The sequence below is a fragment of the Streptomyces sp. STR69 genome, from assembly GCF_024519455.1.
GTDB lineage: Bacteria > Actinomycetota > Actinomycetes > Streptomycetales > Streptomycetaceae > Streptomyces.
The window spans coordinates 112838-170072 of sequence record NZ_JALJRY010000009.1; the positions used below are offsets into that span (position 1 = coordinate 112838).

Below are 57235 nucleotides of genomic sequence, written 5' to 3' on the forward strand. Positions count from 1 at the left end.
CGGGTGTACCGAAGAGGTACAGGATCAGGTCCTGGTCCAGGGTGATACGGCCGAAGTCCATGGCGACCGTGGTGGTCGTCTTGTCTCCGGTGTGGGTGAGGTCGTCGATGCCCGCGGACGCGGACGTCATCACAGCCTCGGTACGCAGCGGGTTGATCTCCGAGACGGCCCCGACGAACGTGGTCTTGCCCACGCCGAAGCCACCCGCCACCACGATCTTCGCCGAGGTGGTGGAGCGGGAAGGCCCTCCGCTAGAGCTTGCGAAGTCCACTGAGCACCCTTTCGAGCAGTGTCACATCTGGCTGGCCGCCGGCGTTCTCGTCGCCGCCGGGCTGATGAATGGCGACCAGGCCCGCCTCCGCCAAGTCGGCGACGAGGATCCTGGCCACACCGAGAGGGATCGTCAGGAGGGCCGAGATCTCGGCCACCGACTTGATCTCCCGGCAGAGGTTGCAGATCCGCTGATGCTCGGGCAACTGGCCCTGCATCTGGTGCGGCTGCGCGGTGGTGTGCACCAGCGCCTCGATGGCGAGCTGGTAGCGGGGGCGGGTCCGGCCACCGGTCATGGCGTACGGACGCACCAGGGGATTGCTCGACGAACCCGCGGGCGCGGCCTCGGGGGAACGTCGGTGCGGCTGCACGGGCTGGATGCGCGGCGCCGGCGGCTGGTCGTACGGCGACGGTCCGGGGCCCTGCGGGTACTGAGGGTGACGCGGGGACGGCGAGGAGGGGAAGTTGTACCGGTTCTGGGAACCGTCGCCCTGCCCCTGGCCGGGGCCGTACGACCAGTTGCCCGAAGACGAACCGCCTGGGGGTGTTGCCACTTTCTCCTCCTCCGACTGTGCCGGGCACCCATCAATGTGGAGCCGCGTCCCGAAACCTTATGGCCTCGGGACGCCAAAACGCACCGTCCGTCTGTTAGTTGAGAAGGCTCCCCTGGAGCTCTGCTCGAAGGTCCGGGGTCAGGACCGTGCCCGCGCGGTCCACCAGAAGGGCCATCTCGTACCCAATGAGGCCGATGTCCGCCTCGGGGTGTGCGAGTACCGCGAGCGAGGAACCGTCGGACACGGACATGATGAAGAGGAATCCCCGCTCCATCTCCACAACCGTCTGGTTCACGCTGCCGCCCTCGAAGATGCGCGAGGCACCGGCGGTCAGCGAGGTCAGACCCGACGCGACGGCCGCCAGCTGATCGGCACGGTCACGCGGGAAACCTTCGGACATCGCCAGAAGGAGTCCGTCGGCGGAGACCACCACCGTGTGCGACACACCGGGGGTGTTGTCCACGAAGTTGGTGATCAACCAGTTCAGGTTCTGCGCCGCCTGGCTCATCGGGCTCACACTAACGCTCCTGGTTGTAGGTGCTGTCAGAGCCGAAGCCCTGACCGTTCGTTTCGCTTCCTGCGCTGCGACCCCGCTGGACGCCGCGGCGCAGGTTGCTGAGCCTGCCCCGGATGTCCTCGGGAGCGCGGGAGACCTGGGGGCCGCCCTGAGGGGTGCTCTCGGCGGTGCCCTCGACCAGGTTGGCCTTGGGCACCCGCCTCGGCAGGCCGGAGGAGGTGACCCCGCCGGCCTTCGGCTTCTTCAGCGCCGAGGCCTGCTGCCACCGCTCGTCGTTCGCCGAGCGCCAGTCCACGGTCCCGGTGCTGCCGTTGGCGCTGCCGTTTCCGTTCGCGGTGCCGTTCGCCGTACCGAAGATGTTGGTGTTGCTCTCCGGGGCGGTGGCCGTCGACTCCTGGCGCGCGGGCTGCGAACCGTTGGTGCCTTTCGCGGCCGAACCGCGGCGCGGCAGCCCGGCGTCGGTCAGCGCGTGGACAGCCGAGGGGGCCGGTCCCGGACGGTCGAAGCCTACGTGATCCCGCTCACTCACGTCAGCGGCCTGCGAAGGTTCCGGTTCCGGAGCGTACTGGTCCGGGTAACCGTTGCGGTAACCGTCCTGCTGCGGCCAGTCGTCCTGATAGGACGGCTCTTCGAAGCCCGGATACGTCTCCGGGGCCACGGAGTGCGCCGACGCGTGCTCCTCCTGCACCGGCTCCGCATACCCGGGCTCCGGGTAACCGCCGTTGGCCGAGAAGGAGTCGGCGAAGGTGTCGTTCTGCGTCCCGTTGCCGTTCGGCGCGAAGTACTGCTCGTCGTACGCGGGCTGAAGCGGCTCGTCGTACGACGTCTGCTGCTGCTCCTCGTACGTCGGCTGCCCGTTGTACGCGGTCGGCTGCTCCTGGTACCCCTGCTGGCCGTTCTCGGCGTACGGCTGCTGCTGCGGTTCCTCGAACTCGGCGAACTCCGGGTAGGCGCCCGGCTCAAGGGCCTCCTGGCCCGGCTTCTGGGACTCCAGGGCCGCCCGGCGCTCCTCGCGCATCAGCGAGCGGCCGACCGGGTCGAGCTCGCGGATGTCGTCCGGCACCTCGGGGTAGCGGGTGTCGTCGAAGCCCAGCTCGGCGGCCGTACGGATCGGGGCGTGGTTGAAGTCCTCGCCCTGGTACTGCGGCTGCTCCGGCATGATCTGCGAGACGGTGAACTCGTCGCGCTGGAGCTGCTGTTCGCCACCGCCACCGTGGGTGATCGCGTCGGGCAGCATGACCAGCGAGGTGGTGCCGGCCTGCTCGCCCGAGGGGCGGAGCTGGACGCGGATGCCGTGCCGGTCGGAGAGGCGGCCGACCACGAACAGGCCCATGCGCTGGGAGATCGCGACGTCCACGGTCGGCGGGTTGGCCAACTTGTGGTTGATGTCCGCGAAGTCCTCGGCGGTGAGGCCGATGCCCTTGTCGTGGATCTCGATCATGACGCGGCCGTCGGGGAGACGGGTCGCGGTGACGCGGACCTTGGTCTGCGGGGAGGAGAACGTCGTCGCGTTCTCCAGCAGCTCGGCCAGCAGGTGCACGAGGTCGGTCACGGCGCGGCCGTGGATCTCGGCCTCCGGGACACCCGACAGCTCGATGCGCTCGTACTGCTCCACCTCGGAGGAGGCGGCGCGGAGCACGTCGACCAGCGGGACCGGCTGGTCCCAGCGGCGGCCGGGCTCCTCGCCGGCGAGAACGAGGAGGTTCTCGCCGTTGCGGCGCATACGGGTCGCGAGGTGGTCCAGGCGGAAGAGGTTCTCCAGCTGGTCCGGGTCGGCCTCGTTGTTCTCCAGGTCGGTGATGAGGGTCAGTTGGCCCTCGATCAGCGACTGGTTGCGGCGCGAGAGGTTGGTGAAGATCGCGTTGATGTTGCCCCGCAGGAGGGCCTGCTCGGCGGCCAGTCGTACGGCCTCGCGGTGGACCTGGTCGAAGGCTCTCGCGACTTCGCCGATCTCGTCCGTGGTGGTGATGGGGATCGGCTGGACCCGGGTGTCGACGCGGCCGGGGTCGGTGCGCGAGAGCTGGTCGACCAGCATCGGCAGCCGCTGCTCGGCGATGCCGAAGGCGGCGTTGCGCAACTGGCGCATCGCGCGGCTCATCTGGCGGGCCACCGCACCGGCCAGGATGAAGGCGAGGAGCAGGGCGACGACGACGGCGGCACCGGTGATGATGGCGTCGCGCTTCGCGTTGTTCGCGATGTCGGAGGCCTCGCTCACCGCGATGTCGGCCTTGTCCTCCTCGATCTTGCGGTACGCCTCGTACTTGAGGGTCGTGCCCGCCCACCAGTTCTGCGCGGTGATGCCCTGCGCGGCGAGGGCGGTGCGCGCCGAGACGTCCGTGGTCTGCAGCTGCGACATGGCCGTGACCGTCTTGACCGGGTCGGTCGGCGGCGGCACATACGTCTTGCCGGCGGCCTTCGCCTGCGCGGCGGCCTGCTTGACCATGGCCGCGCCGTCGGTCTGCACCTTGGCCAGGGCGGTGTTCAGCTTCGCGATGTCCGCGTCGGTACCACCGGCCTGGTACTCCTGGATGGCGATGCCCTCCAGGTAGGCGTACGAGGTGAGGGCGGTGCGCTGGGTGGCCAGGCTGTTCGCGTCGGGGCCGGGATTCACCAGCAGGTGCGTGCCGATGGAGCGCTCCAGGGAGAGCGCGCCCTTGGCCAGTGCGATGGCGTAGACCGAGCGGCCGTAGCTGGTGATGTTGCCGGTGCCGAGGCCGAGTTCGTTGGAGAACTCCAGGAGCGGGTGCTCCAGGTTGACGTAGCTCTCCTCGGTCTGCACGCCCTTCATCTTGGAGGTGTAGGCGACGTTCCGGATCGACTGCAGCTGCGGCTCCACCTTGCGGAAGCGGCTGAGCCGACGCTGCAGGCCCGACTGGTCCGGCATGTTCTGCGCGGCCTTGTCGAAGACGTCGGCGGCGTCGTCGGTGGCCTTGCGGGCCGCCACGACCGTCGCGTTCTTCTGGCCCTTGCCCTCCAGCAGCGGAGCGGCGGTCACGTCACGCTCGTTGGTGATCGCGTTGCTGTAGGTCAGCGCGGCCTGCACCACGCGGGCGGTCTTCTCCGCGTCCTCGGCGTTCTGCCAGGTGTCGATCGAGTTCTTGACCTGGAAGCCGCCCATGATGAGGCCGACGCCCACGGGTATGAGCAGGATCGCGTTCAGCCTGGTCGGCACCCGCCAGTTGCGGGGCGAGAAACGGCCCCCGCTGGGAGGGGGCGGTGCCGAGGGCTCCGAGCCTGGCACAGGGGCGGGCGCCGCTCCGCGCGGCGGCGGGGTGAAGTTGCCCCGGGCCGACGGCTCGGGACCGTTCTTGCTTCGCCTCACTCGACCAACAACCTTCCGGCGGTCGGCACCTATCCTCGTGCCGCAGTGTCTCAGGCCCGTCAACGAGCTCTGACGATGAGTACGTCGTTGACTATTGGGCAGTTCAGGCATTCCAGCACGTCAGCCTGCGCGATTCCAAACAGTCGGAACGGCAGATTCCGAGTGATGTAAGCCCCAGATAAAACGGTCATAAAGAGCGAGCCCCGCCAAAAGACGGGGCTTTGTTAGCGCAGTGGTACCGGATGACCGCGACGCGTTGCGGTACCACCGGATTCCTCTGCCGAAACGTTATGAACACCGGGGCCGACCGTGTCAAAGGCCACAGCCGGCTCCGGGGTGTCTACGACAACTGCCGTATGGCGCTGCCGACTTGAGAACTGCATGTCGAGGCCCGCCAACAGCTACCGGAGTCGGGCCATCAGCGCGTGCTCGACCAGCGTGATCAGCGCACTCTTGGCGTCCGAACGGTGCCGGGCGTCCGTCGTGATGATCGGCGCGTCCGGCCCGATCTGCAGGGCCTCGCGCACCTCCTCCGGGTTGTACGGCTGGTGGCCGTCGAACCCGTTGAGGGCTATGACGAAGGGCAGCCCGCTGTTCTCGAAGTAGTCGACCGCGGGGAAGCAGTCGGCGAGACGGCGGGTGTCCACCAGGACGACGGCGCCGATCGCGCCGCGCACCAGGTCGTCCCACATGAACCAGAAACGGTCCTGACCCGGTGTACCGAAGAGGTACAGGATCAGGTCCTGGTCCAGGGTGATACGGCCGAAGTCCATGGCCACCGTGGTGGTGGTCTTGTCCCCGGTGTGGGTGAGGTCGTCGATGCCCGCCGAGGCGGACGTCATGACGGCCTCCGTGCGCAGCGGGTTGATCTCGGAGACGGCACCCACGAACGTGGTCTTGCCGACGCCGAAGCCACCCGCCACCACGATCTTCGCGGAGGTGGTCGCCCGCCCTCCGTCAGAGCTTGCGAAGTCCACTGAGCACCCTTTCGAGCAGCGTCACGTCCGGAGCGCCGCCGTTGTTCTCGTCGCCGCCCGGCTGGTGGATGGCCACCAGTCCGGCCTCGGCGAGGTCCGCGACGAGGATCCGCGCCACACCGAGGGGCATGGCGAGGAGTGCCGACACCTCCGCGACCGACTTGACCTCACGGCACAGGTGGCAGATGCGCTGGTGCTCAGGGAGCAGTCCCATCAGCGCTGCCGGGTCGGCCGTGGTGCTGATCAGTGCCTCGATGGCGAGCTGATAGCGCGGCCGGGTCCGGCCGCCGGTCATCGCGTAAGGACGTACCAGCGGCTGGTCGCCCTCGTCCCCGTACGGCTCGGCGTACGGATCATGAGAGGCGGTGGGCGGGGTCATGAATCCTCCGGGCGGGACAGCAAGTCGGTCGGGCTAGCCGTCTGACAGGGCCGGTGGGGGGATTGTGGCGGCCGGACGGTGATTTGGTGAGACGGGTGGTGCCGGGGCCGGTCAGTGAAGCAGACTGCCCTGGAGTTCGGCGCGCAGGTCCGGCGTGAGGACCGCCCCTGCACGGTCGACGAGCAGTGCCATCTCGTAGCCGACGAGGCCGATGTCGCATTCGGGATGCGCGAGCACCGCCAGCGACGAGCCGTCCGAGACGGACATGAGGAAGAGGAACCCTCGCTCCATCTCCACGACCGTCTGCGCCACATCGCCGCCCTCGAAGATCCGGGAGGCCCCGGCCGTCAGTGAGGTCAGCCCGGACGCCACGGCCGCGAGTTGGTCGGCGCGGTCGCGCGGGAAGCCTTCCGACATGGCCAGAAGGAGTCCGTCGGCGGATACGACGACGGTGTGGGACACACCGGGGGTGTTGTCCACGAAGTTGGTTATCAACCAGTTGAGGTTCTGTGCCGCCTGGCTCATCTGGCTCAACTAACGCTCCTGCTGGTGAGTGGGGCTGGGGAAGCTGCCGGTCTGGCCGGTACCCGTACCGGCCTGGCGGCCCTGTGCGATGCCCCGACGGAGATTGGTCAGCCGGCCGCGTACGTCATCAGGCGCACGCGAGACCTGCGGACCGGTTTGGTGCTGTTGCTGCTGAGCCGTGCCCGGGACGAGGTTCGCCCTGGGCACCCGGCGCGGCAGGCCGGAGGTGGTGACGCCGCCCGCGGCCGGTTGCCGTACGCGCTCTGCCTGCCGAACGAGATCGTCGTTCGGCGAGCTGCGCCAGGTACCGCCCGTGGGACGCTGAGGGGGTGTCGCCGGAGCCATCGGTGCCTGCGGCTGCGGGGCGGGTGCGGAGCCGTTGCTCTGGCTCTGCGCTTCCGCCTGCTGGCCGTGGAACCAGTTGGTCTCCAGCGTGTCGTACAGCGGCGTCCTGCCGTCACCGGGACCCGTGGCAGGCGGCAACGCCTCGGGCTCCTGGCGGGTGGGACGCTGCGGGGCGGGCGGACGCGCGGTGCCGAAGTCGGCGCCGTTGCGATTCCCGTTGACCTGCGGACGGTCGAACTGCCCGGTGTTCCCGGGGTTCTGACGGCCCGGCAGATTGTGCTGACCGGTGGACCCGTTGTCAAAACCGGGCGTCGCGAACTGGCCGGTGGAGCTGCCGTCGTAGGCCTGCGGGACGGCGAACTGTCCCGTGTTGGCCGGGTTGGACGGGTTGTTGGCCGGGCTGTTCGGAGCGCCGAAAACGTCCGAGCGGACGAACTGGCCGCCGTTCTGCTGCGAGTTGGAGCCGGGACGCGGGGTGTCGAAGTCCTGCCGCGGGAACTGGCCGTTGGACTGCGACCCGTTGGCGCCCGGACGCGGGAACTGGCCCGTGTTCTGGGACCCGTTGGCGTTCGGCCGGGGGAAGGAACCCGTGTCCTGCGGTCCGCCCGCAGCGGGGCGCGGGAACGAGCCGGTGTCCTGCGGTCCGCTCGTACCCGGACGCGGGAACTGCCTGCTGTCCTGCGCGTCGAGGCGGGGGATCGCCGGCATCTCGGCGGTGCCGGGGCCCTGACGGTCGTCGATGCGCGGCATCCGGGAGGTCTGCTCGGCGTCCCGCTCGTCGTGACCGCGCGGGGCGTCGAGGTTGCCGCGGCCCAGCGGGGGCTGCGCGTTCTCGTCGCTCCAGCTGGGGCGCTGGTTGTTGCCGCCCGGCAGCTCGGCCCGCGCACCACCGCGCGGCGGGAGCTGCGGCTGACGCCCACGGCGCCGGCCACCACCGCGGGGCGGCTCGGGCTCGTTGTTCGCACGCTGCGGAGGAACCGCGCCGTTCTGCTGCTGCGGAGGTGTGCCTCCGAAGGCGTCCTGGCGTCCGTCACCGAAGCCCTGCGGAGTACCCGTGCCAGCGGCCTGCAGCCCCTGCGGGGCGCTCGGCGCCTGGCCGAAGAGACCGGCGCCGGAGCCGGCGGCCGGACGGCCCTGCGGCGCCGAGGGACCCTGCGGTCCACGCGCACCGCCGGGAGCGCCCGGAGCACCGGGACCACCCGGACGTCCACCGCCCGCACCGGGCAGCGCGGCCCGCGGGCCCTGACCGGAACCGACCTGGCCGCGCGGGGCGGCACCGGCACCGAGCAGTCCGCCGTTCCCCGGCGCACCCGCGCCGAGGGTGGAGCCGCCCTGACCGTTGCCCCGGCGGGCCGCACCGGCACCGGCGGCGGCAGCCGCCGCACCGACAGCGGCCTGGCCGGGCTTGCCCGGAGCGGGCTTCTTGCCGCCCTGGGCGACGTCGACCGGGAGCATGACCAGCGCGGTCGTACCACCGGAGTCGGAGGGGCGCAGCTGGATACGGATGCCGTGCCGCTGGGACAGTCGGCCGACCACGAACAGACCCATGCGGCGCGAGACCGAGACGTCCACGGTGGGCGGCGAGGCGAGTCGCTCGTTGATCGCCGCGAGGTCCTCGGGGGAGAGGCCGATACCGGTGTCGTGGATCTCGATCAGGACGCGGCCGTCGGGCAGCGCGTGACCGGTGACCTTGACCTTGGTCTGCGGCGAGGAGAACGAGGTCGCGTTCTCCAGCAGCTCTGCGAGCAGGTGCACGAGGTCGTTGACCACCCGGCCGGCTACTTCGGTGGTCGGCACGGAGGAGAGCTCGATGCGCTCGTACTGCTCCACCTCGGAGGCGGCGGCGCGGAGCACGTCGACCAGCGGGACCGGGCGGGTCCAGCGGCGGCCGGGCTCTTCACCGGCGAGAACGAGAAGGTTCTCACCGTTACGGCGCATGCGGGTCGCGAGGTGGTCGAGCTTGAAGAGCGAGGACAGCTGGTCCGGGTCGGCCTCGCGGGACTCCAGCTCGGAGATGAGCGAGAGCTGACGCTGGATGAGGCCCTGGGAGCGGCGCGAGAGGTTGGTGAACATCGCGTTGACGTTGCCTCGCAGGAGGGCCTGCTCGGCGGCGAGGCGGACTGCCTCGCGGTGCACGTCGTCGAAGGCCGCGGCCACCTGGCCGATCTCGTCCCGGGAGTGCACACCGACCGACTCCACGGACGTGTCGACGTCCTGCGGGTCGGACTCGGAGAGCTGCTTGACCAGCTCGGGCAGCCGGTCCTGGGCGACCCGGTTGGCGGTCTCCTGGAGCCGGCGCAGCGAGCGGATCATGGACCGGGCGATGACGAAGGCGCCGACGAGGGAGACACCGAGCACGAGCAGGATCAGCGCACCGGAGATGATCGCCTCGCGCTCGGAGGCGGAGCGCAGCTCGCGGGCCTTCTGCTCCATGTCCTCAAGGAGCGTGTGCTCGATCTTCTTCATCTGCTCGATCTTGGTGGAGCTGTCGTCCACCCAGTCCCTGTAGGACCGCTTGTCGAGCGACTTCAGACCGTTCGTGTTGGCGAGGGCGCGCTCCGCGTACTTGTCCGCGGCGTCGATCGTGGCGTTGCCGTCCTCGATCGGCTGGATGAGCTCCTCGGCACCCTGGTCGCCGTAGATGTTGCGGAAGATGCTCAGGTCCGACTTCTCGCTCTCCAGCGCGGAGTCGGCGTACAGCCGGTCGTTGTCGGAGAGGTTGCCCGTCGTCGTGTTGTTGTCGGGCAGGGCCGCCGCGATGACGGCGCGCTGCACGGACGCGAACTCCTTGGCCGAGGAGAAGGCGGCCAGGGCGCGCGTGCGCTGGATCATCTCCGGGTTGCTGGTCGCCTCCGCCATGTCCTGCGAGAGGTCGAGCAGCTGGGTGATCAGACGGTGGTAGGCGTCGACGGTCTGCGTCGAGTTGCCCTTCGACTGGTACGCCGTCTTGCGGATCCGGTCGAGGTTGTCCAGCTCGGTGGCGAGACCGACCACGGTCTCGCGGACGCCCTGCAGGTTTCCGTTCTTGCTGGCGCTGTCGATCTCTTCAGAGGAGTTGATGAAGTTGTCGCGGGCCCGGTCGGTCTTCTCCTCGTAGCCCTTGACCTCGTAGTCGGTGGCCTTGCCACCGTGCGACAGGGGACCGGCCGACTGGTCGCGCTCCTCCTGGAGCGCGGTGGCCAGCTCGGTGGCCTGCTTGGTCATGTCCGTCAGCAGCTTCATGTTGTCGAGCTGCTGGATGTCGGTCATGGAGTCGCTGATGCGCAGGGCGCCCAGCGAGGTGGCCGCGACCACGGGGAGCGCGAGCAGCGACACCAGGCGCGTGGAGATGCGCCAGTTGCGCAGAGCGACGCGCGAGCCGGGTCCGGGCGTGCCGCTCGGTGGCTTCACCGAGGGCGCGGGGGTCGGGGCTGCGGACACACCGGGGCGCCCTGGGCCCCCGCCGTCGCCTGACGGTGCCGGGCCCGGGTTCTGGGCGTGCTGGGGCGAGGAGCTGCCGGTGTTGGGGCCAGCCCCGCCATGCGGCTCCGGCTCCGCCGGAGCACTGCCATCCCTCTTGAAACGTCCCTGCACTAGCGTCGCAACCTCTGGACCAGGCGTCCCCCGCGCGAACGGAAGGACGGTGTCGGCGTCTTGGGGAGCGCCCTGAACGCGCACCCCATGTGTGGTCGTGAGTGACCGGCGCTGCTCCCCCTTCCGCCGCCCTCGGCGCTGCGTTGCGCCCCCTGCGCGCCGGGCTGATTCTGCGGCGGTCCGTGGAATTCCAGCACAGTGCCGGATCTCCAACAAGGCCCGTAGGCCAGGCTGTGACCTGTGTGACACCCCGTGAGGACAGTGTCACGAGACGTAGAAAGCTATTCACTCCAAAGTGGGCAAATCCCCACCATCCCGTAGGGCGTGGGTTGTGCCCAAGTCGCCATGATCAGGAGCGGAATGACAGCTTCAGGGGGTCAATGTCCGTTTCGTTGAGGTGAGTTGCGGGTCCGAATTGGTCGGTATGCCCACAGGGTGGTGAGCAAACTCACATGCGGATCATGGGCTCTTCACGCGTTCGGCCGGGAATTGGATGTTTAGCCTGACGCTTTACATGAGGGCACAATCTGTCAACCACCCACCCACGGACTGACGAGGGTCGAGTACAACAGTGAAGACGACGATGATGTTCCGCAACATTGCCAACCCGCGACGCACGACGCTGGCGCACCTCTCCGACGCCGACGAACTGCAGACGCCGGAGCAGCCGGAGCACTCGCTCGACCTGCCGGCCCAGACCGCCAACCCGCGCCGCACGATCCTCATGGAGATCCCGGCCGGCGCCGCCGCGGAGTAATTGCGCGAGGAGGCGCCCCCGCACCGCGTTAGCCTGGAGCGTCAGACTCCAGCCAGCTCAGTGAGGGGCGCCAGGATCCCGTGCGCATCGCCAGATTCTCCATCGACGGGAACGTCGCCTTCGGCGCGGTCGAGGGCGACAAGCCGGACGAGCTCGTCCTCGACATCATCAAGGGCATCCCGTTCGCGGACTTCGAACTCTCCGGCACGAAGGTCCCGCTGAGCAAGGTCAGGCTGCTGCCGCCGGTGCTCCCGAACAAGGTCGTCGCCTACGGCCGCAACTACGCCGAGCACGCCCGCGAACTGGGCAACGAGGTGCCGGACGTCCCCTTCGCCTTCTTCAAGCCGTCCACCTCCGTGATCGGCTCCGGCGACGACATCCAGTACCCCTCCTTCACCGAGGACCTCCACCACGAGGCCGAACTGGCCGTCGTCATCGGCCGGATGTGCCGCGAGGTCCCGCGCGAGCGCGTCAAGGACGTCATCCTCGGCTACACCTGCGCCAACGACATCACCGCGCGCGACGTCCAGAAGCGTGAGAAGCAGTGGGCCCGCGCCAAGGGCTTCGACACCTCCTGCCCGCTCGGCCCCTGGGTGGAGACGGACCTCGACCCGAGCGACCTCACCATCCAGCTCACGGTCAACGGACAGCAACGGCAGCTCGGCCGCACCAGCGAGATGATCCACTCGATCGAGGACCTGATCGTCAACATCACCGAGGCCATGACGCTGCTCCCCGGCGACGTGATCCTCACGGGCACCCCGGCAGGCGTCGGACCGCTCACCGTCGGCGACGAGGTCGCCGTCACCATCGAAGGCATCGGCACTCTCACCAACAAGGTTGTCAAGCGTGGCTAGCGCATCCGCCCCAGCAGTCCGTGTCCGTTTCTGCCCCTCGCCGACCGGCAATCCCCACGTCGGCCTGGTCCGCACCGCCCTGTTCAACTGGGCCTTCGCCCGCCACCACCAGGGCACGCTGGTCTTCCGCATCGAGGACACCGACGCGGCCCGCGACTCCGAGGAGTCCTACGGCCAACTCCTCGACGCGATGCGCTGGTTGGGCTTCGACTGGGACGAGGGCCCCGAGATCGGCGGCCCGCACGCGCCCTACCGCCAGTCGCAGCGCATGGACATCTACAAGGACATCGCGAAGAAGCTCCAGGACGCCGGCCACGCCTACGACTGCTACTGCTCCACCGCGGAGCTGGACGCCCGCCGCGACGCCGCCCGCGCCGCCGGCAAGCCCTCCGGTTACGACGGCCACTGCCGCGCCCTCACCGCCGAGCAGGTCGAGGCGTACAAGGCCGAGGGCCGCACGCCGATCGTCCGCTTCCGGATGCCCGACGAGACGATCACCTTCACCGACCTGGTCCGCGGCGAGCTGACGTTCACCCCGGAGAACGTCCCGGACTACGGGATCGTGCGAGCCAACGGCGCCCCGCTGTACACGCTCGTCAACCCGGTCGACGACGCCCTGATGGAGATCACCCACGTCCTGCGCGGTGAGGACCTGCTCTCCTCGACGCCCCGTCAGATCGCCCTCTACAAGGCACTGATCGAGCTGGGTGTCGCCAAGTCGGTGCCGTCCTTCGGGCACTTGCCGTACGTGATGGGCGAGGGCAACAAGAAGCTCTCCAAGCGCGACCCGGAGTCCTCGCTCAACCTCTACAGGGAGCGCGGCTTCCTGCCCGAGGGACTGCTCAACTACCTTTCCCTGCTGGGCTGGTCGCTCGCGGCCGACCGGGACGTCTTCTCGATGGACGAGATGGTCGCGGCCTTCGAGATCGGCGACGTGAACCCCAACCCGGCCCGCTTCGACCTGAAGAAGTGCGAGTCGATCAACGGCGACCACATCCGCCTGCTCGACGTGAAGGACTTCACCGAGCGCTGCGCCCCGTGGCTGCGCGCCCCGTTCGCCCCCTGGGCGCCGGAGGACTTCGACGAGGCCAAGTGGCAGGCCGTCGCACCGCACGCGCAGACCCGCCTCAAGGTCCTCTCCGAGATCACGGACAACGTCGACTTCCTCTTCCTGGCCGAGCCGGTCGAGGACGAGGCGTCCTGGACGAAGGCCATGAAGGAGGGCTCCGACGCCCTTCTCCGCACGGCCCGTGAGCAGCTGGAGTCGGCCGACTGGACCTCGCCCGAGTCCCTCAAGGAGGCCGTCCTGGCCGCAGGCGAGACCCACGGCCTCAAGCTCGGCAAGGCCCAGGCCCCGGTCCGTGTCGCCGTCACCGGCCGCACGATCGGCCTGCCGCTCTTCGAGTCCCTGGAGATCCTGGGCAAGGAGAAGACCCTCTCCAGGATCGACGCGGCCCTGGCGAAACTGGCGGCCTGACCGACGCGCACAGAAGGGGCGGTACCCGGTGATCCGGGTACCGCTCGGGGCGCTGACGCGCTGCGGGGCCCACGTTATTGTCGGATCATGAGCATTCGGGCCGTGGTCTGGGACGTGGACGACACCCTGTTCGACTACACCGGCGCGGACCGAGCGGCCATGCGAGAGCACTTGGCGGCCGAGGGACTGCTCGACGGGCACGCGAGCCTGGTGGCGGCCCTGGAACGCTGGCGGGTGGCCACCGAGTTCCACTGGGCACGGTTCTCCGCCGGGGAGGTCTCCTTCGAGGGGCAGCGGCTGGACCGGGTCCGGCACTTCCTGGACCGGGAGCTGACCGACACCGAGGCCGAGGACTGGTTCCGGCGCTACAAGACCCACTACGAGACGGCCTGGGCCCTCTTCCCGGACGTCCTGCCCGTCCTGGACGCCCTCGCGGCCACCCACCGGCACGCCGTCCTCTCCAACTCCAGCCTCACCGTGCAGGACCGCAAGCTGCGCACCCTCGGGGTGCACGACCGCTTCGAGGTCATCCTGTGCGCGGCCGAACTGGGAGTCTCCAAACCCGAGGCCGGCGCCTTCCTCGCGGCCTGCGAGGCGCTGGAACTGCCGCCGCACGAGGTGGCGTATGTCGGCGATCACCCGGAGATCGACGGGCGGGGCGCCGCGGACGCCGGTCTGCTCTCCGTCTGGATCGACCGGCACGGCGGGCACGCCTCCGTCGAGGCCCTGGTGGGGCGGCACAGGATCGGCTCCCTCACCGAACTCCCCGCTCTGCTCGGCACCGATACCCGTTTTGGAGCCCCGTCCACCTTCAGGTAATGTTGTTCCTGCGCCGCCGGAGAGCGGGCCGAAAGGCCAAGAACCGGAGGCGTCAACTGGAACAGAATCCCCGCAAGGGCTTGTGTTTTAGTGGCCTATGGTGTAATTGGCAACACTACGGTTTCTGGTACCGTCATTCTAGGTTCGAGTCCTGGTAGGCCAGCTCTCATCTGCAACGCCCCCGTTGTGTAGCGGCCTAGCACGCTGCCCTCTCACGGCAGTAGCGCCGGTTCGAATCCGGTCGGGGGTACAGATCCTTCCCAGGAAGGTGGCCGGGTCGCACCCGCCGCCTCTCATGCAGGATCGCTAGGGCCCCCGTTGTGTAGCGGCCTAGCACGCTGCCCTCTCACGGCAGTAGCGCCGGTTCGAATCCGGTCGGGGGTACGTAGACGAAAGGCCCTCCACTTCGGTGGGGGGCCTTTCGCGTGCCCGGCTCACTCGAAACCGTACCGTCGCGCCGACTCCTCCTCCTGCGCCAGCCGGTGCAGTGCCTGGAGCACCGGCTCGACGAAGATCGCGCCCGCGACCGCCGTCTCCACCTTCTCGGCCTCCGAGGGGTGCGTCTCCACGAAGTCCAGGTCCAGGACGGCCGCCTGATGCATCAACTTGGCGTAGTTCACGACCAGTTCGGGGGGCCAGTCGTACCCGAGCCGGCGAAGTGCGGCCACTGCCACCACCAGTGAGCGGTAGGACGGCGAAATGGTCGTCAGGGCCTGGGAGTTGGACCAGCCGAGAGTCTCCAGGAGTTTGTCGACCTCGTGATGCGCCGCCTGTACGTGCTCGTCCTCCGCGTCCGGCTCCGGAACCTGCGGCAACGCCCAAAGGGCCGCGCCCAGCCGGATCGTACGGCCGAGGGAGTCGTCGTCGACATGCCCGAGCACCTCGCGGACCGTGGCCACCGGGAGCCGGCCGACCTGGATCATCGCGCGCACCAGCCGCAGCCGGCGCAGCTGCTCCTCGTCGTACTCGGCGGTGGTCGTGTTGACCTGGCGGCCGGGGTTCAACAGGCCTTCGCGCAGGTAGTACTTGATCGTCGCGATGGACACACCGCTGCGCTCGCTCAACTCGGCCAGCCGCATGTCTTGCGTCCTTCCTCGGGTACCGGCACTATCCAAACACGGGTCATCGGATAGTGCCGGTACCCAACAAGGGGGCGTCATGTTCGCGAAGGCTGTCAACGGCCGTACCACCGCTGCCGCCGAGGGGGAGGTGGTGGTGCTGCTGATCGGCATGCGCATCAACCACTTCTGGGCCGTGCATCACTGGGTGCCGGTCCTCCTCGCGATGCCGCGCATGCTGCGGGAGTTGGGGAAGGATCCCGGTCGCGGACTGCTCGGGCATGTACTGCTGACGGCGTCCCCGCGGACGTACTACGTCGTCCAGTACTGGGAGTCCAAGGAGAAGCTCTACTCGTACGCGAGTTCGCCCGACATGTTCCACCACAGGGCGTGGGCCGTCATCAACCGCAAGGAGAAGGCCGGGAAGGTGCGCGGGCACGTCGGGCTGTGGCACGAGAGCTATGTGGTGCCCGAGGGGTCGTACGAGGCGATCTACGCCGACATGCCGGCCTTCGGACTCGCGGCGGCGCACGGACAGGTGCCGGTGGAGCAGCGGGGGCGCCGGGCGAAGGACCGGTTCGCGTACCGGTCGGAGCGGGTGACCTCCGAGTAGGTCCGGACATGACGGAGGGCCTGCCGCGGCGTTGAGGCAGGCCCTTCTGTGACGTTCCGGGGGATCAGCCGGTGCGGCGCAGGGCCTCGGAGAGGCGGGCGGCGGCGTCGATGACCGCCTGGGCGTGCATACGGCCCGGGTGGCGCGTCAGGCGCTCGATGGGGCCGGAGACGGACACCGCGGCCACCACACGGTTCGAGGGGCCGCGCACCGGCGCGGAGACGGACGCGACGCCCGGCTCGCGCTCGCCGATGGACTGGGCCCAGCCCCGGCGCCGTACGCCCGAGAGGGCCGTGGCGGTGAAGCGGGCGCCCTGGAGGCCGCGGTGCAGGCGCTCCGGCTCTTCCCAGGCCATCAGGATCTGCGCGGACGAACCGGCTTTCATGGTGAGGGTCGAGCCGACCGGGACCGTGTCCCGGAGTCCGGACAGGCGTTCCGCCGCGGCCACGCAGATGCGCATGTCGCCCTGGCGGCGGTAGAGCTGCGCGCTCTCGCCCGTGATGTCCCGCAGATGCGTGAGCACCGGGCCCGCCGTGGCGAGCAGACGGTCCTCGCCGGCCGCCGCGGCCAGCTCGGCGAGCCGGGGGCCGAGAATGAAACGGCCCTGCATGTCGCGCGCCACCATGCGGTGGTGTTCCAAGGCCACGGCCAGCCGGTGTGCCGTGGGTCGTGCCAGCCCGGTCGCCGCGACCAGACCCGCGAGGGTGGCCGGACCGGACTCCAGAGCGCCCAGGACAAGGGCTGCCTTGTCCAGGACGCCGACGCCGCTACTGTTGTCCATGAAACGATACTCGCGTCTCACTCTGTGAAACGCAAGTTCCTTTTTTCGTGAGACGCGCAACTCTTGTAGGCACAGCGGCCCGCGTACCGAACGGGCCAGGCGGCGGCTGCCCGTGAACCAGGGGTGCGAGCGCCGTCTCCTCAAGATCTCTAGTTGGGCCGGCGCTGTTCTGCCGGCCGGAGGGAAAGCGATGGGTAGGACACTCGCGGAGAAGGTCTGGGACGACCATGTCGTCCGGCGCGCCCAGGGCGAGCCCGACCTCCTCTTCATCGATCTGCACCTGCTGCACGAGGTGACCAGCCCGCAGGCCTTCGACGGGCTCCGCCAGGCCGGGCGTCCCGTGCGGCGCCTCGACCTCACCATCGCCACCGAGGATCACAACACCCCGACCCTCGACATCGACAAGCCCATCGCGGACCCGGTCTCCCGGGCCCAGCTGGAGACGCTGCGCAAGAACTGTGCCGACTTCGGCGTGCGCCTGCACTCCCTGGGCGATGTCGAGCAGGGTGTCGTCCACGTCGTAGGACCGCAGCTGGGTCTGACCCAGCCCGGTACCACCGTCGTGTGCGGTGACTCCCACACCTCCACCCACGGCGCCTTCGGCGCGCTGGCGTTCGGCATCGGCACCTCCCAGGTGGAGCATGTGCTGGCCACCCAGACGCTGCCGCTGGCCCGCCCCAAGACCATGGCCATCACGGTCGACGGCGAACTGCCCGACGGCGTCACCGCCAAGGACCTGATCCTCGCCATCATCGCGAAGATCGGCACCGGCGGCGGCCAGGGCTACATCCTCGAATACCGCGGCCCCGCCATCGAGAAACTCTCGATGGAAGCCCGCATGACCATCTGCAACATGTCGATCGAGGCCGGCGCCCGCGCGGGCATGATCGCCCCCGACGAGACCACCTTCGAGTACATCAAGGGCCGCGCCCACGCCCCCGAGGGCGAGGACTGGGACGCCGCCGTCGCGTACTGGAAGACCCTGAAGACCGACGCGGACGCCGAATTCGACGCCGAGGTCGTCATCGACGGTCCCTCGCTGGCGCCGTTCGTCACCTGGGGCACCAACCCCGGTCAGGGCGCGCCGCTTTCGGCGTCCGTCCCCGACCCGGCTTCGTACGAAGACGCTTCGGAGCGCCTGGCCGCCGAAAAGGCCCTGGAATACATGGGGTTGGAGGCCGGCCAGCCGCTGCGCGACATCAAGGTCGACACCGTCTTCGTAGGGTCGTGCACCAACGGCCGTATCGAGGACCTGCGGGCCGCCGCCGCGATCGTCGAGGGCCGCAAAGTCGCCGACGGCGTACGGATGCTGGTCGTCCCGGGCTCCGCGCGAGTCGGTCTGCAGGCCGTCTCCGAGGGCCTGGACGTCGTCTTCAAGGAGGCCGGCGCCGAATGGCGGCACGCGGGCTGCTCGATGTGTCTGGGCATGAACCCCGACCAGTTGGCACCCGGTGAGCGCTCCGCGTCCACCTCCAACCGCAACTTCGAGGGCAGGCAGGGCAAGGGCGGCCGTACGCACCTGGTCTCGCCGCAGGTCGCCGCCGCGACCGCCGTGCTGGGCCACCTGGCCTCGCCCGCCGACCTGTCCGACGCCCCTGTGCCCGCTGGAGTCTGAGAGCCATGGAAGCATTCACCACGCACACCGGCCGGGCCGTCCCGCTGCGCCGCAGCAACGTGGACACCGACCAGATCATCCCCGCCCACTGGCTCAAGAAGGTGACCAGGGACGGGTTCGAGGACGGGCTGTTCGAGGCCTGGCGCAAGGACGAGAACTTCATCCTCAACCGCCCCGAGCGCAAGGGCGCGACGGTCCTGGTGGCCGGACCCGACTTCGGCACCGGCTCCTCCCGCGAGCACGCCGTGTGGGCGCTGCAGAACTACGGCTTCAAGGCCGTCATCTCCTCCCGGTTCGCCGATATCTTCCGCGGCAACTCGCTGAAGAACGGCCTGCTCACGGTCGTTCTGGAGCAGAAGATCGTGGACGCGCTGCAGGAACTCACCGAGAACGACCCGCAGGCCGAGATCACGGTCGACCTGGAGGCCCGCGAGGTCCGCGCCGAGGGCATCACCGCCGCCTTCGAACTCGACGAGAACGCCCGCTGGCGGCTGCTGAACGGACTGGACGACATCTCCATCACCCTCCAGAACGAGGGCGACATCTCCGCGTACGAGGCCAAGCGCCCCTCGTACAAGCCGCGGACGGTCCAGGTCTGACCCCAACCCCCGCACCAGGTCGAGATCCGGCCACCGCGACACCCTCTGTACCCCCGATCGCCACGATTGGGGGTACAGCCATGTCTGCACTCGAACGGCCCCGCGCGCCGCCTACGCTTCTCTCAACTTCCCATGTTAGACAGGGTGTTGATGGGGTAGGCGCACCTTTGAGCCAAGGCTGCCGCCCGACTCCGTCAGGCCGTTCGAGGCACCAGTTGCGACCCCCGCAGGCGACAACTCGCCCCAGATGGCACAATCTGTGCATGGAACACGACGGCCAACTCAAGCTCTATGCGGCAGTCGCGGACCAACTCAAGGAAGCGCACACAAGGGTGCGCGCACTGCAAGTCCCGGAGGGCGTACGGATGGCGCTGGCCCGGAAGCTGCTGGTCATTACGGCCGCGGCCAAGCACGATCTCGCCGACGCGACAAGGCGACTGGACCGGTTCACGGCGGACCTCGACGCGGGTCGATTCCCCGAAGAGGAACGCTGAACAAGTCCAGGACAGCCGAGTTCGTTGCGGCGCACGGGTGATTAGCCCGTTTCGTGTTTGATTTGCGGTATATATCTGCCTAACGTGCGGAAAAGCCTGAACACTTTCGTTCCGGCAATGTCTCCGAAGGGGAAGACGTGAACAAGGCGCAGCTCGTAGAAGCGATTGCCGACAAGGTCGGTGGCCGTCAGCAGGCCGCCGAGGCGGTCGACGCGGTACTGGACGCCATCGTCCGTGCCGTCGTCAGCGGGGACCGGGTCTCGGTCACCGGCTTCGGTTCGTTCGAGAAGGTCGACCGTCCGGCCCGTTACGCCCGCAACCCCCAGACGGGCGAGCGGGTTCGGGTCAAGAAGACCTCCGTTCCGCGCTTCCGCGCGGGCCAGGGTTTCAAGGACCTGGTGAGCGGCTCGAAGAAGCTCCCGCGCGGTGGCGAGGTCGCCGTCAAGAAGGCGCCCAAGGGCAGCCTGAGCGGCACCGCTTCGGCGACGGTCAAGAAGGCCGCGGCCAAGAAGACCACCGCCAAGAGGGCGACGGCCACCGCGAAGAAGACCGTGGCGAAGAAGACGGCGGCCAAGACGGCCACCGCCAAGAAGACCGTCGCCAAGAAGGCGACCGCCAAGAAGACCACGGCGACGGCCAAGAAGACGGCGGCCAAGAAGGCCACCAGTACCGCCAAGAAGGCTGCGGCCAAGAAGGCCACCGCCAAGAAGGCCCCGGCCAAGAAGTCGACCACACGCAAGACCACCGCCAAGAAGGCCACCGCCACCCGCTAGTCGGCGGAACGCACGGCACTCACGCGCCGGGCCGGACTCCCGTCGGGAGTCCGGCCCGCGGCGTGTTCACGGCCCGTGTACGGGCGTTCAGAAGGTTTGCAGCGTCACCAGTGTGACCCTGAGGCCGTCCTTCGGCCCCTCGGTCTCGATCCGCACCCGCTGTCCCGGCCGCAGCAGCCGCAGCCCGCCCGCGTCGAACGCGGAGGCGTCGAAGGGCACCGGGGTGCCGTCGTCGAGCAGCACACTGCCGGTACGGGTCCCGGCGTCGTAGGTGTAAGCGGTCGCCTGCATGGCCGCAGCCTACTGCCCGCCCGCCGCCCCCGGCCGTCCCGGAATCAGCAGCCCCGCAGCCGCCGCCGCGGTGCGCGGCCCCACGCCCAGGGCCAGCGCCGCCCGCAGGTCCTCGCCGGTGTCCACGTCCTGTCGTACGGAATCCACCGCGTCCAGGGTGAGTTCGGCGGCGCCGGAGGCGCGATGGCGTGCGCGGGAATCGGTGCCGAATGCCGGGTGCAATTCACGGCCCTCTCGCGCGGTGAGCAAGGTGGTGCCGATTGCGGCGGCGTCCGGGAGAAAAGCGCGCGGGAATTCCGCCGCCGCGTCCAGGACCCGGGCCAATTCCATGGGGCGCAGGGCCGGCAGATCGGCGTTCAGGGCCGCCACCGCGCTTTCGGGTCGGGAAACCCGCACGACCGTCGCCGCGTGCCGCAGAGCGGCGTTCAGGCCGTCTCCCGGCTCGTCCGCGACGATCCGGGCGCCCAGCGCGGCCAGTTCGCGCCCGGCCACGGCGTCGCCCGTGACGACCGCCACATCGCGGACTGCCGGGCAGGCCAGCACGGCCGCCACGGTGTCCTGCGCGAAGGCGAGGGCGAGCCCCGGCCGCAACCCGTCGCCGGCCGTGTCCGAGAGCCTGGTCTTGGCTCGCGCCAGAGACTTCAGGGGTATGACCAAGGTCCACTGCACGCGTGATCCGTCCCTCTCTTGTCGCGGCCATTGTCACCCGGCGCCCCTGGCGTTGTCGGTGGCGGGGCGTACGGTGTTCTCGACAGACCGACGGCCTGGGGCGACACTTGTGCGGCCCCCCAGGTCCTAGAGGAAGGTGTTCGCGTGCCCCGCCGCAGAATCGGGTTCTGGTACCGCTTCGCAGCGGTCCTCTGCAAACCGCCGCTGCTGGTTCTGATCAAGCGGGACTGGCGTGGAATGGAACACATTCCGGCCGAGGGCGGATTTATCACCGCGGTGAACCACAATTCACACGTGGATCCCCTTGCGTACGCTCACTTTCAGTACAACACCGGGCGCGTTCCGCGATTCCTGGCGAAGAGCGGGCTTTTCCGCAAGGGATTCGTCGGCGCCGCGATGCGAGGCACCGGACAGATCCCCGTCTATCGCGAGACCACGGACGCGTTGAGCGCCTTCCGCGCCGCGATCGACGCCGTGGAGCGCGGTGAATGCGTCGCGTTCTATCCCGAGGGCACCATCACCCGGGACCCCGACCAGTGGCCCATGACCGGCAAGACCGGTGCCGCGCGCGTGGCCCTGCAGACCAAGTGCCCGGTGATTCCCGTGGCCCAGTGGGGCGCCAACGAGCTGCTGCCGCCGTACGCCAAGAAGCTGCACGTCTTCCCGCGCAAGACCAGTTACGTGCTCGCGGGCCCGCCGGTGGACCTCACGCGTTTCTACGGCAAGGACATGAGCCCGGACCTCCTCAAAGAGGCGACCGAGGTCATCATGGCCGACATCACACGCCTGTTGGAGCAGATCCGCGGCGCGAAGGCGCCCGAGACGCCCTACGATCCGCGCCGCGAGCGGATCGAGCAGCGGCGCCGGACGGCCGCGGAGACCGAGCAGTTGGAGTCCAGGGCCGAGTCGGCGACCGAGCCGAAGGTCGAGCAGGAAGAGGGGCAGGGCACGTGAGCAAGCCGGTCAAGGCGGCCGTTTTCAGCGCCGGTTCATGGGGCACGGCCTTCGGCATGGTGCTCGCCGACGCGGGGTGCGAGGTCACACTGTGGGGGCGTCGCGCGGAAGTCGTCGAGGCCATCAACTCCACGCGTACGAACCCCGATTACTTCCCGGGCGTCGAACTCCCGGAGAACCTGCGGGCCACCACCGACCCCGCCGAGGCCGCCGCCGACGCCGACTTCACCGTCCTGTCGGTCCCTTCGCAGACGCTGCGCGCCAACTTGGCCGACTGGGCACCCCTGTTGGCGCCCGACACGGTCCTCGTCTCGCTCATGAAGGGTGTCGAACTCGGCTCCGTCATGCGGATGAGCGAGGTCATCGAGGACGTCGCCAAGGTCGGCCGGGACCGGATCGCCGTGGTCTCCGGACCCAACCTCGCGCGCGAGATCGCCTCCCGGATGCCGGCCGCCGCGGTGGTCGCCTGCACCGACGAGGCCGTGGCCCGCCGGCTCCAAGCCGCCTGCCACACCCCGTACTTCAGGCCGTACACCATCACCGACGTCGTGGGCTGCGAGCTCGGCGGCGCGGTGAAGAACGTGATCGGGCTCGCCGTCGGCATCGCGGACGGCATGGGACTCGGGGACAACGCCAAGGGCTCGCTCATCACCCGCGGTCTCGTCGAGACGACCCGGCTCGGTATCGCGATGGGCGCCGATCCGCTCACCTTCTCCGGACTCGCGGGCCTCGGCGACCTGGTGGCGACCTGCTCCTCGCCGCTGTCCCGCAACCACACCTTCGGCACCAACCTCGGCAAGGGCATGACCCTCCAGGAGACCATCGCGGTCACCCGGCAGACCGCGGAGGGCGTCAAGTCCTGTGAGTCCGTGCTGGACTTGGCCCGCAGGCACGGCGTCGACATGCCGATCACCGAGACGGTCTTCGAGATCGTGCACGAGGGGAAGTCGCCGGTGGTCGCCGTGAAGGAGCTGATGTCGCGCAGCGCGAAGCCCGAGCGACGCTGAGCGCTCCGCTGGGTGGGGCCGTGGGCTGGGGGCGCCTTGTGCCGTCGGGTGGCTGCGGGTCCGTCGTGGCCGAGCGCGCAGTTCCCCGCGCCCCTTCAGGGCGCTGCACGAACCGCCCGTCGTCAACCGACGCTGTATCACAGCAGTACCACCGGGTACGCTCATCGCGATATGAGCACCGAGAACCTCTCCCAGAGCCCTGAGCAGCCGCCTCGCAAGCCGCGTGTGGCCGTCGTGTTCGGCGGTCGCAGCTCCGAACACGGGATCTCCGTGGTCACCGCCGGCGCCGTCCTCGCGGCCATCGACCGGACCAAGTACGACGTCCTGCCGATCGGCATCACCCGCGAAGGCCGCTGGGCCCTCACCGCCGACGCGCCGGAACGCATGGCGATCACCGACCGCCGCACCCCGGACGTCGACGAGCTCACCGAGTCGAGCGAGGGCGGAGTGGTGCTCCCGCTCGACCCCGGGAACCGCGAAGTCGTCATCAGCGAACCGGGATCCGTGCCCAAGGCCCTCGGCGAGGTCGACGTCGTCTTCCCCGTCCTGCACGGCCCCTACGGCGAGGACGGCACCCTCCAGGGACTCCTGGAGCTGTCCGGTGTGCCGTACGTGGGCGCCGGTGTGCTCGCCTCGGCCGTCGGCCAGGACAAGGAGTACATGAAGCGGGTGTTCACCTCGTTCGGCCTCAAGGTCGGCCCCTACGTGGTGATCCGGCCGCGCGAGTGGGCGCGGGACCAGTCCGCCGCCCGCAAGAAGATCGTCGACTTCGCCGGTGAGCACGGCTGGCCGCTGTTCGTGAAGCCCGCGCGCGCGGGTTCGTCGATCGGCATCACCAAGGTCGACGATCTGTCCGGACTCGACGAGGCGATCGAGGAGGCGCAGCGGCACGACCCGAAGATCCTCGTGGAGGCCGCGCTGCGCGGACGCGAGATCGAGTGCGGGGTGCTGGAGTTCGAGGACGGGCCGCGGGCCAGCGTGCCGGCCGAGATCCCGCCGCCCCAGGAGCACGCGTACTACGACTTCGAGGCGAAGTACATCGACTCGACCCCCGGTATCGTGCCCGCCCCGCTGACGCCCGAGGAGACCGCCGAGGTCCAGCGGCTCGCGGTGGACGCCTTCGACGCGGCCTCCTGCGAGGGGCTGGTGCGGGCGGACTTCTTCCTCACGGAGGACGGCGAGTTCGTCATCAACGAGATCAACACGATGCCCGGATTCACGCCGATCTCGATGTACCCGAAGATGTGGGAGGCCAGCGGCGTCCCCTACGGGGAGCTGGTCGACCTCCTCGTGCAGGCCGCGCTGCGCCGTTCGACCGGACTGCGCTGAGCGGGTCGCTCCGGTCTGTCCAGTCGGCGATCCCTGCGGGGATCGCCTTCCGACGGACTTCGCCAGGTCGACCAGGGGCGCCAGACCGTCTCCGGTGCACACCTTCGGGATGGTCACCTCGACGTACGCCCTGCGCAGCGTCGTGGTGAACCGGAAGGACCCGTCGTCCTGTTTCTGCAGCAGCCGGCCGACGCCGTTCACCTCGACGCCGTCGGCCTCGGGGTCGTTCATCTTCGCGGGTCTCACGACACCGCAGCGCAGTATGATCGCCGGGTTCCCCCAGCCCGCGGTCAGCGCGGACGCGGGCTCGGGATCCCGGCGGCCCTGGCCGTCGACCTTCGACGGCAGCACCTTGTCCAGATTCCGGCACAGCCCGGTGACCTTCGCGCCCGGTGAGGGAACCGCCGCCGACGCGTTGTCGTCTGCCGAGGAGCAGCCCGCGAGGGTGATCAGCGGGGCGAGCACGGACAGCCCGATGACAGAACGGCGCCGGTGACGGAGAGAGTTCACCGGCCAGGGGTAGACGGGGGCTACAGATGCACCACCGGGCAGGTCAGGGTGCGGGTGATGCCGTCCACTTGCTGGACTTTGGCGACCACCATGCGGCCGAGGTCGTCGACCGTGTCGGCCTGGGCGCGCACGATCACGTCGTACGGTCCTGTCACGTCCTCGGCCTGGATCACACCGGGAATCTTGCTGATCGTGTCGGCGACGGTCGACGCCTTGCCGACCTCCGTCTGGATCAGGATGTACGCCTGTACCACGGAACCTCCAGGGCGGCCACGAGGATCATGTGGGGAAAAGGAACGCCACGGTATCGCGTCGCCGCTCACCGCGGGGAGACCCGCGGAAGCCCTTCCCCTCGTGCCGGGACGTGGGCACGACTGAAGTCGACGGTCACCTCGACCGTACCGAGCACACCGACGGCTCGCGACCGGGCGCTGCCGTCACGAGAAGAGGACGAACGATGAAGGGCACCGTCGGTGAGTTGGGGGAGTTCGGGCTCATCAGGGAGCTCACTTCCCGACTCACCACCACTCCCTCGGTCCGGGTCGGCCCCGGCGACGACGCCGCGGTCGTCGCCGCGCCCGACCGCAGGGTCGTGGCGAGCACCGACATCCTGCTGGAGGGGCGGCACTTCCGCCGCGACTGGTCCACCGCCTACGACGTCGGACGCAAGGCCGCCGCGCAGAACCTCGCGGACATCGCCGCGATGGGCGCCGTACCGACCGCGCTGCTCCTCGGACTGGTCGTGCCGGCCGAACTCCCGGTCACCTGGCCCATGGAGCTGATGGACGGCCTGCGCGACGAGTGCCAGGTCGCGGGTGCCTCGGTGGTCGGCGGCGATGTCGTACGAGGCGACACGATCATGGTGTCGATCACCGCGCTCGGTGATCTGCGCGGCCGGGAGCCGGTCACCCGGGCCGGCGCGCAGCCCGGTGACGTGGTCGCGGTGACCGGCTGGCTGGGCTGGTCCGCGGCCGGGTACGCGGTGCTGTCGCGGGGCTTCCGCTCGCCGCGCGCGTTCGTGGAGGCGCATCGGCGTCCCGAGCCGCCGTATCACGCGGGTCCGGCGGCGGCCGGGCTCGGCGCGACCTCGATGTGCGACGTCAGCGACGGGCTGATCGCCGATCTCGGGCACATCGCCGAGTCGAGCAAGGTCCGGATCGACATCCGCTCGGGCGCGATCGACATCCCGACCCAGATGCACGACATCGGACAGGCCGTCGGCGTCGACCCCATCCAGTGGGTGCTCACCGGGGGAGAGGACCACGCGATCGTGGCGACCTTCGCACCGGACGTGAAGCTGCCGGCCCGCTGGAAGGTGATCGGCGAGGTCCTCAACCCGTCAGCGCTGCCCCAGGTGACCGTCGACGGGGCGCCGTGGACCAGCAAGGGCGGCTGGGACCACTTCGGGGACATCGAGTCGTGAAACCGCTTGTGCTGACCGTGGCCGGCTCCGACTCCGGTGGAGGGGCCGGAATCCAGGCCGACTTGAAGACGATGCTGGCGCTCGGCGTGCACGGCATGAGCGTCGTCACCGCCGTCACCGCGCAGAACTCCCTTGGCGTGCAAGGCGCTTGGGAACTTCCGGCGGAGGCGGTGCGCGCCCAGTACCGCAGCGTCGTCGACGACATCGGCGTACAGGCCGTGAAGACCGGGATGCTGGCGTCGGCCGAACTCGTCGAGACGGTCGCGGAGTTGCTCGCGGGGACGGACGCCCCGGCCGTCGTCGACCCGGTCGGCATCTCGAAGCACGGGGACTCGCTGCTGGCGGACTCCGCGCTGGACGCCGTACGCACGAAGCTGCTTCCGGTCGCGACCGTGGCGACGCCGAACCTCGACGAGGTGGCGCAGCTGACCGGCGTACGGGTCGAGACGGAGGGGCAGTTGCGGGACGCCGCGTCGGCTGTTCTCGCGTACGGGCCGCGCTGGGTGTTGATCAAGGGCGGTCATCTGCCGGGTGATGCGGTGGATCTGTTGACCGACGGCTCCGAGGAGCACTGGCTGCGCGCGCCCCGCTACGACAACCGGCACACCCACGGCACGGGCTGCACGCTCGCCTCGGCGATCGCCGCGCACCTTGCGATGGGGCGGTCGGTGCCGGAGGCGGTGACGGCGGCCAAGGAGTACGTCACCGGGGCGATCGCGGCCGGGTTCGCGCTGGGGGGCGGGATCGGGCCTGTGGATCACGGGTGGGCGCTACGGCGTGGGCTCTCCTGAAGCGCGGGTTGTCCGAAGCGCGGGTCTTCTGGCATGGCACGGCAAAAAGCCGGCCCACACGAGGTGGACCGGCTCGATGCAGCGAACCAGCAGTGGCCGCGCGCTAGCAGTACGTCAGCGCGAGACCTTGCCGGCCTTGATGCACGAGGTGCAAGCGTTCACGCGCTTCGGCGTCCCGCCGACCACGGTACGAACGCGCTGGATGTTCGGGTTCCAGCGACGCGGCGTACGGCGGTGCGAGTGCGAGATGTTGTTGCCGAAGCCCGGCCCCTTGCCGCAGACGTCGCAGTTGGCAGCCACGGGTCACTCCAAAGACTTCAGATGCACAGATGCACTTACGGATGATCCCGGCACGCCGGGATCAGGATCTAGGATCTGATGTGGCGCTGCCAGGGGGGATGGCCCGATCGGGATCGGGCAACCGGAGCAGCATACAACGACTGCGCCGGTTCAACGAAACTACCATGCCTGGTCGAGGGCCTGCTCCGGCCCTCCTCGGGCCCGGCCCCCTCCGGGGTCTACGCTGCGTGCCAGTCCAGCAGCTCAAGGAGGCGCAGGTGCCGCAGGTGCCGCAGACATTCTTCGATGCTCTCGCGGTGCGTACCTGGTGCGGTCTCGCGCTGCGCGCGCTGGGGCGTGCGCGCGAGGAGATCGACGCCATCAACGTGTATCCCGTAGCGGACGGCGACACCGGCACCAACCTCTACCTGACCATGGAGTCCGCCGTCACGACCGTCGAGGCGGTGTTCGCCGGACACGGCACCCTGACCGAGCAGAAGCCGCCGCTGGCCGACGCCGCCCACGCGATGGCCCACGGGGCGCTCATAGGGGCGCGCGGCAACTCCGGGACGATCCTCGCGCAGCTGCTGCGGGGCATGGCCCAGGTGCTCGCCGCCGACGGTGAGACGGCTCACACGGACGGGGAGGGGCTGCGGCTCGCGCTGCGGCACGCGGCCGACTCCGCCCGGCAGGCCGTGGCCCACCCGGTCGAGGGCACGGTCCTCTCGGTCGCCTCGGCGGCGGCCGACGCGGCCGACGACACCGAGGGCGACTGCGGGACGGTGGCGCGGGCCGCCTACGACGGGGCGTGCGCGGCGCTGGCCGCGACCCCGGGGCAGCTGGCCGTCCTGGAGCGCGCGGGAGTGGTCGACGCGGGCGGACGGGGGCTGGTGGCGGTGCTGGCCGCACTGGTGGAGACGTTCACCCGGGAGGCGCCGGTCTTCGGGGGGCACGCACGCGTGGAGGCCGTTTCGGCTTCCGGTGCTCCCGGGGTCGACGACGTCCTCCTCTGCGAGGACGACCCGACAGCAGCCCAGGAGGGCGGTCCCGCCTACGAGGTGATCTACCTCCTGGAGGCCGAGGACACGGCCGTGACCCGACTGCGGGACCGGCTCGACGCGCTCGGCGACTCGCTCGTCGTCGTCGGCGGCGACGGCCTCTGGAACGTCCATGTGCACGTCGACGACGCCGGCGCCGCCGTGGAGGCGGGCGTCGAGGCCGGCCGGCCGTACCGCATCCGGATCACCCACTTCGGGCTCGGCGACGTCCACACCACCGGCGCCGAACGGCCGCCCCGGGAGCGCGCCCAGCGGGCCGTCGTCGCCGTCGTCCCCGGCGAGGGACTGGCGGGGCTCTACGGCGAGGCCGGCGCGACCACCGTGCTCGCGCGCCCCGGGGAGCCGCCCGCCAGCGGGGAGCTGGTCGATGCCCTGCGGCGGGCACACGCGCGTGAGGTCGTACTGCTGCCCAACGACGCCGACCTGCGGCACACGGCGGCGGCAGCGGCCGAGCAGGCCCGCGCCGAGGGCATCCGGGTCGCGCTGATCCCGACGCGCTCCGCGGTCCAGGGGATCGCCGCGCTCGCCGTGCACGAGCCCGAGCGCCGCTTCGACGAGGACGTCGTCTCCATGACCTCGGCGGCCGGCGCGACCCGCTACGCCGAGGTCGCCGTCGCCGAACGCCAGTCCTGGACCATGGCCGGCATCTGCCAGGCCGGGGACGTCCTGGGCCTCGTCGACGGCGACGTGGCGGTGATCGGCGCCGATGTCACCGCCACCGCCCGGGCCGTCCTCGACCGCATGCTCGCGGCCGGCGGCGAACTCGTCACCCTCGTCCTCGGCGACGAGGCCCCCGAGAGCGTCACCGACGTCCTGGAGGTCCACGTCCGCGAGTCGTACCTCGCCGTCGACACGGTCGTGTACCGGGGCGGCCGGCAGGGCGCGCTGCTGCTCATCGGCGTCGAGTAGGGCCGAAGTAGGGCCTACTTGTCGGTCTGCTCCTCCATCAGCTGGAGCAGCTGCTCCGCCTCGGCGCGACGGGCCCGTACCGTCTCGTCGCCGTCGTCGGCACCCTCGTAGGCCTTCAGCACGCCACGCGCACGTGCCGCCGCGTCCGCGGGACGGCTGAGGTCCGCCTCCAGCCAGCCCGCGGCGAGTTCGGCGGCGGTGCGGGTGTGCACGGCGCCCTCCCCGAGGGCGGCGAAGACCGCGACGGCCTCCGCGGTCTGCGTCAGCGCGTCCTCGAACGCGCCCTGGATCGCGGTGTCCTCGGCCTCCTCGGCGACGGAACGCGCCAGCAGCTCGCCGAACTGCCGGTGCGTGTGGCCGAGTTCACCGGTGAGCCGCTGCCGCGTCTCCTCGTCGTCCGTCACCAGCAGGGCCGCCTCGCACTCCTCGATCGCGGCCGACATCAACTCCCGCGCGCCGTCCAGGCCCAGGTCCGCCAGGTCCGCGCGCAACGCCAGCCAGGCGCGGGCGCGCAGCGAACGCACCAGCCCGTGCACGTTCCCCAGGGATCGCCACAGGTCGCCCGCGCGCGTGTATGCCTGGTCCGCCTCGGTGTGCAGCCCCGCGTGCCCCAGGGACTCGGCGGCGAGATGGGCGAGCGTCGCGTGGTCGTGCTGCTCGGGCCAGTGCCGGGCGATCTCGGCCGCCTGCAACCGCCGTTCGGCAGCCGCCCGGTGCTCGCCCAGCTCGCTCAGACAGTCCCCGAGCCACCACTTCGTCTGTACGACCGCGCCGTCGCCGTGCGTCTCGGCACTCAAGTCGGGCAGCGCCGACTCCAGCACCTCCGCGGCCTCGGCCCACCGGCCCTGACGCAGCAGGAAGCCGCCCAGCTGGTGCCGTGCCCAGGCGCCCAGCGTCGGGCCCTCGCCCGCCTCGTCGGACCAGTGCGCGGCCTCCAGGGCGTGTTCCGCCGCCTCCTGGGCCCGGCCCCGGCCGCCGAGCACCTCGGCGAGCTGGAGGTGCAGCTGTGCCCGCCCCGGCGCCTCCAGATACGGCCCACCGTGCTCCAGGGCGGCCCGCAGTGCCCGCTCCGTCTCCGCGATGTCGCCGAGCTGATGGGCGAGCCCGGCCAGCCGGGCCTCGTACTCCACCGCGAACCACGGCAGCCCCGCGCCCACGAATGCCGTCGACGCCTTCGCGAACAGTCGGACGGCGGTCTCCGCGTCCCCGCCCCGCAGCGCGAGTTCGGCGAGCATCGCCTGCCCCTCGGCCCCCCGCGCGGCCAGCCGGACATCATCCCCGGTGTGCCCGTCGACCAGGGCCAGCACCTCCCGGACGGCGGCCTCGGCGGCGGCCAGGACCTCGCCGTCGGGGGAGTCGCCCGAGGGATCCTCGTGCACGCCCCGCATCAGGACGCGCGCCCGGCTCATCAGCACACCCGCCGCCTGCCGTACGCCCGTGGCGCCCTCGGCGTACAGGGCGAGCACCCCGTCGTACGGCTCGGCGATCGCCGCGAGGGCCTCGTCGACCTCGCCCGTGAGAGCGCGTACGTACGCCCCGCGCGCGCGTGCCGCCCACGCCTCCCCGGGGTCGCCCGCCTCCGCGTACAGCTCCGCGGCGCGCTCGAAGAGGGCGATGCCCTCGGGGCCCCGGTCCATCGCCTGGTGGTCGGCGATCTCCGCGCGGTCGAGGGCGGCAAGCTCGACGCCCTCGGCGGCCCGGGCGACGGCCAACCAGGCCTCCACGGCGTGCGGTTGCAGGGTGTCCGACAGTCGCCGCGCCTCCGCGAGCAGCGCGGAGAGGTCCTTCTCCGGGGCCGGTCCGGGGGTGGGTTCGGTCACCGGTGCCGTGGTCGGCCGGCCCGCCGAACGCACTCCCAGGGGCAGCCGTTCCACCAGGGGACGCTGATCCATACGCGCGCGTGCCCGGTCGCCGACACGGGTCGTGCCGTTGCGCTCGTCGAAGCGGGCGGCCAGTGCGAGGGCCTCCACGCGCGCGTGGGCGGCGAGTTCACGTGCCGTCCAGGGCCGGCCGGCCGGTCCCGGCACCCGCTGGTCGCCGAGCCCCAACTCGGTCAGCCGGTCCATCAGCAACGTCACCACGGACAGGAACTCCAGCCCGCTGCGCGGGTTCCCGGAGTCCGTGAAGTACGCCGGACGCTCCGCCAGCAGCTCCAGACCGCGCGCCTCGTTGCCGCTCAGCGCGCAGAACTCCACATGGTCCGCGTACGCGCCCCGCATGCTCTCCATGGGCCGTACGAGCCGGAAGCCCCGCAGATGATGGGCGCGCGCCTCGTCGGCCCGCCCCAGGCGCAGCAGCGGGGCCAGGGAGGACGCGAGGACGGTGTGCGGTTCGTGGGCGCAGGTGAACTCGCCCTCCAGGACCGGACCCCACAGATCGAGGGCCTCGGCGTCCCGCCCCCGCTCGACCTGCCACGCGCCCTGGCTGTGCAGTTCGCACGCGTGGCAGTCGGCCATGGTGTCCCGGTCGGCGGCCAGCCACGCGGTGTACGCCCGATCGGCCCGCGCCAGGTCCCCGACGTGCGAGGCGACGCTGAACTCGGCGCTGCGCACCGCCCGTTCGGAGTGCCCGGCCAGCCGGTAGCGGTGCTCCATCTCGGCGAGCCACTTCTCGATCGACGCGAGCGGGATGTGCGGCTGGCCCAGCATCCCGGACGACATCCACTTGAAGACCCAGTGCAGCGAGTGGATCTCGTACTCGTCGAAGTCCTCGGGCCGTTCGTCCCACATGCGCAACAGGCGCGCGAAGGGGACGAACATCTTGTCCTTCTCGGAGCTGTAGTTGTAGACCTTCAGCTGGTGTCCGAGCGCCTCGATCACCGCGAGGGGGATGTCCAACTTCTCGGCCTCGGCGAGCAGTTGCTCCGCGCGCGCGTTGCGGGCCGGTCCCTCCGGCTCCTCGGAGTTCTCGGCCATCGCCCGGCGCAGCGCGTCGAAGTCCGTGATCCCTGTCATCAGTGGTCGCCCTCCCCGTGTGTGGCCCACTCCAGGAGGCCGATGAACGCCCGGTTCAGCAGTGCCGAGTCGGCGGGGCGCAGTGGTCGCTGCGCCATCAGGAGTGCCTGCCCGTAGAGCGACTCCGTGGCCGTCCCGATCAGGTCTCTGTCCTTGAGCGAACTGATCCGCCGGATCAGCGGGTTGAGATGGTTGAGCACCAGACGCGCCCGGGGCGCACTGCCCCGCAGCGAGCCCAGGATGCCCGCCCACAGGTCGTCGGCCTGCTCCTCGGCCTCCGCGCGGGCCTGCTCGTGCCGGGCCGAGCGGTCGTCCAGGTGCAGCGCGGGCACCGACAGCGGATGGAACGCCCGAAGGACCACATCGCAGCCCAGGGGGTCCAGCTTGGCCCGCGCGGCGGCCAGGAAGTCCGCCAGCGCCAGCTCCTCGGCCGGGTCGACCGAGTCCAGGTGCGCGGTCACGGTGTCCGAGTCCAGCTCGGCGACCACCGTCCCCGGGCGCACCGAAGGCAGCGCCTCGACCAGCTCGCCGTCGTAGGTGTAGCCGCCGTTGATCACCCCGATGCCCTGCGCGGACGCGATCGGGGCGACCTGCCGGTACTCCTCGACGGTCCGCGTGAAGTGCACCACCGGATGCCGCTGCGCGAACTCCTCCAGGGAGACCCGTCCGTCGGTCGTCTCGAAGGGGAGCCACGGCAGCATCGTGCGCAGCATCTCCGGGTCGTGCCGCGCCAGGGACTTCACCCCCAGGTGATGCACCGAGAGGAACGCGGCCAGCCGCTCCGGATCACCGCCCGCCAGCCCGGTCAGCCAGGAGCGAATCCTTTCCCCCAGCGCCTCCCGTACAGCGGCCAGCGTCTCGTCCTCGTACAGCGACTCGCGCGAGGCCGTGGGCCGCAGACTGTCCGTGTCCAGCACGCAGCGCACGAAGAACGCCCAGTCGGGAAGCAGCTGTTCGGCCCGCTCGGTCAGCAGCATGCCCTTGAGATGCACCCGGTGCGTCGCACGCTGCGCGGGGCTCACCGCCGACGGCAGCACATAGGCGACCCCGCGGATCCCGGCGAGCGGCACGGACAGCTCGATCGAGTCCAACGGTGTGAACCCGAACAGCTCGTGACAGTGCCGGGCCAGCGCCACCCTGCGGGTGCCGGGACTCGGATACGACCGGTCCCAGGGCGCCGGCAGATCGGTGATCGCCTCACCGTCCACCCGCACGTCGTACGGCAGCAACGCCCCGAAGTCCCGCGCCAGCGCGAGAACCCGCTCCTTGGTGAGCCACTCGCCGGCCCCGGCGCGCGCCACCAGGTGCACGGTGGTGCCCGGTTCGGGATGCTCGGCGGCGGGCAAGGTCCGCACGGTGTACGACCCGTCGTCCGTCGCCGTCCACTCCACGGGCGGCGCGTCGGGCGTACGGGCGCTGCGGCTGACGACCCGGATCCGCTCGGCCACCACGAAACAGGCGAGCAGCCCGATGCCGAACTGCCCGAGGAAGTCGGAACGGGCCTCCTGGAGCCCGTCGGCGCGCTTGGAGCTACGGCCGATGGTCGCGAGGAGGTTGTGCACGTCCGCCTCGGTGAGCCCGACGCCGGAGTCCTCGACGCGCAGGGTGCCCCCGTCGGCGTACAGCCGCACCAGGGCAGGGGAGTCGGGCTGTTCGGCCCGGCGGGCGGTGATCGCGTCCACCGCGTTCTGCAGCAGTTCGCGCAGATAGACCTTGGGGCTGGAGTAGAGGTGATGGGAGAGCAGGTCCACCAGACCGCGCAGGTCGACCTGGAACGTATGAGGTGGCTCTGATGCCTGGGATGACTGTGAGGTCTGGGAATCCATCGTCGCAGCGCCGAGGTGGGGGAAGGTGCGAACGGCGCGAGGGTCGGGCGGTCCCTGTGAGGCGGTGACCGCGGGGGATGGCCGGAGCGCGTCATCCTAAGCCCGAACGACCCGCCTGACCAGGGGTTTCGGGAGACGTATACGGCATTGTCAGTGGCGTGGTGTGCAATGGATCTCGTGCCCGCACTGGAAGAACCACTGAAAAAGGTGCTCGGCCCCGCCACCGCGAAGGTGATGGCCGAGCATCTCGGCCTGCACACAGTAGGCGACCTCCTGCACCACTACCCCCGCAGATACGAGGAGCGCGGCCAGCTCACGCACCTCGCCGACCTGCCGATGGACGAGCACGTCACCGTGGTCGCCCAGGTCGCCGATGCCCGGCTGCACACCTTCGCGTCCAGCAAGGCCCCCCGGGGCAAGGGCCAGCGACTCGAAGTCACGATCACGGACGGCAGCGGCCGGCTCCAACTCGTCTTCTTCGGCTCAGGAGTTCACAAACCCCACAAGGAACTCCTGCCGGGCACAAGCGCGATGTTCGCCGGCAAGGTCTCCGTCTTCAACCGCCGACTGCAACTCGCCCACCCGGCGTACGAGTTGCTGAAGGGCGACACCGAGGAGACGGTTGAGACCTGGGCGGGCACCCTGATCCCCATCTACCCCGCCACCGCCAAACTGGAGTCCTGGAAGATCGGCAAGGCCCTCCAGACAGCCCTGCCCAGCGCCCAGGAGGCCGTCGACCCCCTCCCGGACTCCCTCCGCGAGGGCCGCGGCCTGGTCTCCCTCCCGGAAGCCCTCCTCAAGATCCACCGCCCCCACACCAAGGCGGACATCGCCGCAGCCCGCGACCGCCTCAAGTGGGACGAGGCCTTCGTCCTCCAGGTAGCCCTGGCCCGCCGCCGCCACGCCGACGCCCAACTCCCGGCGGTGGCCCGCAAACCGTCGCCCGACGGCCTCCTCACCGCCTTCGACGACCGCCTCCCGTTCACCCTCACGGACGGGCAGGTGAAGGTGTCCAAGGAGATCTTCGACGACTTGGCCACCGAGCATCCGATGCATCGGTTGTTGCAGGGGGAGGTGGGATCGGGCAAGACGATGGTGGCCCTCCGCGCCATGCTCGCCGTGGTCGACGCGGGCGGTCAGGCCGCGATGCTCGCGCCCACCGAAGTGCTCGCGCAGCAGCATCACCGGTCCATCACCGAGATGATGGGGGAGCTGGCCGAGGGCGGGATGCTGGGCGGGGCGGATCGGGCCACCAAGGTCACGCTGCTCACCGGCTCGATGGGGACGGCCGGCCGCCGCCAGGCCCTCCTGGACCTCGTCACCGGCGAGGCCGGGATCGTGATCGGCACGCACGCGTTGATCGAGGACAAGGTGCAGTTCCACGACCTGGGCCTGGTCGTGGTCGACGAACAGCACCGCTTCGGCGTCGAGCAGCGCGACGCCCTGCGCGGCAAGGGCAAGCAGCCCCCGCACCTCCTCGTCATGACCGCCACCCCCATCCCGCGCACGGTCGCCATGACGGTCTTCGGCGACCTGGAGACCTCGGTCCTCGACCAGCTCCCGGCCGGCCGCTCACCCATCGCGAGCCATGTCGTCCCCGCCGCCGACAAACCCCACTTCCTGGCCCGCGCCTGGGAGCGGGTGCGCGAGGAGGTGGGCAACGGCCATCAGGCGTACGTCGTCTGCCCGCGCATCGGCGACGAGGAGGACGACCCCAAGAAGGCCGGCAAGAAGAAGTCCGCCGAGGACGAGGCCGAGAAGCGCCCACCGCTCGCCGTCCTCGACATCGCCGCCCAGCTGGCCAAGGGCCCGCTCCAGGGACTGAGGATCGAGGTGCTGCACGGCCGTATGCACCCGGACGACAAGGACGCCGTGATGCGCCGCTTCGCCGCCGGGGACACCGACGTCCTGGTCGCCACCACGGTCATCGAGGTCGGCGTCAACGTGCCCAACGCCACCGCGATGGTGATCATGGACGCCGACCGCTTCGGTGTCTCCCAACTCCACCAGCTCCGCGGCCGGGTGGGGCGTGGTTCGGCGGCCGGCCTCTGTCTCCTGGTCTCCGAGATGCCCGAGGCCAGCCCCGCCCGCCAACGCCTCAACGCCGTCGCCTCCACCCTCGACGGCTTCGAACTCTCCCGCATCGACCTCGAACAGCGGCGCGAGGGCGATGTGTTGGGGCAGGCCCAGTCCGGGGCCCGCACCTCCCTGCGGGTGCTGTCGGTCATCGAGGACGAGGAGGTCATCGCGGAGGCACGGGAGGAGGCGACGAGCGTGGTGGCGGCAGATCCCGAGCTGGAGCACCTCCCCGGGCTGCGCACAGCGCTGGACGCGCTGCTGGACGAGGAGAGAGAGCAGTACTTGGAGAAGGGCTGAGGCCGACCCACCCAGGGGCGCGGGGCTGTACTCCGTATGCGGCTACCGCCCCGTAGGCGCGACCAGCCACAATGAACCTGCACCGACCCACGAACAAGGACCTCAGATGACCCGCGTGATCGCCGGAGTGGCAGGCGGACGCCGACTCACCGTCCCCCCGGGCAACGGAACCCGCCCCACCTCCGACCGCGCACGCGAGGGCCTCTTCTCCACCTGGCAGTCCCTCCTCGGCGCTCCCCTGAACGGCGAAAGGGTCCTGGACCTGTACGCGGGTTCCGGCGCCGTAGGCCTCGAAGCCCTCTCCCGCGGCGCGAGCCACACCCTCCTCGTGGAGGCCGACGCGAAGGCCGCCCGGGTCATCAGGGAGAACGTCAAGAACGTCGGCCTCGCCGGCGCCGAGGTCAGGGCGGGCAAAGCCGAACAGGTCGTTCGGACGCCGGCGCCGACAGACCCGTACGACATCGTCTTTCTCGATCCGCCGTATGTTGTCCCAGATCACGATCTTCGGGAGATTCTCCTCACACTCCGGTCGGGGGGCTGGCTCGCGCCGGACGCTCTCGTCACCGTGGAGCGCAGCACCAGAGGCGGCGAATTCGGGTGGCCGGACGGTTTCGAGGGGATCCGGGCCCGTCGCTACGGCGAGGGGACCTTTTGGTACGGTCGCGCCGCCTCTACGTGCGAAGACGCACGATGACCGGACCGGAGAGCGAGGGAAATCAAGTGCGCCGCGCTGTTTGTCCGGGGTCCTTCGACCCCATCACCAATGGACACCTCGACATCATCGCCCGTGCCTCCCGGCTGTACGACGTCGTGCACGTCGTCGTGATGATCAACCAGTCGAAGAAGGGTCTGTTCACCGTCGACGAGCGGATCGAACTGATCCGCGAGGTCACCGCCGAGTTCGGCAACGTCCAGGTCGAGGCCTACCACGGGCTCCTCGTCGACTACTGCAAGCAGCGCGACATCCCCGCCATCGTCAAGGGCCTGCGCGCGGTCAGCGACTTCGACTACGAGCTCCAGATGGCCCAGATGAACAACGGACTCTCGGGCGTCGAAACCCTGTTCATCCCGACCAGCCCCACCTACAGCTTCCTGTCGTCCTCGCTGGTCAAGGAGGTCGCGACCTGGGGCGGCGACATCTCCCACCTGGTGCCGCCGGTGGTCCTGGAAGCGCTCAAGGGCCGGATCGGCAAGGCCTGAGGGACTGACTGTGCGTCACCCGGTGTCGGGCGGGACGGGAGGGGTCGTACAGTCGACCCGTCCGTCTCCAACACGTCGGTAGAGAGTGGCGAGCACACGGTGGACGTGCAGAAGAAGCTCGACGAGATCGTCTCCTCGGTCTCCAGCGCCCGGTCCATGCCCATGTCGGCCTCCTGCGTGGTCAACCGCGCCGAGCTGCTCACGCTGCTCGAAGAGGTGCGCGCGGCGCTGCCCGACTCGCTGGCCGAGGCGCAGGAGCTGATCGGCGGCCGGCACGAGATGGTCGAGCAGGCCCGTCAGGAGGCCGAGCGGATCATCCAGACCGCGCACGCCGAGCGTGGCTCGCTGATCTCCGACACCGAGGTCGCCCGCCGGTCGCAGAACGAGGCGGACCGCATCCTCGCCGAGGCCCGCCAGGAGGCCGAGGAGGTCCGCGCGGAGGCCGACGACTACGTCGACTCCAAGCTCGCCAACTTCGAGGTCGTCCTCACCAAGACCCTCGGGTCGGTGGGGCGAGGCCGCGAGAAGCTGCTCGGCACCGGTCCCGGCATCGACGACCAGGGCTACGAGGACGAGGACGCCCCCGAGCGCAGCCACGACCCGGAGACCCTGCGCCGCGACGCCGACGCGTACGTGGACGTCAAGCTCGGCGCCTTCGAGGCGGTCCTCGCCAAGACCCTGGAGGCCGTGGGGAAGGGCCGGCAGAAGCTGCACGGCCGGATCGCCAGTGACGACCTCGGCGCCCTGGCCTTCGACGCCGACGGCGGCCAGGTCCAGCACACCAGCGACGCCGACTACCTCGCCGACCTCGCGACCGTCACGGACACCCCGGTCTCGAACACCCCGGTCCAGCCCGAGCAGCAGGACTACGCCCCGCAGGCGGCCTACGACTACCAGCAGACCGGCCAGCAGCAGGATCCGTACGGCTACCAGCAGCAGGGTTACGCCCAGCCCCAGCAGCAGGACCCCTACGGCTACCAGCAGGCCGACCCCTACGCCTACCAGGGCTACGACACCGGCCAGCAGCCCGTGTACGACCCGAACCAGATGCAGCAGGCCCAGCTCGACCCCCAGCAGGCCCAGGGGCAGCAGGGCTACGCGCTCGACGAGACCAGCCTCTTCGACACCGGCATGATCAGCGCCGAGCAGCTTCGGGCGTACGAGCAGGGCCGAGGCCTGTAAGGGACCACCGGATTGGGCCGTGAGCGAAAGGTCCAGTATCCTGGCTCTTCGGTCGCGTGTACGTCCGCGATCCACGCTGCCCGGAAGCACCGAAGGGCAGCGCTCCTTGAGCTCAGCAGACCGAAAGACAGGAATGGCCCTGAACGCCCGCCTTGACCACCGCAACCCTCTCGTGTTCGACACTCACGAGCTGGGGCGGCGTCCTGGTGCGCTGCAGCGCCTGACCCGTTCGATCGACGCTCCCAAGGATCTCGGGATCCAGGGAGTCATCGGAGTGCCGGAAGGCGCCCCGGTGAAGCTCGACCTCCGCCTTGAGTCGGTCATGGAAGGGGTGCTTGTCACAGGCACCGCCCGTGCACAGGCCAAGGGGGAGTGCGTAAGGTGTCTGGAGCCGCTTGAGCTGTCGCTCGAAGCGGAATTCCAGGAGATGTTCTCGTACCCTGACGCCGACGACCGTGGCCGTGTGAAAGCGGAACCGGTCGACGACGCCGAGGAAGACGAGGACAGGCTCTTCATCGAGGACGGCCTGTTCGACCTCGAACCCGTGCTGCGCGATGCGGTGGTGCTCGCACTGCCGATGCAGCCGGTGTGCCAGGACGACTGTCCGGGCCTGTGCTCCGAATGCGGAGCGCGGCTCGCGGACGACCTGGACCACCACCATGACGCCGTCGACATCCGTTGGGCGGCACTGCAGGGACTCGCCGGTTCACTCGAAGACGGCGAGAAGGACGAGATCAGTGGCGAAGCGCCCCGACCGGCGCGCGCCAACGAGAAGCAGGAGAAGTAGCCGTGGCTGTTCCGAAGCGGAAGATGTCGCGCAGCAACACGCGCCACCGCCGGTCGCAGTGGAAGGCTGCGGTCACCCCTCTGGTTGCGTGCGAGCGCTGCCACGAGCCCAAGCAGCAGCACATCGCGTGCCCTTCTTGCGGCACGTACAACAAGCGCCAGGTCCTCGAGGTCTGAGCGGCTGGTGAGAGGCTCCATGTCTGACGTCAAGGCGGACTCAATCGCCAAGAACCAGGCGGACACGGCCTCGTCCCCCACGCTGTTGGAAGGGCGGCTCGGGTATCACCTCGAGTCCGCCCTTCTGGTGCGTGCGCTGACCCACCGTTCGTACGCGTACGAGAACGGCGGTCTGCCGACGAACGAGCGGCTGGAGTTCCTCGGGGACTCCGTGCTCGGCCTCGTCGTCACGGACACGCTGTACACCACCCACCCCGACCTGCCCGAAGGCCAACTGGCCAAGCTGCGGGCCGCGGTGGTCAATTCTCGTGCGCTGGCGGAGGTCGGTCGCGGTCTGGAACTCGGCTCCTTCATCCGGCTCGGCCGGGGCGAAGAGGGCACGGGTGGCCGGGACAAGGCGTCCATCCTCGCCGACACCCTTGAAGCGGTGATCGGCGCGGTCTATCTCGATCAGGGCCTCGACGCGGCCTCCGAACTGGTGCACCGCCTGTTCGACCCGCTCATCGAGAAGTCCTCGAACCTCGGTGCCGGCCTGGACTGGAAGACCAGTCTCCAGGAGCTCACCGCGACCGAAGGACTCGGTGTCCCCGAGTACCTGGTCACGGAGACCGGCCCCGATCACGAGAAGACCTTCACTGCTGCCGCCCGCGTCGGAGGCGTCTCGTACGGCACCGGCACCGGCCGCAGCAAGAAGGAGGCGGAGCAGCAGGCCGCCGAGTCCGCCTGGCGGTCCATCCGGGCCGACGCGGACGAGCGGGCCAAGAAGGCGAAGGAGGCGGCCGAACAGGCCGTCGAGGTCGTCGTCGAGGCCGCTGAGCAGCCTGCCGAGGAGAGCGCCGGCCCGTCGTCGGCGTCCGCCTGACCGAACAGCGCGACCCGAGCGCCCGTCCCCGAGTGGGGCGGGCGCTCGGCTCATTCACCCGTGACCAGCAGGGGATGCCATGCCCGAGTTGCCCGAGGTCGAGGTCGTCCGGCGGGGTCTGGAGCGGTGGGTCGCCCAGCGCACCGTCAGCGACACCGAGGTACTGCATCCGCGTGCGGTACGACGCCATGTCGCCGGCGCCGACGACTTCGCGCACCGGCTCAAGGGGCATCGCATCGGCACCCCGAGCCGCCGCGGCAAGTACCTGTGGCTGCCGTTGGAGGAAACTCACCAGGCGGTGCTGGCCCACCTCGGGATGAGCGGTCAACTCCTCGTCCAGCAGCACGAGTTCCCCGACGAGAAGCACCTGCGCATCCGGGTCCGGTTCGCCGACACGCTCGGTACGGAACTCCGCTTCGTCGACCAACGCACCTTCGGCGGGCTGTCGTTGCACGACACCACCCCGGACGGGCTGCCGGACGTCATCGCGCACATCGCACGTGACCCCCTGGACCCCTTGTTCGACGACGAGTTGTTCCACCAGGCGCTGCGCCGCAAGCGCACGACCATCAAACGGGCCCTGCTCGACCAGTCGTTGATCAGCGGAGTCGGCAACATCTATGCGGACGAGGCCCTTTGGCGGGCCCGCGTCCACTACGAACGCCCGACCGCGACCTTCACCCGCCCGCGCACCGCCGAACTCCTGGGCCACGCACGGGATGTGATGACCGCGGCCCTCGACGTGGGCGGCACCAGCTTCGACAGCCTGTACGTCAACGTGAACGGCGAGTCGGGCTACTTCGACCGCTCGCTCGACGCGTACGGCCGCGAGGGTCTGCCGTGCCGCCGCTGCGGTACGCCGATGAAGCGGCAGGCGTGGATGAACCGGTCGAGCTACTTCTGCCCCAAGTGCCAGAAGCCACCGCGCGGTTAGCGCCGCACAGCGTCTCAGAGACCGTCGCGTGTCGCGTCGTAGCGTGTGCGGGCCGCCAGGACGTCGTCCATGCGGCCTTCGACGAAGTCGACGAGTCCCATCAGGCGCTCGGCGACGCCGTGGCCGAGCGGGGTCAGTTCGTAGTCCACGCGGGGCGGGTTCGTCGGCTGGGCGTCGCGCAGCACCAGGCCGTCGCGCTCCAGCTGGTGCAGGGTCTGGGAGAGCATCTTCTCGCTCACGCCGTCGACGCGCCGCCGCAGCTCGTTGAAGCGCAGCGAGCCCTCGTGCAGCGCGCACAGGGTGAGTCCGCCCCAGCGGCCCGTGACGTGCTCCAGGGTGCCTCGGGAGGGACAGGCCTTCGCGAAGACGCTGTACGGGAAGTTCTGCTCCTCCGTACGCTCCTGGGTGGTGTCCATTTCTTCAGCGTACGCGAACGCAGCGCTAACCAGAAGGGAGCACTAACCGTTGGTTAGCGCTCCCTGTCCTGGCCGGTCGGACTAGTACCCGAAGTCCTGCGTCCACCACGGACCACCGGTGCCCATGTGCACACCGACGCCCAGGGTCTTGAAGTCGCAGTTCAGGATGTTGGCCTTGTGGCCGGGGCTGTTCATCCAGGCGTCCATGACCGCGGCGGCGTCCGCCTGGCCGCGGGCGATGTTCTCGCCGCCGAGGTTGGTGATGCCGAGCTTCTCCGCCCGGTCCCAAGGGGTGGCCCCGCTGGGGTCGGTGTGGTCGAAGAAGTCCTCGTCGGCCATCTGCTGGCTGAAGTTCTCGGCCAGCGTGGTGAGCGAGCTGTTGGCGGCCACCGGGGTGCAGCCGGCGATCGCCCGCTGCTCGTTGACGAGCTTGAGCACCTCGGCCTCGGCGGCGGCCTCCGCGGAGACCGTCACCGGCGCGTCGGCGGACTGCGTGGGCGCCGGAGTGGTGGGCTTCGCCGAGGGAGCCTTGGTCGTCGGCTCCTCGGTCGGGGTGGCCGCAGGCTTCTTCGCCGGTGCCTTGGTGGCGGGAGCCGTGGCGGACTTGGACGGAGCCGCCGACGGGGAGGCCGCGCGGTTCGCGTCACGGCTCGTGGACGAGCCGGAGTCACGGGACTCCGCGCTTCCGGAGGTGCCGCCCTGCTCGGTCGCCGAGTTGGACGGCGAGCCGGCGGCCTGCACCTTGTCGCTGTTGTTGCCGCCGCCGAGCTTGTAGTTGTCCAGCCCCGGCATGGCACCCGCGGCAACCGCGACCGTGCCGATGGCGACGGCCGCGGAGACCCCGAGCAGGCCCGTCTTGACCGGCGTCGCGCTCTTGCGCTTACGGCGGCGGCCACGGCCCGGGCGTGAACCGTCACCCCGGGAGGAGGCGCCGGCCGCCTCGGGGAAGACCACGGCGTAGTCCTCCTCGCTGGCGAAGAGGTAGGCCTCGCTCTTCAGCCGGGTGTCGGCCTTCAGGCGGGACTCGGCCCGCAATCGGGCCTCGGACTTCGGAGGTGCCTCGTGGTGCGCCTGAGGCTGGTGACTCGTGTGAGCCTGGTGGTTCGGGTGGAACTCGGCGGGGCGCTCCGGGTGCAGGTAGGGAGCCATGCCGATCGTGGAGCCGTCCGCCGGGTTCCAGTCGAAGCGGTCGTTCCGGTCGGAGCGGTCGTTCCAGTCGTACGAGTCGTGCGGGTCGTAGCCGCTCGTGTATGAGCCGTGCGTCTCTGTGACCCCCGTGGCGCGGCTCGTGGCGGCGCGGCCGGCGGCGGAGCGTCGGTGGCGTCCCATGTCCTTGCCTTTCGTCCTTGCGGTCAACTCGTCCGTGCGGTGACCCAGCTCACTCGATCGAGTGAGTTTCATATGAGATTCATTGGGGCGGACGGTACCGCATGGCGGGTGGGGAGCAAGTGCCCGGAGAGACATTGGCCGGTTAGGTTGCAGCCATGAGCGAGGATGTGCGGTTGGTCGCCTGGGTGCGAGGGCGTGTGCAAGGTGTGGGTTTTCGGTGGTTTACCCGTGCCAAGGCTCTGGAGATCGGGGGCCTGAGTGGTTTTGCTCTCAATTTGGGCGACGGACGCGTGCAAGTGGTCGCGGAGGGATCGCGCGAGGGCTGCGAAGGACTCCTCGGCTGGCTCCAGGGGCACGACACGCCCGGGCGCGTGGAGGGCGTCACCGAGATCTGGGACACACCTCGCGGCGGCTACGACGGCTTCGCGATCCGCTGAGCACATTCTGCGAAAAGGTGTAAAGCGGCCCTGACGGAAGCGGAGGGACATGCCACCTGCACCTGCCCACAGCAGAAAGAGCCTGGTGGTTGCCAAGAACGACTCGCTCTGGCAGGCTCCGCACCTAAGGATGATCGCCAGTCCCGTCAGGCCCCGCAGGAGCCGTAGCGCCGCCCGGTCAGGGCCGCGCACCCCCGGGTCGCCGCCAATACGGGGCGTGATCGTGTTGACCGTCAAACATTTTGGTGAGACGCTGAAAACCCCGCGCACCTTAGCTGTTTGGCATGGAAGAACAGCAGAGAAACCCTCGAGTGTGTCAAGCATCGCGGGTGCGATTCCCTCACGACCCACACCGCTTCGGTCGGTCACTCAGTGTGGAGGACCATCCATCATGGCAAAGGCGCTTCTCGGTTACGTCGGCGGCTCCGACCCGCGACTCCTCGCCGAGATGCGACGGCTCCAGCAGCGCGTCCAGGACCTGGAATCCGAGCTCGTACGGATCCAGGAAGAGAACGACGCGCTGACGGCTGCCGCAACTCACGATTCGCTTCTCGAGCTCGACGCACGCCAGGCGGAGCCCGCGCTCACCTGATCACTGCACCGCATCATGACAAGCAGTGGTTGGGCGGCCTGCATCAACCGCTAAGTTGTCAGAGTTTGCAAGGGACGCTTCGGCGTCCCTTCTTTCTTTCCCCCGCAAGCCTCCACCCTCTTTAACGTTTGGTGTGCCCTGCACGTTCAAGGGCGAAACCGCGGGGAACCGGACGTTCATGGAGAGAGCGAGCAGCGGAAGGTAGAGTCCAGCGCCGTGCACCTCAAGGCCCTGACCCTGCGCGGGTTCAAGTCGTTCGCCTCGGCGACCACGCTCCGGTTCGAGCCGGGGATCACGTGCGTCGTCGGTCCGAACGGCTCGGGCAAGTCCAATGTCGTGGACGCGCTCAGCTGGGTCATGGGCGAACAGGGCGCCAAGTCGCTGCGCGGCGGCAAGATGGAGGACGTCATCTTCGCCGGCACCACCGGCCGCCCCCCGCTGGGCCGCGCCGAGGTGTCCCTGACCATCGACAACTCCGACGGGGCGCTGCCCATCGAGTACGCCGAGGTCACCATCACGCGGATCATGTTCCGCAACGGCGGCAGCGAGTACCAGATCAACGGCGACACATGTCGCCTCCTCGACATCCAGGAACTCCTCTCCGACTCCGGCATCGGCCGCGAGATGCACGTCATCGTCGGCCAGGGCCAGCTCGACTCCGTCCTGCACGCCGACCCCATGGGCCGCCGCGCCTTCATCGAGGAAGCGGCCGGCGTCCTCAAGCACCGCAAGCGCAAGGAGAAGGCGCTGCGGAAACTGGACGCGATGCAGGCCAACCTCGCGCGCGTGCAGGACCTCACGGACGAACTCCGGCGCCAGCTCAAGCCCTTGGGCCGCCAGGCGGCGGTCGCGCGCAGGGCCGCCGTAATCCAGGCGGACCTCCGCGACGCCCGCCTCCGCCTGCTCGCCGACGATCTCGTACGGCTCCGCCAGGCGCTGAACACCGAGATCGCCGACGAGGCCGCGCTGAAGGAACGCAAGGAAGCCGCCGAACTGGAGCTGCGCAAGGCGCTCCAGCGCGAAGGGCTCCTGGAGGACGAGGTACGGCAGCTCACCCCGCGACTCCAGCGCGCCCAGCAGACCTGGTACGAGCTGTCCCAGCTGGCCGAGCGGGTACGCGGCACGATCTCACTGGCCGACGCCCGCGTGAAGAGCGCGACCTCGGCGCCGCCCGAGGAAAGACGGGGGCGCGACCCCGAGGACATGGAGCGCGAGGCCGCCCGGATCCGCGAGCAGGAGGCCGAGTTGGAAGCGGCCCTGGAGGCGGCCGAGCACGCCCTGGAGGACACGGTCGCCCACCGCTCCGATCTGGAGCGTGAACTCACCGCCGAGGAACGGCGGTTGAAGGACCTGGCGCGCTCCATCGCCGACCGCCGCGAGGGCCTCGCCCGGCTCAACGGCCAGGTCAACGCGGCCCGTTCGCGCGCCGCCTCCGCCCAGGCGGAGATCGACCGCCTCGCCTCCGCCCGCGACGAGGCCCAGGAACGGGCAACGGCCGCACAGGAGGAGTACGAGACACTCCAGGCCGAGGTCGACGGCCTCGACGCGGGAGACGAGGAACTCTCCGAGCAGCACAGGGCGGCCCGGGCCGCACTGTCGGAGGCGGAAGCCGCCCAGTCCGCCGCCCGCGAGGCGTCCACAGCCGCAGAACGCCAACGCGCCGCCACCCAGGCCCGCCGCGACGCACTGGCACTGGGCCTACGGCGGAAGGACGGCACGGGGATACTGCTCGGCGCCCGGGACCGCCTCACGGGCCTGCTGGGCCCGGCGGCGGAACTGCTGACGGTGACCCCGGGCCATGAGGTGGCGCTCGCCGCCGCCTTCGGCGCGGCGGCGGACGCGATCGCCGTGACGACACCGTCCTCGGCGGCCGACGCGATCAGACTGCTGCGCAAACAGGACGGCGGCAGGGCAGCGCTGTTGCTGGCAGGGGGCGTTGACCATTCGACGCCGACCACTGAGGCGCCCTGTAGGGGCGCGGGGAACGGCGCGACCAGCCACGACGCACCCGCAGCCGCCCAGCAACCCTTCGCGGCAGATCTCGTCCGCGCCCCCGCAGACCTCATGCCCGCAGTCCGCCGCCTCCTTCACAACATCGTCGTCGTGGACACCCTCGAAGACGCCGAGCAACTCGTATATACGCACCCGGAGTTGACAGCGGTAACCGCCGAAGGCGACCTCCTCGGCGCCCACTTCGCCCACGGTGGCTCCGCCGGCGCCCCCAGCCTCCTCGAAGTCCAGGCCTCCGTGGACGAAGCCGCCGCCGAACTGGAAGAACTGGCCGTCCGCTGCGAGGAGTTGACCGGCGCCCAGCAGTCCGCAGCCGAGCGCCGCAAGGAATGCGCCGCGCTGGTAGAGGAGTTGGGGGAGCGGCGGCGGGTCGCAGAGCGCGAGAAGTCGGCCGTAGCGCAGCAGTTGGGACGGCTGGCCGGGCAGGCGCGTGGGGCCGCGGGTGAGGCGGAACGGTCCGCCGCTGCTGCCGCACGGGCGCAGGACGCGCTCGACAAGGCGGTGGAAGAGGCTGAAGTGCTGGCTGAACGGCTGGCTGTGGCCGAGGAGTTGCCGGTTGAGGAGGAGCCCGATACCTCCGTGCGGGATCGGCTTGCCGCTGATGGGGCCAACGCCCGGCAGACCGAGATGGAGGCGCGGCTTCAGGTCCGTACGCACGAGGAGCGGGTCAAGGGGCTTGCCGGGCGGGCCGATTCGCTGGACCGGGGAGCCCGCGCGGAGCGTGAGGCGCGGGCGCGGGCGGAGCAGCGGCTCGCGCGGCTGCGGCATGAGGCCGCTGTGGCGGAGGCCGTTGCCTTCGGGGCGCGGCAACTGCTTGCCCATGTCGAGGTGTCCCTCGGCCGTGCGGACGCGGAGCGCACCGCCGCCGATGCCGCCAAGGCACGGCGGGAACAGGAGCTGACCGCCGCCCGTAATCAGGGGCGTGACCTCAAGGGCGAGCTCGACAAGCTGACGGATTCGGTGCACCGGGGTGAGGTGCTCGGTGCCGAGAAGCGGATGCGGATCGAGCAGTTGGAGACCAAGGCGCTGGAGGAGTTGGGGGTGGAGCCTGCGGGGCTGATCGAGGAGTACGGGCCGCATCAGCTCGTGCCGCCCTCGCTCGCCGCCGAGGGCGAGGTGCTGCCGGAGGACCCGGAGGACCCGCGCAACCAGCCCCGTACGTTCCACCGTGCCGAGCAGGAGAAGCGGCTCAAGTCGGCCGAACGGGCCTACCAGCAGCTGGGAAAGGTGAACCCCCTCGCGCTGGAGGAGTTCGCGGCGCTGGAGGAGCGGCACAAGTTCCTCAGCGAGCAGTTGGAGGACCTGAAGAAGACCCGTGCCGACCTGCTTCAAGTGGTGAAGGAGGTCGACGAGCGCGTCGAGCAGGTCTTCACCGAGGCGTACCGGGACACGGCCCTCCAGTTCGAGGGTGTCTTCAGCCGGCTGTTCCCGGGTGGCGAGGGACGGCTGATCCTGACCGATCCCGACAACATGCTGACCACGGGTGTCGATGTGGAGGCCCGTCCGCCGGGCAAGAAGGTCAAGCGGCTCTCCCTGCTCTCCGGCGGGGAGCGGTCTCTCACCGCGGTGGCGCTGCTGGTGTCGATCTTCAAGGCGCGGCCCAGCCCGTTCTATGTGATGGACGAGGTCGAGGCGGCGCTCGACGACACCAACCTGCAGCGGCTGATCCGGATCATGCAGGAGCTGCAGGAGGCCTCGCAGCTGATCGTGATCACTCACCAGAAACGCACGATGGAGGTCGCCGACGCGTTGTACGGCGTCTCCATGCAGGGCGACGGGGTCTCGAAGGTCATCTCCCAGCGCCTTCGCTAGACCTCCATGGGCCTCCATGAACTTCCATCAAGTGTTCAAGTCTTGAATGCATTGCCGTCACCTGCGGCTATCTGTGGCGTCGAAGCTCACAAGAGACCCCCTGTTGACTTCGAAACTTGAAGGCATAGTCTCTTCAGCGTTGCTTTTACCTTCAGGTGGTGGGCGGCGGGAAGCTGTGCGCCACTGGAAGGGTCGCCCCCCGCACCCCGGCAGCGACGCCGGTGGCCTCAGGAGTTACACGTGACCAGCACTGCGCAGGCACCTCAGTCAGGAGCCGGGTCGTCGGCTCATCCCGAACATCTCGGGCACGTCATCTTCATCGCGGCGGCGGCCGCGATGGGCGGCTTCCTCTTCGGCTACGACAGTTCCGTGATCAACGGTGCCGTCGAGGCGATCCGCAGTCGCTACGACATCGGCTCGGCGGCCCTCGCCCAGGTCATCGCGATCGCCCTGATCGGCTGTGCGATCGGTGCCGCGACCGCCGGGCGCATCGCCGACCGTATCGGCCGTATCCGCTGTATGCAGATCTCCGCGGTGATGTTCACGATCAGCGCCGTCGGTTCGGCGCTGCCCTTCGCGCTGTGGGACCTCGCCTTCTGGCGGATCATCGGCGGCTTCGCCATCGGCATGGCCTCGGTCATCGGCCCCGCCTACATCGCCGAGGTCTCCCCGCCCGCCTACCGGGGCCGCCTCGGCTCCTTCCAGCAGGCCGCGATCGTCATCGGCATCGCGATCTCGCAGCTGGTCAACTGGGCGCTGCTGAACGCCGCCGGCGGCGACCAGCGCGGCAAGCTCATGGGCATCGAGGCCTGGCAGGTCATGCTCGGCGTCATGGTGATCCCGGCCGTTCTCTACGGCCTGCTCTCCTTCGCGATCCCCGAGTCCCCGCGCTTCCTGATCTCCGTGGGCAAGCTGGACCGCGCCCACGAGGTGCTGCGTGAGGTCGAGGGCGACGCCCTCGACCTGGACGCCCGCGTCGCCGAGATCGAGCACGCGATGAAGAGCGAGCACAAGTCGACGTTCAAGGACCTGCTCGGCGGTGGTGGCTTCTTCTTCAAGCCGATCGTCTGGGTCGGTATCGGCCTCTCGGCCTTCCAGCAGCTCGTCGGCATCAACGTCGCGTTCTACTACTCCTCGACGCTGTGGCAGTCGGTCGGCGTCGACCCCACGGAGTCGTTCTTCTACTCCTTCACGACGTCGATCGTGAACATCATCGGCACCGTGATCGCCATGATCTTCGTGGACCGCATCGGCCGCAAGCCGCTGGCTCTCATCGGTTCGGTCGGCATGGTCGTCGGTCTCGCGCTGGAGGCCTGGGCCTTCTCCTACCACCTCGTCGACGGCAAGCTGCCCTCCGCGCAGGGCTGGACCGCGCTGATCGCGGCCCACGTCTTCGTCCTCTTCTTCGCCCTGTCCTGGGGTGTCGTGGTCTGGGTCTTCCTCGGCGAGATGTTCCCGAACAAGATCCGCGCCGCCGCCCTCGGTGTCGCCGCCTCCGCGCAGTGGATCGCCAACTGGGCCATCACCGCGAGCTTCCCGTCGCTGGCCGACTGGAACCTCTCCGCGACCTATGTGATCTACACGGTCTTCGCCGCGCTCTCCATCCCGTTCGTCCTGAAGTTCGTGAAGGAGACGAAGGGCAAGAAGCTGGAGGACATGGGCTGACCGGCCCTCCCACAAGCTCGGGGAGGCGGGCTCCATCCCCCGCCGCCCGTCTCCCCGAAACCCTGTTTCACCAGATGAGGACGCCGCCGCCGATCTTCCGGGCGCGCAGGGCGGCCGACTCGATGTTGTCGAGGCGGCTCCCGACCAGGTCGGGAGTCTCTCCCACGGCCGCGGCGACGGCTTCGAGATGCGCCCGCAGCAGCGCGACCTCCCGCAGGAACTCCGGCACGTCCGCGGCCTCGACGTACAGGTCGCTGGAGGCCAGCACGGGAAGATACGTGGCACCGAGCGCGCGTACGGTCGGCGAACCCCACACGGTCTCGCGCCAGTTCTCGAAGCCGGCCGAGTCGTTGCACCCCTCCGGAACGTCGAGCACGTTCCACTGGCCGTCCGCGTCACGCAGGAACACATCCACTGCCAAGGTCATGACCGCAGTGGACCACCGGTGGACCGGCCGGTCCACCGGTTACGGGTAAGAGTCACTCCGTGCTCACTCCCCGAGCCCCGGCAGCACCCGCTCCGCGAACAGCCGCAGGCTGCGCCAGCCCTCCTCCACCGGCATCCCGCCCGCCAGCGGATGCAGTACGAGGTTGTCGAGGCCCAGCGCCACGCACTCGTCCGGCGTGAGGATGCGGTACACGCCCTCCGCGCGCAGCTCGGCCACGGTGGTGGCCCCCGACTTCACCGCCGAGCGGATCTCCCCGGACTGCCAGGAGGCGTAGGTCCGAGCCTCGTGCAGGAAGTGCGCGCCGTACTCGGTCCAGGCCCGGTCCGGGTCCTCGGCGATGTGCAGCAGCGGGGTCTCCGCGCCCGGCATCATGGTCCAGCCCTCGGTGCCGTACTCGACGAGCCGGTCCTTGTAGTAGGCCTCCAGGTCGGGCAGATGCGCGCTGGGGAAGAACGGCAGGCCGAGCCGGGCGGCCCGGCGCGCGGCGGCCTTGGACGAGCCGCCGACCAGCAGCAGGGGGTGCGGGTCGGAGAAGGGGCGCGGGGTGACCCGTACGGTACGGCCCCGGTACTCGAACTCCTCGCCGGACCACGCCTTCAGGACCGTCTCCAGCAACTCGTCCTGGAGCTTGCCGCGTTGCTTCCACTCCACGTCGAACTGGGCGTATTCCTCCGGGCGGTAGCCGATCCCGGCGACGGTCACCAGCCGGCCGCCGCTCAACAGGTCCAGTACGGCGATGTCTTCGGCCAGCCGGAGCGGGTCGTGCAGCGGGCCGATGACCGCGGAGACGGTCACCGCGATGTGCCGGGTGGCGCCGAAGACCGCGCCCGCGAAGGCGAACGGCGACGGCATCCAGTTGTTGGCGACGCCGTGGTGCTCCTCCGTCTGCACGGTGGTGATCCCGTGCTCGTCGGCGTACCTGGTCATCTCCAGGGCGGCCCGGTAGCGGGCGCTCAGCGAGGCGGGGGTGGCGCCGGGTTCGACGAGGTTGAAGCGGACGACCGAGACGGGCATGGGAGGTCCCCCTTCCGTGTGTGGTGGGGGACGTTAGCTGACGGTATGTCAGATGGCCATGGCCATGACTACAGCGGTTCGAGGCCGGGCGAAGGTGACGGCGACGACCCGGCCGCGTGCCCGCGCTGGGCCCCGGCGAGGCCCATGGCTGATACTGGGTGGGTTATGGAAACCGTCATCCTTGCTGTAGTCATCGCCGTGGTCGTGCTCGGTGCGCTCGGCGGGCTCGTCGTCGGCAGCCGGCGCAAGAAGCCGCTGCCCCCGCCGCCCACCTCCGTGCCCGACATCACCGCCCCGCCGGCCGAGCCGCACATCGGCGACGAGGCCGAGACGCCGCGCGACGAAGCGCGCCGGACCATAGAGGAGGTGGATCTTCCGGACGGTTCGGCCCCGGTCGCCGTCGAGGAACCCCCCGTACTGGAGGTCCCCGAGCCGACCGCCGGACGGCTCGTCCGGCTGCGCGCCCGGCTCTCCCGCTCGCAGAACGCGCTCGGCCAGGGGCTGCTCACGCTCCTGTCCCGCGAGCACCTCGACGAGGACACCTGGGAGGAGATCGAGGACACCCTCCTCACCGCCGACGTCGGCGTCGCGCCCACCCAGGAACTGGTCGACGCGCTGCGCGAGCGCGTGAAGGTGCTCGGCACCCGGACCCCGCAGGAGCTGCGCGCGCTGCTCCGCGAGGAACTGCTCAAGCTGGTCGGCACCGACATCGACCGCACGGTGAAGACCGAGCCCGAGGACCGCAAGCCCGGCATCGTGATGGTCGTCGGGGTCAACGGCACCGGCAAGACCACCACCACCGGCAAGCTCGCCCGCGTGCTCGTGGCCGACGGCCGGACCGTCGTGCTCGGCGCCGCCGACACGTTCCGGGCCGCCGCCGCGGATCAGCTCCAGACCTGGGGCGAGCGGGTCGGTGCGCACACCGTGCGCGGGCCCGAGGCCGGGGATCCCGCCTCCGTCGCGTTCGACGCGGTGAAGGAGGGCAAGGAGCTGGGGGTCGACGTCGTCCTCATCGACACGGCCGGGCGGCTGCACACGAAGACCGGGCTCATGGATGAGCTCGGCAAGGTCAAGCGGGTCGTGGAGAAGCATGCGCCGCTGGACGAGATCCTGCTCGTGCTCGATGCGACGACCGGGCAGAACGGGTTGGTGCAGGCGCGGGTCTTTGCCGAGGTCGTCGACATCACCGGGATCGTTCTGACGAAGCTGGACGGGACGGCCAAGGGCGGCATCGTGATCGCCGTGCAGCGTGAACTGGGTGTGCCGGTGAAGCTGATTGGCCTTGGAGAGGGCGCGGATGATCTGGCGCCGTTCGATGCGGAGGCGTTTGTTGACGCCCTTATCGGCGACTGACGTTCCGTGGGTTCGGTGGGTTTTCGACTGCCGGCCGGTGGGGGCTGGTCGCGCAGTTCCCCGCGCCCCTGAAGGGGCGCTCGACTTGCCCCCCATTGACGAAGTGCCCTTCTCCAGCTTGGAGAAGGGCACTTCGTCGTTCTACGACCTATGCGCGCGACCTGTGTGCCACGTACGCCAGCGTGCCCAGCAACAGGCGTGCCGCCGGGGGCTTTGTCGCTGAGTCCAACGCGGGGGAGCGGAGCCAGCGGACCGGGCCCAGGCCGCCCCTGTCGGAGGGCGGGGCGGTGATGTGGGTGCCGGGGCCCAGGCCGCGGAGGTCGAGGGAGGTGGGGTCGTCCCAGCCCATGCGGTAGAGCAGGGAGGGGAGTTCGGCGGCTGCGCCGGGGGCGACGAAGAAGTGGGCGCGGTGGTCGGGGGTCGCCGCGACCGGGCCGAGCGGGAGGCCCATCCGCTCCAGGCGGGCCAGTGCGCGTCGGCCCGCGGGCTCGGCCACCTCGATGACGTCGAAGGCGCGGCCCACCGGCAGCATCACCGACGCGCCCGGCAACTCGGCCCAGGCCTCGGTGACTTCGTCGAGGGTCGCGCCGGCCCGCACCTCGGGTGCGAAGGCCAGCGGATGCGCGCCCGGCGCGGTGCACTTGGTGTCGCCGCAGGAACACGCGCCGCCCGCGGCCCGCGCGCCCGCGACCACGTCCCAGCCCCACAGCCCGGTGAACTCGGCCACGGCCGTGCACTCCGAGGTGCGGCCGCGGCGGCGCGTGCCGGACCGGATGTCGCGGATACCCCGGCTGCTGCCGATCGTGAAGCCCATGCCCCCTCCAACGGGTCCGACGCACCGGTGGTTACGAGGCGGATGCGGATCGTCACTCTGCGTCCACGCCTACCCGGTGCCGCTGGGTCCAGGCGGCGCCCAGGAGCATCCAGGGGGGTGTGTTGGGCGGCACGCGCCCCTGCGTGCACCGCTGCGCCCACCTCCGGCCGTCCTATGTCAAGTGAATCGCGTGCGGGCAACCGTAGGTTCATTCGAAGGGGTGGCGAATGGTGGCGTTTCCGGGATCGCCGTGGCTGGACGGGTGATCGTAGGATTACTTTGAGTGCACAAGCCCTCGGGGCACATGCACTCGTGGGTATGCCGGAGGCAACTCGTCATCTCGTTCGAAGGGTGACAAGTGCGGGACGGGAAGCCGTATTTACCGGCATTCTGATAGGGCTTGGCGCACAGCGGCGACAAGTGGTTCCAGGGATGGGGGCGTTCCAGTGGGCGGCAACGGCGGAGGCGGGACGACCGCGGCCAGTACGGACAAGCGCCCCAATGAGCTGCTCGGCTCGTGGTTCGTGCGCAGCGGCTGGTCCAAGGGCGAGCTGGCGCGCCAAGTGAACCGCCGGGCGCGCCAGTTGGGTGCCAGCCACATCTCCACGGACACCTCCCGCGTGCGCCGCTGGCTGGACGGCGAGAACCCGCGCGAGCCGATCCCCAGGATCCTCTCGGAGCTGTTCTCCGAGCGCTTCGGCTGTGTCGTCTCGGTCGAGGACCTGGGCCTGCGCGCCGCCCGCCAGGCACCGTCCGTGTCCGGCGTCGACCTGCCCTGGACGGCCCCGCAGACGGTGGCGCTGCTCAGCGAGTTCTCGCGCAGCGACCTCATGCTGGCGCGGCGCGGCTTCCTCGGAACCTCGCTGGCCCTGTCCGCGGGGCCGTCCCTCATCGAGCCCATGCAGCGCTGGCTGGTCCCCGGCCCCTCGGCCCTCCCGCCGGAGCCCGAGCCGGCGGGTTCCTCCCGGCACATCGGGCGGCTCTCCAAGCCGGAGCTGGAGCTGCTGGAGTCCACCACGGCGATGTTCCGCAAGTGGGACGCCCAGTGCGGCGGCGGCCTGCGCCGCAAGGCGGTCGTGGGGCAGCTGCACGAGGTGACCGACCTCCTCCAGGAGCCCCAACCCGAGGCCACCACCCGCAAGTTGTTCAAGGTCGCCGGCGAACTGGCCGAGCTGGCGGGCTGGATGTCGTACGACGTGGGCCTCCAGCCCACCGCGCAGAAGTACTTCGTGCTCGCGCTGCACGCCGCGAAGGAGGCGGGCGACAAGCCGCTCGGCTCGTACGTGCTGTCCAGCATGAGCCGCCAGATGATCCACCTCGGCCGGCCCGACGACGCGCTGGAGCTCATCCACCTCGCGCAGTACGGCAGCCGGGACTGCGCGAGCCCGCGCACCCAGTCGATGCTGTATGCGATGGAGGCCCGCGCATACGCCAACATGGGGCAGCCCGGGAAGTGCAAGCGGGCCGTCCGGATGGCCGAGGACACCTTCGCCGACGTACACGAATGGGACGATCCGGACCCGGACTGGATCCGCTTCTTCTCCGAGGCCGAGCTGTACGGCGAGAACTCGCACTCCTATCGCGACCTCGCCTACGTCGCCGGCCGCAGCCCCGCCTACGCCTCGCTGGCCGAGCCCGTCATGCAGCGGGCGGTGGACCTCTTCGCCAAGGACGACGACCACAAGCGGTCGTACGCACTCAACCTCATCGGCATGGCCACCGTGCACCTCCTGCAGCGCGAACCCGAACAGAGCGCGGTGCTCGCGGCCGAGGCGATGACCGTCGCCAAGAAGGTGCGCTCCGAGCGCGTGAACACTCGTATCCGAAAGACGATCGACACGGCGGTCCGCGACTTCGGCGAACTGGCCGAAGTCATAGACCTCACCGACCGGCTCGCCATCGAGCTCCCCGAGACCGCCGAGGCGGTCTGACCACCCCAGGCCCCGGCCGCGGCCGGCCTTCCCGAACCGCCCGACTCGGCTCCCCCATGCCAGGTCATCGGAAGGCCGACCGCGGCCGGTTTCATGTACGTCCGCCGACCGGGCGGCGCGGGTACGCCAGGTGCGGGCCGGGTGGTCGGAGGACCGTCCGGCCCTTTGTGACTCGTATTCGAAAGACCGTCCGCGGAGCGGTGCGCGGTGCCGGTGGTCCGGCCGGAATCGTAGGTCTCGCCCGGAGGTTCCCGACGGGGCCGCGGGAGTGCGCCGAAGGGGCCCGGACCCCATGCCCCGGCGCCCCCGCGCCCGCCGCCGGAAGTCCGGCCGCGGCCGGTTTCCCGCCGCCGGGGAAGGTTGCGCGACGATAACGATCGCCCGGCCGGAGATCCGGCAGTTCATCGACGCGTAACACGCACGGCGCCTTCGTCACCCCGGCGAAACAACGTGGGGCTTCGACCGAAACCGCGCTGCGCCAATCTCATGGCGCATAACCGGACCCCCCGCCTTGACCGGACCGCATCCAGGCTTCGCCCGCACGGGGCCGTACAACCGACGAGGAGACGCCGATGGCATCAGCCGCCATCACGCTTGCCGCGGAGGCACCCAAACTGTCCTCCGCGAACACAGGCTTCATGCTCATCTGTTCCGCCCTGGTGTTGCTCATGACACCGGGACTCGCCTTCTTCTACGGAGGCATGGTCCGCGTCAAGAGCACCCTGAACATGCTGATGATGAGCTTCATCAGCATCGGGATCGTCACCATCCTGTGGGTGCTCTACGGCTTCTCGCTCGCCTTCGGTTCGAGTAACGGCTTCATCGGCTACGACTCCCACTGGCTGGGCATGAGCGACGTCGGACTGACGGACCTCTGGCCCGGATACACCATCCCGATCTTCGTCTTCATGGTCTTCCAGATGATGTTCGCCGTCATCACCCCGGCCCTGATAAGCGGTGCCATCGCCGACCGCGTGAAGTTCTCGGCCTGGGCGCTCTTCGTCGCCCTGTGGCTGACCGTCGTCTACGTCCCCGTCGCCCACTGGGTATGGGGCGCCGACGGCTGGGCCTTCAAGCTCGGTGTGATCGACTTCGCCGGTGGTACCGCGGTCCACATCAACGCCGGTGCCGGCGCCCTCGGCGTCATCCTCGTCATCGGCAAGCGCGTCGGCTTCAAGCGTGACCCCATGCGTCCGCACAGCCTTCCCCTGGTCATGCTCGGCTGCGGTCTGCTGTGGTTCGGCTGGTTCGGCTTCAACGCCGGTTCGTGGCTCGGCAACGACGACGGCGTCGGCGCGCTGATGTTCGTCAACACGCAGGTCGCCACCGCCGCCGCCATGCTCGCCTGGCTCGCCTACGAGAAGATCCGCCACGGCGCGTTCACCACGCTGGGCGCGGCCTCGGGTGCCGTCGCCGGTCTGGTCGCCATCACCCCGTCCGGTGGTGCGGTCTCCCCGCTGGGCGCGATCGCCGTCGGCGCCATCGCCGGTGTCGGCTGTGCCGCGGCCGTCGGCCTGAAGTACAGGTTCAACATCGACGACTCCCTCGACGTCGTCGGTGTCCACATGGTCGGCGGTATCCTCGGCTCCCTG

General features: G+C 69.9%; 51 protein-coding genes, 3 tRNA genes and 1 pseudogene (1 of these 55 only partly in view). 33 read left to right on the forward strand and 22 right to left on the reverse strand.

The genetic code is table 11. The annotated features are described in order from the left end of the window. From OC490_RS18600 to OC490_RS18635, 8 genes are all read right to left on the reverse strand, one after another. A partial coding sequence (locus OC490_RS18600; RefSeq protein WP_176945263.1) for an ATP/GTP-binding protein occupies positions 1–271 on the reverse strand: 271 nt, incomplete at its 3' end. Continuing rightward, positions 252–824 (reverse strand): DUF742 domain-containing protein, encoded by a 573-nt coding sequence (locus OC490_RS18605; protein WP_026178547.1) that lies wholly within the window; start codon positions 822–824, stop codon positions 252–254. The genes OC490_RS18605 and OC490_RS18600, both read right to left, overlap by 20 nt. Before the next feature lie 94 nt (positions 825–918). Beyond that, positions 919–1332 carry a roadblock/LC7 domain-containing protein gene (locus OC490_RS18610; RefSeq protein ID WP_005479603.1) on the reverse strand — a complete coding sequence of 138 codons (414 nt, stop codon included), beginning with the start codon at positions 1330–1332 and terminating at the stop codon, positions 919–921. A 10-nt stretch (positions 1333–1342) separates the two neighbouring features. Beyond that, positions 1343–4663 carry a nitrate- and nitrite sensing domain-containing protein gene (locus tag OC490_RS18615; RefSeq protein WP_262059085.1) on the reverse strand — a complete coding sequence of 1107 codons (3321 nt, stop codon included), beginning with the start codon at positions 4661–4663 and terminating at the stop codon, positions 1343–1345. Positions 4664–5064: 401 nt separating this feature from the next. Next, a complete protein-coding gene (locus OC490_RS18620; protein ID WP_006375318.1) occupies positions 5065–5640 on the reverse strand; it encodes a GTP-binding protein in 576 nt (191 codons plus the stop codon). Next, positions 5621–6019 (reverse strand): DUF742 domain-containing protein, encoded by a 399-nt coding sequence (locus OC490_RS18625; RefSeq protein ID WP_019058642.1) that lies wholly within the window; start codon positions 6017–6019, stop codon positions 5621–5623. The genes OC490_RS18620 and OC490_RS18625 overlap by 20 nt, the downstream gene beginning before the upstream one ends. A gap of 111 nt (positions 6020–6130) precedes the next feature. Continuing rightward, a complete protein-coding gene (locus OC490_RS18630) occupies positions 6131–6544 on the reverse strand; it encodes a roadblock/LC7 domain-containing protein (protein ID WP_005479910.1) in 414 nt (137 codons plus the stop codon). Positions 6545–6553: 9 nt separating this feature from the next. Further along, a complete protein-coding gene (locus OC490_RS18635) occupies positions 6554–10462 on the reverse strand; it encodes a sensor histidine kinase (RefSeq protein ID WP_262059086.1) in 3909 nt (1302 codons plus the stop codon). Between the two features lie 571 nt (positions 10463–11033). On the opposite strand from OC490_RS18635, the gene OC490_RS18640 reads away from it, so the two are divergent. The 7 genes from OC490_RS18640 to OC490_RS18670 all read left to right on the forward strand — a co-directional run bounded on the left by OC490_RS18640 (position 11034) and on the right by OC490_RS18670 (position 14756). After that, the gene (locus OC490_RS18640) at positions 11034–11219 is read left to right on the forward strand and encodes a hypothetical protein (RefSeq protein ID WP_262059087.1); all 186 of its coding nucleotides are present in this window, start codon (positions 11034–11036) and stop codon (positions 11217–11219) included. Between the two features lie 80 nt (positions 11220–11299). Further along, a complete protein-coding gene (locus OC490_RS18645; RefSeq protein ID WP_200713355.1) occupies positions 11300–12076 on the forward strand; it encodes a fumarylacetoacetate hydrolase family protein in 777 nt (258 codons plus the stop codon). Then, on the forward strand, positions 12069–13553 hold the full coding sequence (gene gltX, locus OC490_RS18650) for a glutamate--tRNA ligase (RefSeq protein ID WP_262059088.1): 1485 nt from the start codon (positions 12069–12071) through the stop codon (positions 13551–13553). The genes OC490_RS18645 and gltX overlap by 8 nt, the downstream gene beginning before the upstream one ends. Before the next feature lie 87 nt (positions 13554–13640). Then, positions 13641–14372, forward strand: coding sequence for an HAD family hydrolase (locus OC490_RS18655; RefSeq protein ID WP_262059089.1), 732 nt, complete (start codon positions 13641–13643; stop codon positions 14370–14372). Positions 14373–14463: 91 nt separating this feature from the next. Continuing rightward, positions 14464–14535 (forward strand) — tRNA-Gln (locus OC490_RS18660). 14 nt (positions 14536–14549) lie between these two features. Next, positions 14550–14622 (forward strand) — tRNA-Glu (locus OC490_RS18665). Positions 14623–14683: 61 nt separating this feature from the next. Then, positions 14684–14756: transfer RNA gene (locus OC490_RS18670), tRNA-Glu, on the forward strand. Between the two features lie 50 nt (positions 14757–14806). Here OC490_RS18670 and OC490_RS18675 read toward each other — a convergent pair. Continuing rightward, positions 14807–15451: a MerR family transcriptional regulator gene (locus OC490_RS18675; protein WP_262059090.1), complete on the reverse strand. Its 645-nt coding sequence runs from the start codon at positions 15449–15451 to the stop codon at positions 14807–14809. A 79-nt stretch (positions 15452–15530) separates the two neighbouring features. Here OC490_RS18675 and OC490_RS18680 point away from each other — a divergent pair, with 79 nt between their 5' ends. After that, on the forward strand, positions 15531–16043 hold the full coding sequence (locus OC490_RS18680) for a DUF4188 domain-containing protein (RefSeq protein ID WP_262059091.1): 513 nt from the start codon (positions 15531–15533) through the stop codon (positions 16041–16043). Between the two features lie 64 nt (positions 16044–16107). Here OC490_RS18680 and ndgR read toward each other — a convergent pair whose 3' ends face one another. Next, positions 16108–16824, reverse strand: coding sequence for an IclR family transcriptional regulator NdgR (ndgR, locus tag OC490_RS18685; RefSeq protein ID WP_019068721.1), 717 nt, complete (start codon positions 16822–16824; stop codon positions 16108–16110). Positions 16825–17014: 190 nt separating this feature from the next. On the opposite strand from ndgR, the gene leuC reads away from it, so the two are divergent. From leuC to OC490_RS18705, 4 genes are all read left to right on the forward strand, one after another. Beyond that, positions 17015–18439, forward strand: a complete 1425-nt coding sequence (leuC, locus tag OC490_RS18690) for a 3-isopropylmalate dehydratase large subunit (protein ID WP_262059092.1) — start codon at positions 17015–17017, stop codon at positions 18437–18439. 5 nt (positions 18440–18444) lie between these two features. Continuing rightward, the gene (leuD, locus tag OC490_RS18695) at positions 18445–19038 is read left to right on the forward strand and encodes a 3-isopropylmalate dehydratase small subunit (RefSeq protein ID WP_200713349.1); all 594 of its coding nucleotides are present in this window, start codon (positions 18445–18447) and stop codon (positions 19036–19038) included. 263 nt (positions 19039–19301) lie between these two features. Next, positions 19302–19532, forward strand: coding sequence for a hypothetical protein (locus OC490_RS18700; protein ID WP_019068724.1), 231 nt, complete (start codon positions 19302–19304; stop codon positions 19530–19532). 137 nt (positions 19533–19669) lie between these two features. Beyond that, positions 19670–20305: an HU family DNA-binding protein gene (locus OC490_RS18705; RefSeq protein WP_262059093.1), complete on the forward strand. Its 636-nt coding sequence runs from the start codon at positions 19670–19672 to the stop codon at positions 20303–20305. Positions 20306–20392: 87 nt separating this feature from the next. On the opposite strand, the gene OC490_RS18710 is transcribed toward OC490_RS18705, so the two are convergent. After that, positions 20393–20596: a hypothetical protein gene (locus tag OC490_RS18710; RefSeq protein ID WP_262059094.1), complete on the reverse strand. Its 204-nt coding sequence runs from the start codon at positions 20594–20596 to the stop codon at positions 20393–20395. 9 nt (positions 20597–20605) lie between these two features. Next, complete coding sequence (gene cofC, locus OC490_RS18715) at positions 20606–21265, reverse strand: 2-phospho-L-lactate guanylyltransferase (RefSeq protein ID WP_262059095.1); 660 nt, start codon at positions 21263–21265, stop codon at positions 20606–20608. A gap of 144 nt (positions 21266–21409) precedes the next feature. On the opposite strand from cofC, the gene OC490_RS18720 reads away from it, so the two are divergent. From OC490_RS18720 to OC490_RS18730, 3 genes are all read left to right on the forward strand, one after another. Beyond that, entirely contained in the window at positions 21410–22219 is an 810-nt protein-coding gene (locus tag OC490_RS18720; protein WP_262059096.1) for a lysophospholipid acyltransferase family protein, read from the forward strand. Further along, a complete protein-coding gene (locus tag OC490_RS18725; RefSeq protein WP_262059097.1) occupies positions 22216–23226 on the forward strand; it encodes an NAD(P)H-dependent glycerol-3-phosphate dehydrogenase in 1011 nt (336 codons plus the stop codon). Before OC490_RS18720 ends, OC490_RS18725 begins: the two co-directional genes overlap by 4 nt. Before the next feature lie 171 nt (positions 23227–23397). After that, positions 23398–24555 (forward strand): D-alanine--D-alanine ligase family protein, encoded by a 1158-nt coding sequence (locus OC490_RS18730; RefSeq protein ID WP_262059098.1) that lies wholly within the window; start codon positions 23398–23400, stop codon positions 24553–24555. Between the two features lie 22 nt (positions 24556–24577). On the opposite strand, the pseudogene OC490_RS18735 reads toward OC490_RS18730, so the two are convergent. Continuing rightward, positions 24578–25065, reverse strand: a pseudogene (locus OC490_RS18735) (DUF3515 domain-containing protein); the annotation flags it as partial. A gap of 20 nt (positions 25066–25085) precedes the next feature. Beyond that, the gene (locus OC490_RS18740) at positions 25086–25319 is read right to left on the reverse strand and encodes an Lrp/AsnC family transcriptional regulator (RefSeq protein ID WP_019068732.1); all 234 of its coding nucleotides are present in this window, start codon (positions 25317–25319) and stop codon (positions 25086–25088) included. A gap of 203 nt (positions 25320–25522) precedes the next feature. On the opposite strand from OC490_RS18740, the gene OC490_RS18745 reads away from it, so the two are divergent. Both OC490_RS18745 and thiD read left to right on the forward strand, forming a co-directional pair. Beyond that, complete coding sequence (locus tag OC490_RS18745; protein WP_019068733.1) at positions 25523–26488, forward strand: thiamine-phosphate kinase; 966 nt, start codon at positions 25523–25525, stop codon at positions 26486–26488. Further along, positions 26485–27279: a bifunctional hydroxymethylpyrimidine kinase/phosphomethylpyrimidine kinase gene (gene thiD, locus OC490_RS18750; protein ID WP_262059099.1), complete on the forward strand. Its 795-nt coding sequence runs from the start codon at positions 26485–26487 to the stop codon at positions 27277–27279. Before OC490_RS18745 ends, thiD begins: the two co-directional genes overlap by 4 nt. A gap of 114 nt (positions 27280–27393) precedes the next feature. Here the strand turns inward: thiD and rpmB are convergent, their stop codons facing one another. Beyond that, the gene (gene rpmB, locus OC490_RS18755) at positions 27394–27579 is read right to left on the reverse strand and encodes a 50S ribosomal protein L28 (protein ID WP_004924906.1); all 186 of its coding nucleotides are present in this window, start codon (positions 27577–27579) and stop codon (positions 27394–27396) included. A gap of 257 nt (positions 27580–27836) precedes the next feature. Here rpmB and OC490_RS18760 point away from each other — a divergent pair, with 257 nt between their 5' ends. Further along, positions 27837–29525, forward strand: a complete 1689-nt coding sequence (locus tag OC490_RS18760; RefSeq protein ID WP_262059248.1) for a DAK2 domain-containing protein — start codon at positions 27837–27839, stop codon at positions 29523–29525. A 14-nt stretch (positions 29526–29539) separates the two neighbouring features. Here OC490_RS18760 and OC490_RS18765 read toward each other — a convergent pair whose 3' ends face one another. Together OC490_RS18765 and OC490_RS18770 are read right to left on the reverse strand one after the other, a co-directional pair. Further along, on the reverse strand, positions 29540–32479 hold the full coding sequence (locus OC490_RS18765; RefSeq protein WP_262059100.1) for a tetratricopeptide repeat protein: 2940 nt from the start codon (positions 32477–32479) through the stop codon (positions 29540–29542). Further along, positions 32479–34305, reverse strand: a complete 1827-nt coding sequence (locus tag OC490_RS18770; protein ID WP_262059101.1) for an HSP90 family protein — start codon at positions 34303–34305, stop codon at positions 32479–32481. The genes OC490_RS18765 and OC490_RS18770 overlap by 1 nt, the downstream gene beginning before the upstream one ends. A gap of 168 nt (positions 34306–34473) precedes the next feature. Between OC490_RS18770 and recG the strand changes: the two genes are divergently transcribed. From recG to mutM, 8 genes are all read left to right on the forward strand, one after another. Beyond that, on the forward strand, positions 34474–36681 hold the full coding sequence (gene recG, locus OC490_RS18775) for an ATP-dependent DNA helicase RecG (protein WP_262059102.1): 2208 nt from the start codon (positions 34474–34476) through the stop codon (positions 36679–36681). Between the two features lie 106 nt (positions 36682–36787). Beyond that, positions 36788–37375, forward strand: coding sequence for a 16S rRNA (guanine(966)-N(2))-methyltransferase RsmD (rsmD, locus tag OC490_RS18780; RefSeq protein ID WP_262059103.1), 588 nt, complete (start codon positions 36788–36790; stop codon positions 37373–37375). Between the two features lie 26 nt (positions 37376–37401). Beyond that, positions 37402–37881 carry a pantetheine-phosphate adenylyltransferase gene (gene coaD, locus OC490_RS18785; protein ID WP_262059104.1) on the forward strand — a complete coding sequence of 160 codons (480 nt, stop codon included), beginning with the start codon at positions 37402–37404 and terminating at the stop codon, positions 37879–37881. Positions 37882–37980: 99 nt separating this feature from the next. Beyond that, positions 37981–39063 (forward strand): ATP synthase F0 subunit B, encoded by a 1083-nt coding sequence (locus OC490_RS18790; protein WP_262059105.1) that lies wholly within the window; start codon positions 37981–37983, stop codon positions 39061–39063. A 133-nt stretch (positions 39064–39196) separates the two neighbouring features. Next, entirely contained in the window at positions 39197–39850 is a 654-nt protein-coding gene (locus tag OC490_RS18795; RefSeq protein WP_262059106.1) for a YceD family protein, read from the forward strand. A 2-nt stretch (positions 39851–39852) separates the two neighbouring features. Continuing rightward, positions 39853–40026, forward strand: coding sequence for a 50S ribosomal protein L32 (rpmF, locus tag OC490_RS18800; protein ID WP_015657589.1), 174 nt, complete (start codon positions 39853–39855; stop codon positions 40024–40026). A gap of 19 nt (positions 40027–40045) precedes the next feature. Further along, entirely contained in the window at positions 40046–40888 is an 843-nt protein-coding gene (gene rnc, locus OC490_RS18805) for a ribonuclease III (protein WP_410098708.1), read from the forward strand. A gap of 79 nt (positions 40889–40967) precedes the next feature. Beyond that, complete coding sequence (gene mutM / locus OC490_RS18810; protein WP_262059108.1) at positions 40968–41822, forward strand: bifunctional DNA-formamidopyrimidine glycosylase/DNA-(apurinic or apyrimidinic site) lyase; 855 nt, start codon at positions 40968–40970, stop codon at positions 41820–41822. A 14-nt stretch (positions 41823–41836) separates the two neighbouring features. Here mutM and OC490_RS18815 read toward each other — a convergent pair whose 3' ends face one another. Both OC490_RS18815 and OC490_RS18820 read right to left on the reverse strand, forming a co-directional pair. Further along, positions 41837–42238, reverse strand: coding sequence for a winged helix-turn-helix transcriptional regulator (locus tag OC490_RS18815; protein WP_262059109.1), 402 nt, complete (start codon positions 42236–42238; stop codon positions 41837–41839). A gap of 81 nt (positions 42239–42319) precedes the next feature. Next, the gene (locus OC490_RS18820; RefSeq protein WP_262059110.1) at positions 42320–43567 is read right to left on the reverse strand and encodes a CAP domain-containing protein; all 1248 of its coding nucleotides are present in this window, start codon (positions 43565–43567) and stop codon (positions 42320–42322) included. Between the two features lie 155 nt (positions 43568–43722). Between OC490_RS18820 and OC490_RS18825 the strand changes: the two genes are divergently transcribed. The 4 genes from OC490_RS18825 (at position 43723) to OC490_RS18840 (ending at position 50083) form a co-directional block, all read left to right on the forward strand. Next, entirely contained in the window at positions 43723–44004 is a 282-nt protein-coding gene (locus tag OC490_RS18825) for an acylphosphatase (protein ID WP_262059111.1), read from the forward strand. A 391-nt stretch (positions 44005–44395) separates the two neighbouring features. Beyond that, positions 44396–44596: a hypothetical protein gene (locus OC490_RS18830; RefSeq protein WP_019068749.1), complete on the forward strand. Its 201-nt coding sequence runs from the start codon at positions 44396–44398 to the stop codon at positions 44594–44596. A 216-nt stretch (positions 44597–44812) separates the two neighbouring features. Then, a complete protein-coding gene (gene smc, locus OC490_RS18835; RefSeq protein ID WP_262059112.1) occupies positions 44813–48418 on the forward strand; it encodes a chromosome segregation protein SMC in 3606 nt (1201 codons plus the stop codon). Between the two features lie 240 nt (positions 48419–48658). Then, positions 48659–50083: a sugar porter family MFS transporter gene (locus OC490_RS18840; protein WP_262059113.1), complete on the forward strand. Its 1425-nt coding sequence runs from the start codon at positions 48659–48661 to the stop codon at positions 50081–50083. A gap of 67 nt (positions 50084–50150) precedes the next feature. On the opposite strand, the gene OC490_RS18845 is transcribed toward OC490_RS18840, so the two are convergent. Both OC490_RS18845 and OC490_RS18850 read right to left on the reverse strand, forming a co-directional pair. Then, entirely contained in the window at positions 50151–50510 is a 360-nt protein-coding gene (locus OC490_RS18845; protein WP_262059114.1) for a hypothetical protein, read from the reverse strand. A gap of 63 nt (positions 50511–50573) precedes the next feature. Next, positions 50574–51545 carry an LLM class flavin-dependent oxidoreductase gene (locus OC490_RS18850; RefSeq protein ID WP_262059115.1) on the reverse strand — a complete coding sequence of 324 codons (972 nt, stop codon included), beginning with the start codon at positions 51543–51545 and terminating at the stop codon, positions 50574–50576. Positions 51546–51710: 165 nt separating this feature from the next. On the opposite strand from OC490_RS18850, the gene ftsY reads away from it, so the two are divergent. Continuing rightward, the gene (gene ftsY, locus OC490_RS18855; RefSeq protein WP_262059116.1) at positions 51711–52898 is read left to right on the forward strand and encodes a signal recognition particle-docking protein FtsY; all 1188 of its coding nucleotides are present in this window, start codon (positions 51711–51713) and stop codon (positions 52896–52898) included. 148 nt (positions 52899–53046) lie between these two features. Here the strand turns inward: ftsY and OC490_RS18860 are convergent, their stop codons facing one another. After that, on the reverse strand, positions 53047–53712 hold the full coding sequence (locus OC490_RS18860) for a bifunctional DNA primase/polymerase (protein WP_262059117.1): 666 nt from the start codon (positions 53710–53712) through the stop codon (positions 53047–53049). A gap of 446 nt (positions 53713–54158) precedes the next feature. Here OC490_RS18860 and OC490_RS18865 point away from each other — a divergent pair, with 446 nt between their 5' ends. Beyond that, positions 54159–55643 carry a hypothetical protein gene (locus OC490_RS18865; protein ID WP_262059118.1) on the forward strand — a complete coding sequence of 495 codons (1485 nt, stop codon included), beginning with the start codon at positions 54159–54161 and terminating at the stop codon, positions 55641–55643. Positions 55644–56215: 572 nt separating this feature from the next. After that, positions 56216–57235 carry the 5' portion of an ammonium transporter gene (locus OC490_RS18870; protein WP_262059119.1) on the forward strand. The gene runs 315 nt beyond the window's last position, so 1020 of the gene's 1335 nt are visible here — the first part of the coding sequence; the start codon lies at positions 56216–56218; its stop codon lies beyond the right edge, outside the window.

What these genes read in the sequence shown, in the direction of transcription:
- OC490_RS18710 (WP_262059094.1), bottom strand. Translation starts at nt 20,596, where the DNA reads ATGCAGGCGACCGCTTACACCTACGACGCCGGGACCCGTACCGGCAGT.
- OC490_RS18770 (WP_262059101.1), bottom strand. Translation starts at nt 34,305, where the DNA reads ATGGATTCCCAGACCTCACAGTCATCCCAGGCATCAGAGCCACCTCAT.
- leuD (WP_200713349.1), top strand. Translation starts at nt 18,445, where the DNA reads ATGGAAGCATTCACCACGCACACCGGCCGGGCCGTCCCGCTGCGCCGC.
- OC490_RS18655 (WP_262059089.1), top strand. Translation starts at nt 13,641, where the DNA reads ATGAGCATTCGGGCCGTGGTCTGGGACGTGGACGACACCCTGTTCGAC.
- OC490_RS18860 (WP_262059117.1), bottom strand. Translation starts at nt 53,712, where the DNA reads ATGGGCTTCACGATCGGCAGCAGCCGGGGTATCCGCGACATCCGGTCC.
- rsmD (WP_262059103.1), top strand. Translation starts at nt 36,788, where the DNA reads ATGACCCGCGTGATCGCCGGAGTGGCAGGCGGACGCCGACTCACCGTC.
- OC490_RS18625 (WP_019058642.1), bottom strand. Translation starts at nt 6,019, where the DNA reads ATGACCCCGCCCACCGCCTCTCATGATCCGTACGCCGAGCCGTACGGG.
- OC490_RS18850 (WP_262059115.1), bottom strand. Translation starts at nt 51,545, where the DNA reads ATGCCCGTCTCGGTCGTCCGCTTCAACCTCGTCGAACCCGGCGCCACC.
- ndgR (WP_019068721.1), bottom strand. Translation starts at nt 16,824, where the DNA reads ATGGACAACAGTAGCGGCGTCGGCGTCCTGGACAAGGCAGCCCTTGTC.
- OC490_RS18610 (WP_005479603.1), bottom strand. Translation starts at nt 1,332, where the DNA reads ATGAGCCAGGCGGCGCAGAACCTGAACTGGTTGATCACCAACTTCGTG.
- OC490_RS18730 (WP_262059098.1), top strand. Translation starts at nt 23,398, where the DNA reads ATGAGCACCGAGAACCTCTCCCAGAGCCCTGAGCAGCCGCCTCGCAAG.
- OC490_RS18815 (WP_262059109.1), bottom strand. Translation starts at nt 42,238, where the DNA reads ATGGACACCACCCAGGAGCGTACGGAGGAGCAGAACTTCCCGTACAGC.
- rnc (WP_410098708.1), top strand. Translation starts at nt 40,046, where the DNA reads ATGTCTGACGTCAAGGCGGACTCAATCGCCAAGAACCAGGCGGACACG.
- OC490_RS18745 (WP_019068733.1), top strand. Translation starts at nt 25,523, where the DNA reads ATGAAGGGCACCGTCGGTGAGTTGGGGGAGTTCGGGCTCATCAGGGAG.
- OC490_RS18820 (WP_262059110.1), bottom strand. Translation starts at nt 43,567, where the DNA reads ATGGGACGCCACCGACGCTCCGCCGCCGGCCGCGCCGCCACGAGCCGC.
- OC490_RS18630 (WP_005479910.1), bottom strand. Translation starts at nt 6,544, where the DNA reads ATGAGCCAGGCGGCACAGAACCTCAACTGGTTGATAACCAACTTCGTG.
- OC490_RS18825 (WP_262059111.1), top strand. Translation starts at nt 43,723, where the DNA reads ATGAGCGAGGATGTGCGGTTGGTCGCCTGGGTGCGAGGGCGTGTGCAA.
- OC490_RS18680 (WP_262059091.1), top strand. Translation starts at nt 15,531, where the DNA reads ATGTTCGCGAAGGCTGTCAACGGCCGTACCACCGCTGCCGCCGAGGGG.
- leuC (WP_262059092.1), top strand. Translation starts at nt 17,015, where the DNA reads ATGGGTAGGACACTCGCGGAGAAGGTCTGGGACGACCATGTCGTCCGG.
- OC490_RS18675 (WP_262059090.1), bottom strand. Translation starts at nt 15,451, where the DNA reads ATGCGGCTGGCCGAGTTGAGCGAGCGCAGCGGTGTGTCCATCGCGACG.
- ftsY (WP_262059116.1), top strand. Translation starts at nt 51,711, where the DNA reads ATGGAAACCGTCATCCTTGCTGTAGTCATCGCCGTGGTCGTGCTCGGT.
- OC490_RS18845 (WP_262059114.1), bottom strand. Translation starts at nt 50,510, where the DNA reads ATGACCTTGGCAGTGGATGTGTTCCTGCGTGACGCGGACGGCCAGTGG.
- OC490_RS18795 (WP_262059106.1), top strand. Translation starts at nt 39,197, where the DNA reads ATGGCCCTGAACGCCCGCCTTGACCACCGCAACCCTCTCGTGTTCGAC.
- mutM (WP_262059108.1), top strand. Translation starts at nt 40,968, where the DNA reads ATGCCCGAGTTGCCCGAGGTCGAGGTCGTCCGGCGGGGTCTGGAGCGG.
- OC490_RS18765 (WP_262059100.1), bottom strand. Translation starts at nt 32,479, where the DNA reads ATGACAGGGATCACGGACTTCGACGCGCTGCGCCGGGCGATGGCCGAG.
- recG (WP_262059102.1), top strand. Translation starts at nt 34,474, where the DNA reads ATGGATCTCGTGCCCGCACTGGAAGAACCACTGAAAAAGGTGCTCGGC.
- OC490_RS18830 (WP_019068749.1), top strand. Translation starts at nt 44,396, where the DNA reads ATGGCAAAGGCGCTTCTCGGTTACGTCGGCGGCTCCGACCCGCGACTC.
- OC490_RS18700 (WP_019068724.1), top strand. Translation starts at nt 19,302, where the DNA reads ATGGAACACGACGGCCAACTCAAGCTCTATGCGGCAGTCGCGGACCAA.